A 57,671-nucleotide genomic window follows, 5' to 3' on the forward strand; every position below is an offset into this window, starting at 1 on the left:
TTGTCGTTGTTGTCCACGTCCCTCCCATTGATTTTAATCAAGCTACCATGCCACTACTGACCGAACTGACTATACAAAAAATCTTTGATGACAATCGGGATGCAATGCAGTTAGGCTGGTTTGCCGGATTCTCTGGCGGTGATAAACAAATTACGGGCGACGCCACCTCTTCTGCGGATCAGGTTGGTCATCTTAACTTTATCCATCCCGGCCGTATTCAGGTGCTAGGGCATCAAGAACTGGCCTACTTCCATCGATTACCATCGCATTCACGCGGTAATTTGATTAAAGAATTGATTGCCGGTGCGCCACCGGCACTGATCGTGGCACAAGGATTAGAAACGCCGCAAGCGATTCTGGCCACCTGCGACGACAATAATATTCCCCTGTTTTCTACCCCCTTACCTTCTGCACAGGTAATCGATTTTTTACGCGTTTATCTGTCCAAAAAGCTGGCACAACGCACGACTATGCATGGCGTGTTTATGGATGTGCTTGGAGTTGGCGTATTAATCACAGGCGAATCTGGCCTGGGTAAAAGCGAACTGGGGCTAGAGCTGATCTCCCGCAGTCATGGACTGGTGGCAGATGATGCGGTGGAATTTTCGCGTATCGCTCCCAATATGATAGAAGGTCGCTGTCCGGAATTATTACAAAATTTACTGGAAGTACGTGGCCTTGGTCTGCTCGATATCAAAGCAATTTTTGGTGAAACCGCCGTGCGTCGCAAGATGCGCCTCAAGCTGATTGTGCATCTGGTCAAACGCAGTACGCTGGAAGAAAATTACGAACGTCTGCCGATTGATTCTCCTAGCCAGGAAGTCTTAGGATTGCCCATACGCAAAGTCGTTATCCCAGTCGCCGCTGGACGAAACATTGCGGTACTGCTGGAAGCCGCGGTGCGTAACACTATCTTGCAATTACGCGGTATCAATACATTAGAAGATTTTATGGAGCGACAGCGTCGTGCCATGAATGAAGATTCGAATCATTCTTAACAAACCGCAATGTTCGACATCAGCTCGACATAAAGTTCAGTGCGAACACAGTACATCCCCGGGACAAGATGTAGTTAAATGTCAGATAACATTTGAAATCAGTGTCAAAATACAGACATTGATTCCCCACCAATCTGACCATCATGCACATCATACTTATCTCTGGTATTTCTGGCTCTGGCAAATCAGTTGCGCTCAATGTTGTAGAAGATGCGGGGTTTTATTGTGTCGATAATCTACCACCCAGCTTGTTACCAGAGTTAGTCAGCACCCTGATTAGCGAAGGCATACAATCAGCAGCGATGGCGATTGATTCGCGCAGTGCCCATCTGCTGACCAGTTTGCCGGATACGGTTCAAAAATTGCGTAGTGAAGGTCACATAGTCAAAATCTTGTTTTTAACTGCCAGCACCGAATCACTGGTAGCAAGATTTTCTGAAACTCGCCGCACCCATCCTCTTTCTCATCGTCTGCAAAAAAATCCTGCTTTAGGTGATCGCCTTAGTCTGATGGAATGTATTCAGGAAGAGCGCGAAATCCTGGCAACAGTTCAGTTTCTGTCGCATGTTATTGATACGTCCAATCTCAGCGCCAATAAGTTGCGCGAATGGGTTAAACATGTCGTCCAAATAGAACATGCACCCTTAGTGCTGATGTTTGAGTCGTTTGCATTCAAGGTCGGCGTCCCACTAGATGCTGATTTTGTGTTTGACGTACGGATGCTGCCTAACCCCTATTACGACTTGGATCTGCGTGCATTAACCGGCCGCGATCTTCCGGTCATCAACTATTTAAACGGCCAGGCAGTCGTGCATGATTTGTATGAGGACATACGACAGTTTGTAGAAAAATGGCTACCCTCGTTTAAACACGATAACCGCAGCTATCTGACGATAGCGATTGGTTGCACCGGGGGCCAGCATCGCTCGGTATTTATGGTGGAAAAATTAGCTGATTATTTTAAGAGCGCAGAGCAAGTTCTGGTAAGACATCGCCGGTTGGGTTAATCAAATCCAGCTTTTCTGCTAGTCCATGATCACTCCTAAAACGCAGATAACATAGTTGTGTTGAGGAATAATACCGTCGCAATGTAAGCGCAACGCGACAGCAGATTCTTTCTGCCAATAATAAATACTCCCCATATGTATTATTTATCGTCCATATAATCATTGGACAATAAGCCGTTTTATTGAAATTTATGGGGGAGTATATTGGATTAATCTAAACTACAGCCCTAAGCCATCACCACACGCCGCATTTTCTGCGCCACATACGACAAGCTGGCGATCGTCAAGGCAACACAAACTCCAAGTGCAATCATGGTTACGACCATGCTCAAGGCCTCACCTTTTAAGACTTTATTCATCATCTGGTTTTGTGCCAGTACCGGAACCCAGCGGAACCAGGTCGGTTCTGGTCCGGTTGAAAATAACATCATCATCGGTACCATGTTCACCACAAGAATAAACATTTGATTACGGACTTGGGCTTCTTTATAGCTTTTACAATCTAGCGCAATCGCTACCTGTACGGCTGCCAGACTAGCGGCTAAGGGCAACAAGACCAATAAGAATCCCAGTGCATCTTTGATCCCGAACTGGAATAAAGCCCGCAAGGTCTCATTACGTATCAGCCATTGCGACGGAAAAAAACTCAGTACCGTCAGCACCACAACTAACATACTGACCGTCGCCACCGCGCCCCATTTGCCAACCGCCAATTGCCAGCCAGAGACCGGGTTCATCATCAAGGGCTCCAGCGATCCACGCTCGCGCTCGCCAGCGGTGGCGTCAATCGCGGCGTACATGCCGCCCATCAAAATTGCCATTAACATCGCCATCGGCAACATGCTGGTAATGCTGTCTTTACGCTCTTCGGGGCGGCTTAAATAACGCTCTTTCACTTCAATCAATTGCAAGATTTCTGGCGATACACCCCGCATCATTAAGCTCATCACCGCACCTTCCTGGGTATAAGCATCTAAAATTCTTTTCAGCGGCCGCAAACCAAACTCAGCTTGCTTGTTAGACGTGTCGTAGGCGATTTCTAAAGTCACTTTTTGACCCGCTGCCAGCTTTTCATCGAAACCATCCGGGACCAATAACACCGGCTGATCCAATTCTTTACTACGGGATTTGGCGACATAATCTGCCGGCGCAGGCTTGACTTTATAACCTTGCCGCAAAATGAAATTTTCTAAGCTGGGCGCATTGTTGATACCAACTACCAGCACCGATCTTTTCTCTTCTTGAGACTCCACTTGTGACAAGACCTCGGACATAATGACCAGCAGCATTGGCACTAAAAATAGCGAGCTAAAAATGACGATGAGCAAGGCACGGCGGTCGCGCATAGCATCCATCATTTCTTTACGAAAAATAGCGAGCATGGCTTTCATCAGTATGTCCTCTCCGTCGCTATTGCTGAATTAATTTCTGAACTAATCGCTGGCTTAGTTGCTGAACTAATTGCTGAATTAGTCTCACGATTTAAAAAAGCTAGCTTGACAAACGCGTCTTCAAAATTCGGTTCCTCCGCTTGCTGTAACAATTCCGCCACCGTGCCTTTCGCCACATTGCGCCCTTGTGCAACGATTACCACCTGATCGCACAAACGTTCAACTTCTTGCATGATATGAGTAGAAAAAATGATGCACTTACCGCCACCTTCCGGCGATCTTAGCCAACGTAAAAAATCACGCAGTGCACGGGTGGCAACCACATCCAGACCATTGGTCGGTTCGTCCAGAATAATATTTTTAGGGTTGTGAATTAAAGCCCGCGCTAGAGCAGTTTTCATTCTCTCGCCCTGACTAAATCCATCGGTACGCCGGTCCAGTAATGCTGTCATCTCCAGCCAATGAGCAAGCTGATCAGTACGTTGCTCAATCAAACTACGCGACATGCCATGCAAGGTGCCGTAGTAATAAATATTTTCACGTGCGGTTAAACGTGGATACAGTCCACGCGCATCGGACAAAATACCCATATTGGATTGTGTGCCTTGCTGACCGGCTCTGACCTTAATACCGTCAACTGAAATCTCGCCACGATCAGATTCCAGCAGCGACGCTACCATACGCAGAGTTGTCGTTTTGCCGGCACCGTTAGCACCTAACAAGCCAGTAATCGCACCATCGCTTGCGGTAAAACTAACACCATCAACTGCCTTCACCATTTCTTGCTGACGCTTACCAAAATTGAGGTTGAAGGCAAATTTTGGCTTACCCTGACGTACAAAGGCTTTGTGTAAATCATGGACGATGATCATGGCTTGGCTCCTTGCGGCGCTACTGTTTCTGGCATCGGCGTGGTGGGCAAAGTAATAGCCGGAGCTTGCCACGCTAACGGTCGCGGGATCTGGTGTACACATTTCGCATCGACCTTAATCGCGTCCTGATCTTCTTTGGCATTGAAGTAGCGATACACCACATCACGCACACATCCTTGCGATAACAAACCATGGCCTGCATTGTCTATCGTGATGTGGCGAGCATTTGCACCAAGCGCTTTAGCGACGCTGTCGCCATGGCGGGTAGGGGTTACCGGATCGATGCCGCCACTGAGTAACAACACCGGTGCCGGACTGACTGGAATGGTGTAAAAAGCTGGCGGAATTACGGCATGCGGCCAGTTGGCGCAGACCGCCCCATACATGCCGTCCATGAGTTTTTCAAAATCATCGCTAGCGGGTTTCAGTATTGGATGAGCATACGCTTCACCACACCAGACTGAAAAATGCATACCATAAGCAATGCCCAAAGGAGAAGGCAAACCCAGTGCGCCGCTTAAGGTAATCAGAGGCGCATAATTAGTTTGCTCGGCCTGCGTCAACGCGTAGGGTAAAGCGGCTGCACTGGTAGGCGCATACAAAGTTTTATGCACCAAACTCAGCAAGGTATCGCGACTGATCGTGACCGGGATTTTATTGCCCAGACGTGGATGTATTACCGTGACGGATTGCGGCAGACTCGCTAATAATTTTTTCCAGCACGCGGCCAGATCAGGATAAGCCTTGTTGCAACGCGCATCTTTAGCACAATCTGCGAAGACGCCGTCTAGGGCCTTTTGCGCGTCTGCAGCAGGCAAGCGCATGTCGGGCGGCACGACGCCATCAATCACTAAACGCCGGACAGATTGTGGATATTGGCGCAAAAATTCTAAGCCGACTCGCGTCCCGTAGGATGCACCAACCAAATTGATTTTTCCGTAAGCCTGGCTAAGCCGCACTGCCTCCAAATCTTGTACTGCGATGCTGGTACTAAAAAACCGCAAGTCACCATAGGGCAAGGCCTGCAATTTCTTCATGCAAGCAAGTGCTAACTTTACGGTACCGTTGGTATCTGCCAGATCGCCACCGTTCTCTAGCTCTGGACATTGCAGCGGTGCGCTTTGCCCTGTCCCGCGCTGATCGACAAAGACCAAATCACGGCGACGATTTAAACGCCCTAATACTGTCTGCCCCCAAGCCGCAGCATTGATGGCACTTTGCCCTGGTCCGCCTGCGAGGACAAAGACCGCATCACTTAATTTGTTTTTATCTTGCGAGGGCACCACAACGAAATGCACAGTAATTTTTTTACCTGCGGGCTGAGCAGGGTCAAGCGGACGCTGAATCTGACCACATTGCACCTCTTGCGGATAATCAGCAATACGGCAAGAGCTGGTCTTGACTCTAGCGGTCATTTCAGCAAGAGTTTGCGCTGATACTTCAGCTGATACTTCAGCTGACACTTGCGCTGACAATTGAGCTGATGCAGCAACGGAATTCGCCAGCATGAAGGCAAGGCCAAAACCCACACGACAACTGATATTAGCGACGGAGTTAAGCAAGTTCATCTGTTTTAAATTTCTAAAAATAATACTGTAAATGTAGCGGCATTTGTAAAAAGCAAGGCTACAACATGAAGCGCTTCTATTCATGTCTTTATTTATACTTTTATCGAGGACTCTTGTAGTACAGACCTAAGTTTGCGCCGCTCTTATTCAATTCGGCAAGCTTGCGATGAAATCAATTTTAATGCGATGAAACATCATAAAACTCGGATCAAAATACCGGCATCAAAGTTCCATTAAATATTTTTTCACCGGCGCTGGTAAAGCGGCTTGTCCCACCTGCCTTAAATCCAGCCAGACATAACGCGATTCGGCGACTTGGGATGCGAGCTGCGCCAGATTAAATTGCAGCACTTGCGCATGTAATTTGAAGTGGGTAAACCCATGTAAAAATCCTGGCAATTGCCGGATATCTGTCACTTCCCCAAATTGATTTGCTACTTGTTTTGCCGCCAAACTTTGCTCTGGCAAAGTGCTGCTAAAGTCCAGCAAATCACCCATGGGACTGTCGGGATTTAATTCCTGCATGCCGTCCAGTTCGGGCAGCGACAACAAGCCGCCCCAGATGCCGCTGTCAGGCCGTTGCTCCAGCAAGACTCGTCCCTGATGCCGTAGCACCAGCATCAAAGTATGCTTTTCTTTTGGTTCTTTTTTCGGTTTGCGGGTTGGCAATTCAGCGGTGCGGCCTTGCGCATAAGCGACGCAAGTTGCTTGCAAAGGACAGCGAGGGCAATCAGGTCTGCTGCGGGTACACAGCGTCGCGCCTAAATCCATCAAACCTTGTGTGTAGGCCTGGATATCCGTTTCTGGCAACAAGGCTTGTGCACGCAACCACAAATCGTCTTCTATTGTCTTAATCTCCGGATAACCAGTAATCCCGAATACCCGGGCAAAAACCCGTTTGACATTGCCATCCATAATCGCCGCACGGGTGCCGTAAGAGAACGCCGCCACCGCTGCCGCAGTGGAGCGACCAATCCCGGGTAATTGCTGCAATAAAGCAGGGTCTGACGGAAACTGCCCGGCATAATTCGCCACCACATCCTTGGCACATTGGTGCAAATTGCGCGCCCGGGTGTAATAGCCCAAGCCACTCCAGTGCGCCATCACCTCTTCAGCAGGCGCAGCGGCTAAAGCAAACACCGTCGGAAAACTCTCTAAAAATCGCTGATAGTAAGGGATCACCGCCGCCACCTGGGTCTGCTGCAACATAATCTCAGACAACCAGACGCGATAAGCGTCCCGGCTTTGCTGCCACGGCAAATGATGCCTGCCATGCTGTTTTTGCCACGCAATCACGGCATGAGAAAAACTGGGGTCGTGGTACTTGGATGCCGCCTGATCTAGCATGGCCGGCGAAGTGGGCGGAATGGACTTAGCAGTGGTGCGAGGTTTCATTGAACTGGTTCTAAAAATAATCTGCGATGAGTATAAAAGCTTTTTTCGGAAACTTTCTGTCAAATGTAAAAACGATTTTCAACCGAGAATTTCTATTGGGGTTTGAGTTGATGGCGGATGCACTTTTGAGGGCAATTTACTTATCGCGGTTAAGCTACTTCCCCGGCGGCTTTTTAAACATAGCTCGTGCGGACATATTAAACATACTCCCTATATGTATTTATTAATCGTCCATATATTAATTGGACAATACGGTATTTATATTAATTTTTAAGGGGAGTATATTAAAACCCTCAACATAAAATGATTAAAAAAAACTAATCGTCAGCATAAGACTGGCCAGACAAGTTGGGCTAATCCAATCAGCAATTGGAAGACTCGAGCAACTACCCTCCCCGTATCAAACTGGTGTAGAAACAATATCAAGTTGAGGCAATGGTCGAGTCAATTTCAGCCGATTACTGCCTGCGATGGCAGATGCTGAAAATAAAGGCAAATTTAGTCGAAAAATCAGCATCTCTGCTTGCAAAGAAAGATGAAGCCGAGGATAATCCGCGCTTCGATTCTCCAAGTCCTCGGATGAATAAAAAAGCCCGCTTTCATCAGCGGGCTTTTTTCATCTTTAATATCGTGGACTTAGCAGATTAATAAGAATTTGTTGCTGTACTAGATTTTGCTCAATGAAAAATAATTCAACTGACTCCACTCGTATCACTCTTCAAAAAAGCGCATCCACTCTCACGCTAGGGATTAAAAGCCGTCCTGCCAAGGACGCGTCAGCCATGCAACATCCGGGTTCGGCGCAAGTGCAGACCAAGATGATTGCGGTACAAACTGCGGTACACGAACAAATTCTTAGCGATGCCACACCAACCATTATCACGGCACCGGTGACTGTGATTACCAAACGCCGCTCGAAATTAGCGCCGGCCTTGCCACAAGTATTACCGGAAGTAATTGCAGAATCAGAAGTGGCATTGGCAGAAGCAGAACGTAGTGCCGCGATTGAGAAAGCCGCTAATGCTGACGCCGATGCAAACATCATCATCGTTATCGAGCCAACGACTGCGGAAGATGCGCCGTTACCAGCCAACATGGAGATGTCAGCTCAACTCATCGTCCCTGCACCAGAAGTCATCGCCCAGATTAGCGATGCGCTTGCCATGTTTGAGCCTGCAGTAGCGAGCAGTTTGCCGCAGACCACGCCAGCCACGCCATTGCTGGCAGAACCAGCAGAAGCGATGGCTAAAGCAGTAACGGTCATTGACGAGCCGTTTGCAGATTACTACGCAGCCAGCACGACTTCAGACAACAAACCACCTGTCGTCGTGATCAAGAAATCGGCCTCACGTTTATTGAAAAAAACGCTGGATAAGACACTAGATACATCAGTAACGACTGGGCAAAATATAGAAAACCCTAGCGATCAAACCAGCGCTGAAATTAAGCCAGACGCTGCCAACTCCAATGCGATAGCAGGATCGACAACAAAACAGGGCGCGAGCAATGTCAGTATCAGTGAAAAACGTGCGCCGCGTGTGTGGACCCAAGCTAGCCCAGCAAAAGTAACAACGCCGCCAAAACCGGTATTGCAGTCGATGTCAGATGGAAGACCCGATGCGAAACGAGAAAAATTAGCCGTCGCACCAGTCACCATCATTTCGCCGACCTCGGCAATATCAGTAACACCGGTGGCATCTGTGTCGCCAACAGTATCAGCAGTATCGACAGTATCAGCAGCCTCAGCAACATCCAAACTGTCCGCGTTAGAGAGCATAGATACCTCAAGCTACACCTTTCCAAGCGTCAAAGAAGCCGCTAAACGTGGTCGAAAGCCTAGCGAATTTCAATTCGAGAATGAAGAAATCCGCGCCTTAAACGCGCTTGAGTCTGCTGAACTGAAATCCGTTGCCAGAGCCAAGGCCAGAAAAGCCGGCACCGGCAACTCTGGTAGCGCCAACGCGGCAAGATCAGCAGAACAGTTAGAGCATTATCGTAAAAAACTCACCAAGCTCATCAATATCGGCAAAGATCGCGGCTACCTCACGCATGCCGAAATCAATGACCATTTGCCAGAAGATGTGTCTGATCCAGAAATGGTTCAGAGCATCATCAGTACACTCAACGACATGGGTGTGGCAGTGTATGACCGCGCACCCGATGCGACCTTATTGCTGCTGACAGACAGCGTCAATAATGCCGTCAGCGATGATGAAGCAGAAGCCACCGCAGCCGCAGCCCTGTCCACCGTCGATGCCGATTTTGGTCGCACCACCGACCCTGTGCGTATGTACATGCGTGAAATGGGTGGCGTTGAATTGCTGACGCGCAGCGGCGAAATAGAAATCGCCAAGCGTATTGAAGATGGCTTGAAAGATATGCTGCAAGCCATTTCTGCCTGCCCAAGCACGATTGCAGAACTGCTAGCCATCGCAGAAAAAATCGCTAAGGATGAAACTAAGATCGACGACATCGTTGATGGCTTGATGGACCCCAACGCGAATGAAGATCTGATTCAGTCCGCCATTGTCAGCAACGTCAGCAGTGACGAGCAAGATGATCAGGATGAAGAAGACGAAGATGATGCCGTCAGCAATGACGCGGTGAGCGAAGAGCAATTACTGCAACTTAAAAATGCCGTCTTGTTAAAACTTGCCGTGATCGCCGCACAGTTTGAGAAAATGCGCAGCGCCAGGAATACCAATGACGCGGTCTATGTCAAAGCACAACAAAGCATCGCGCAAGAATTATTAGGTATCCGCTTTTCAGTCAAGACGATAGAAAAACTATGCGACACCTTACGCAAACAGATGTTGGAACTGCGTCAGATCGAGAAAAAAATTCAGGATTTATTAGTCAACAAATGTGGCATGCCGCGCCAGCACTTTATCACCAGTTTCCTCGGCAACGAGACCAATACCCAATGGTTAGAGGATGAAATGGATGCAGAGCAGCCATATAGCCTGCTAATCCGTCGTCATATCCATGCCGCCAATGAGCTGCAACAAAAACTCATCACGCTGGAAGAAAAAGTCGCATTGCCTCTAAGCGATCTGCGCAAAATTAATAAGCAAATGATCGCAGGTGAGAAGCGCGCAGCCGATGCCAAGCGTGCGATGACAGAGGCGAATTTGCGTCTAGTTATTTCTATCGCCAAGAAATATGTTAACCGTGGTTTGCAATTCCTTGATCTGATCCAGGAAGGCAATATCGGTTTGCTCAAAGCGGTCGATAAGTTTGAATATCGTCGCGGCTATAAGTTCTCTACCTATGCAACCTGGTGGATACGGCAAGCGATTTCCAGAGCGATTGCGGATCAGGCGCGCACTATCCGCGTACCGGTTCACATGATAGAAACCATCAATAAAATGAATCGCATCAAACGTCAATTGATGCAAGAAAATGGCCTGGAACCTGATCCGGCAATCATTGCCGAGAAGATGGAAATGTCCGAAAGCAAAGTACGCGAGATCATGAAGATCGCCAAAGAACCGGTATCCATGGATACACCGATCGGTGACGATGGCGACTCACAATTAGGCGACTTTATTCAGGATAACAATACGCTGTCACCCATGGCCGCCGCCATGCAAGCCTCGGTACAAGAAAAACTCAAAGAAGTCTTAGACTCACTCAGCCCGCGCGAAGCCAAGGTCTTGCGGATGCGCTTTGGTCTGGAGATGGCAACGGATTACACTTTGGAAGAGGTCGGCAAACAATTTGAAGTCACGCGTGAGCGCATCCGCCAGATCGAAGCCAAGGCGATGAAAAAATTACGCCACCCTTCCCGCTCGGATCAATTAAAGAGTTTGCTGGAGAATCATTGATCGGCTTGCGACTGATGTTGAAACAGAGCTTGAAATTGCGGTTGAGTTTTTCTTACACTTTAGGGTCTGCAATCCTGAGTTCCCGCAATCAAGATCACTAGGCTAACTCAAGGTCAAACAAGGACTTATTGAGCATACTCCCCCGCATTTTTCATAAATATGCCCTATCGTCCAGTTAAACCCTGGACGATTAAATATACTCACTAAGAGTATATTCAAAAACAGATCTATATCACGGGATTTGGCAGTTGATGATTGATTGCTGCTTATTTGCTACTTAATGCAAGCTTGATTCCAAAAGAAACAAACATCGCGCCGATCAGGCGATTGAGCCAGGCTGAGACCGTCTTATTCACGCGCACACGCTTGCTGGCTACTGCAGTCGAGACTGCTAAAAAGTGACACCACAGCATGCCGTTGAAATTAAAAATACAGCCCAGCACAATAAACGCCAGCGCTTTATTCGATGCAGATGCTGCGATAAATTGCGGTACAAAAGCCAAAAAAAATACCGCTACTTTTGGGTTCAGTACGTTGGTCAAAAAACCTTGCTGGAATATGGTCTTGTAACTCAGATCTGGCGACTTTGTTACGGGTGTGTCAAGCTCGCTGGCAGTTGCGCTTTTTGCCAGCAGAAGCCCGACTCCGACGTACAACAAATACGCTGCGCCGAATAACTTGACGATCGTAAAAGCCGCAGCAGAGCTTGCCAATACTGCCGACAAACCCATTGCTGCGGCAAAAATATGTACAAAAGTACCGGTGCCAATTCCTAAAGCCGCAGCAGAACCAGCACGCCAGCCCTGGCTGGCACTGCGCGTCATGATCAACAAAGAATCGGGGCCTGGGACAAGATTAAGCAACAGGCCAGAGACAATAAATAACGCGAGATCTTGAGTACCAAACATCATTAAAGCTCGTGTTAAGTTAGTAAGAAGGAAGGGGCTAAAACATATACTGCGCTTTAAAACGTTTTAAGATGTTTTAAAGCGCTTAACTTAAATCCCTCAGCGGCAATCAGCGATATTAAGTTAAGCAACCTTGAGTGCGCTCAATTCTGCTAAAAGCGCATTTTTCAAATTCAATTCTAAGGCGCTCAAGGCTTTCTTTTTAGCGTCCATCTCGGCTTGCATCGCTTCAAAAGAACTAATTTTTTCTTCCAGACTATCGGTCGCCACATGAATGCGCTGTATCGACTGCATACGATTTTTGAGCTGACCTTTGTGCTCGCGGATTTGCGCTTCTAGCGGTGCCATGACGACTTTTTGCCACGCCTCTACATCCCGGTTCGCCTGTAAAAAACTTTGCTTCACGCGCGCTGCAATAGAATCAAAAAATTTCTGCATCAGCGCAACCTGTGACGTCGTCAGCAAGGTCATAGTACTGAATTGCTTCTGGAATACGGCCTCGACTGAAGCGACTTCCTGGATGTATTTGTCTAAAGAGAATGACATCGGCGCGGACAAGGCAAGGCCATGCTCGGTCGAAAATTTTCTGTACATGATGGTCATCATTTCAGAAATCTCATCCGTCTTTTTATTCGATGCTTGCAGGTTAAATTTGATATTACTAAAGAACTGTCTGACTGCATCTTTCAGGCCAGTAGAAAATTTACTCTTCTGCATGGCTTCTCTGGATTTACGAATTTCTTCACGCAAAATATCCATACCCAAACTGGTGTATACCTCGGTCGATAAGCGGGTGAATACGGCACGTGTTCCTTGCATCTTGATCAGGCTGGCATCGAATTCTTTTTTCTCTGCATCGATCCGGCGCATCATGTGTTCAATCACGTTGATGTTCTTGCCGCGCAAACTTTTCAGCTCCATCATTTGCTCTACCACGCTGCGAGTACGGGCAGAAATAATCGCTTGCTGCGCACCGGTGATTTCATTGATGTCCGTCGTCATCTGGGCGCGGATGATGTCTTGCTTGGAGGGGATCAGTTCTTTAGAGAGTGCATATTCCAAGGTCGGCAGGCGACTCTTGGCTAATAATGGCGCATCTTTGTTGATTTTAGCGACCAGGCCTTTTTGCGCTGACACCGGGAAAATTTGTTTTTCGTCCAGCGATAAATTATGTGCAACAGTACTGATCTGATGTTTGATTTGGGCTTCTATCTCGTCTGCAGTGCGCAGCTCATCCCACATGCTATCAATCTTATTGAGCACGACCATACGGCCAGGACCGCCGCCAATATGATTGCGCCAGACGTCAATATCGCTTTTAGTAACGCCGGTATCGGCAGCCAGAATAAACAATACGGCATGCGCGTTGGGGATTAAATTCAGTGTCAGCTCAGGCTCGGTACCGATTGCGTTTAGGCCTGGAGTATCGACAATGATCAAACCTTCTTTGAGCAATGGATGCGGGAAATTCACAATCGCATGACGCCATTGAGAAATCTCGACCAGGCCATTTTCATCAATTTCTAAAGCAGCATCAGGATCGTCTTCATCAAACAAACCGTAGGATTTGGCTTCTTCTATCGATACCCGTTTGGTCAGGCTCACTTGTTTAAAAGCCTCTAGCATGCCATCCCCAGAGCTGATATTTAGCGGCAATACGGTCCAGACATGGTGCTGGCCTTTGTAGTCGCTAGTGGATTGTGCTTCTTTGCGGGTTTCTATCGGCAACAGGCGGATGCATGGTGGAATAGTCTCGTCATACAACAGCTCAGTCGGACACATCGTGGTACGACCGGCGGACGATGGCAAAATGCGCTGTCCGTAATCCGCGAAAAAAATCGCGTTAATTAATTCTGATTTGCCGCGTGAAAATTCTGCAACAAAAGCGATGGTTAGTTTGTCATCGACCAATCTTTCCAGCAAACGCGAGATGCGCTGATCACTGGCGGCATCGGCCATATCCGATCCATGTATCCATGCGCGATACTGCTCTAACGCACTCACGACACCTTTGCGCCAGTCACTGTATTCCTGGAATTTTTGAACCAGATTGCTCATGTTGCCCTCAAATAATTATTATGGTTGCCTAGAATCTAGCACTTTGACCTATTTTTGACAATTTGTGCAGTAAAAAGTACTGCGTTGACCTTGCTTAATCTGTCGTATTGGCGACTTACATACACGACAAGCGTCTTCAGCACGATCATATACGAAATATGTCTGCTGAAAATAGCCTGTTTGACCATCAACACCAATGAAATCCCGCAAACTACTGCCACCTTGCGCAATCGCAGCGGCCAAAGTGAGCCGAATTTCCTCAGCTAGTAACTGATATCGTTTAAGGCTAATGCGGTTGGCTGCCGTCTTAGGGTTAATTCTGGCGCGAAACAGGCTTTCAGATGCATAAATATTACCTACGCCGACCACAATATCGCCTGCCAGCAACACTTGTTTAATCGCCGCGGGGCGCTGGCGCGTCTGCCGGTAAAGCAATTCTGCGCTGAACTGCTCTTCCAGCGGCTCCACGCCCAAAGCCCGCAACAACAAATGCTGGTTAACATCGCCATCGGCTGCATCATGCCAAAGCACCGCTCCAAAACGTCGGGGATCCGTCATGCGCAAGGCTTGCGCACCAACCACAATATCGATGTGATCATGCTTTTGCGGTGGTGTTTGCGTGGGGATAACCCGTAAATGTCCTGACATTCCTAAGTGAATCAATAAAGTGCCGTGCTTAAAATGCAGCAGCAGATATTTACCCCGACGGCCAGCAGCCAGAATAGTTTGGCCTTGCAGCAGCGCTGGTAAATTTACCGGAAAAGGCCAGCGCAAACCCGCACGTCGCATTAGCACTTGCGTTACTTGCTTCCCTTCTAAATGGGGTGCGACACCGCGTCGGGTGACTTCTACTTCTGGGAGTTCTGGCATAGATAACTGTTTGCGTGTTTTGATGATTTAGGAGTGCACTTTACATTGCAATGCAGTGCGATGGTGCGCAATGGAATCGAGATGGTTAAGTAAGCAATCCTGCCCCCAAGAGTCCGCGCCATTACAATTTGACACGAGAAGCTTTACCACGCAATAACGGCTTGAGCGTAAAATCGAGCATCATCAGTCAATCTTGGATAATGCTTTGAAAACTATTTTTGCATCTGTGGCTGAATCTGACAACGTCAAATCTGCTGACTCACTTACCTCACTTACTGCTCCAGCGGTTTTTTCAACTGCGACGAATTTAACTGATTTGGCTAATTCAGCGAACTTAATTAAGTCTCGTATTGTAACGGCTCTGCGCATAGTTACTGCTGCCATTGTGACGGCGAGTTTGCTTTCTGCATGTTCTGGTTTTTCTCCCTTAAATAGTGCCACGGACGACGCACATCAGGCCGCTGGCGCAAGTGCTGCGGCGCAAGCCGCCTTGGCGGCAGAAAATACCGACGATGGCAATTCTATGCCTGCAATTCAGGAGAACTTGCCCACAGTCGCCTTAACCGATGAATTGCTGTACAAAATTTTGACCGCTGAAATCGCCTTCCAGCGGGGCAACTGGCAAGCTGCTTACGTCACCATACTCAGCGTCGCGCAGCAAACCCGCGATCCACGTCTGGCACGACGCGCAACTGAGATTGCGCTCACCGTAAAACAACCTGGCGAGTCATTGACCGCGATCCGGCTGTGGCGGGAATTATCACCGAACTCTAGCGAGGCAACTCAGTATTACCTCGGCTTTATGGTGATGAATAATAATCTGGCTGAAATCCAGAACGTTTTCACGGAAAAACTGCGCGCTGCCGATCCTAAACAATATGCCGTATTAATGCTGCAAGCACAGCGTTTGCTCCTGCGTGCAAGAGATAAAAATGCCGCTTTCGATACACTGGAAGAAATCCTCGCGCCTTACAAAGACCGACCAGAAGCCCATTTGGCGCTGGCGCAAGGTGCATATGCCCATGGCGACAACAAGCGTGCAGTGGCTGAGGCAGAGCTGGTTTTGCAGGCAAAGCCAGACTCACAACTCGCCATCCTGACCATCGCGCAAGCGTCTAAACAAACTGATGCAATTAAGGCGATGGCTGCCTTTCTAGAAAAAAATCCGCAAGCCAGAGATGTGCGTCTTGCGCATGCCAGCATCTTGATTGACCTACACCAGTTAGACAAAGCCACGTTGGAATTTGAGGAATTGCTGAGAGATAAACCGAATGATGTGACCGTGCTATACACCTTAGGCGTGCTCGCCATGGATAGCAAAAAACCCGGTCATAATCAAATGGCAGAACGTTATCTGACACGCTACCTCAACGAGCTGGAAGCCAACCCAAGCGAGGAACGGGACCCAACCCCCGCTTTAATCAATCTGGCACAAATCGCAATAGACCGTGAAGACTACGTAGCCGCAGAAACATGGCTAGCCAAAGTAGATTCTTACGACGGCAAAAACAGTGCCTATTTTGGCACCCAGATAAGACGCGCGCAATTGATGGCGAAGCAAGGCAAATTAAGCGAGGCACGCCAGTTTTTGCGCGATTACAAAGCTGGCAATGAGGTCGAGGAAGCACAATTGGCGCAAGTAGATGCGCAATTGTTGCGGGATGCCCGCATGCCAGCAGAGGCGACTACTGTGTTAGAGGACGCGCTAAAACGTTTTCCTGACAACACAGATTTATTATACGACTACGCCATGTTGGCTGAATCCCAGCAAAAAACGGAAGAAATGGAAGTCGCCCTTAAACGTGTGATGGTTTTGGCGCCGAACAACCAAAATGCCTACAACGCACTAGGTTATTCGTTGGCAGACCGCAATATTCGCCTGGATGAAGCCTTGACGCTCATCGAAAAAGCGGCACAGCTTGCGCCTGATGACGCCTTCATTCTGGATAGCCTGGGCTGGGTAAAATTCCGTCTGGCAAGATTAGATGAAGCAGAAGAAGCCTTACGTCGCGCCTACAAATTGCGCCCTGACGCTGAGATTGCCGTACATCTGGGCGAAGTGCTCTGGGCAAAAGGCTTAAAAGACGAAGCCCGCAAGTTCTGGCACGAAGCCAAAACAAAAGATGCCGATAACGAAGCTCTTAAATCAACATTGCAACGCCTGTCTGTGAAGCTCTGAAGTAAAGCTTTAAAGTAAAGCCTTACTTAAGCAGGCTTAAATGTATGAATGCGCGAACTTTAAATATAGTTCAGCTCACCGCATCAAACAATATACTCCCAGTGAGTACACTATAAATTACTTATATGCTCCAAATAAAGTCTGGACAATCAGCACTATCAATCAGATACTCCCATTTTTTATTGATCTTATTCAGCTTTTTTTTAAGCCTGACTTTATCCGGCTGCGCTAGCACACCACGTCAGACCAACGCGTCGCCAGACCGTCAATATCAAGAAAACCTGCAAATCACTGGCAGGATATCGGTGCAGTATCAGCAAAATGACAAGGAGCAAACCTTACCCGGCAGCTTTGAATGGCAACAGACTGCGACCAGTACCAACATTACTTTGCTGTCACCGCTAGGCCAGGTGATTGCAACGATTCAACAAACTCCAACGGGTGCAAGTATGCAACAAGCTGGCAAAGCAACTCGCTATGCCAGCGACCTGGATAGTTTGCTCAATGATAGTTTGGGTTGGGCGCTACCAGTCAGCGGCTTACGCGACTGGTTACAAGGTTTTAGTCTCGACACACAAGGCAAACGGATCGCACTAAAAACGGATGATAATACCGTGCTTGATGCCGATGGATGGCATCTGCGCTACGTCACATGGAATCTGGATAGCACGCCTCTCTACCCCAAGCGTATCAACTTACAACGTAACTCTGTGCAAGCCGGAGAAATTGCCATCCGCATCGCGATAGAACAATGGACCTTGCAATGAGCGCAGCGATGAATGTTAAAAAGGTAAAAACAGCAATAGAAACAAGCATAATGAAGCCCCGCCACCTCAGCAATTGCCCGGCACCGGCAAAACTTAATCTGTTCTTGCACGTCACTGGTCGCCGCGCAGATGGCTACCACCTACTACAAACTGCGTTCCAGTTGATTGACTACTGCGATATGCTGGACTTTGAAGTCCGCGATGACGGCCTTATTCATCGTACCAACGAGATTGTCGGGGTTCCTGCAGATACCGATTTAATGGTGCGCGCAGCTCGCTTGCTACAACATCATAGCGGCAGCACTTATGGCGCCAATCTAACACTGACGAAAAAACTTCCCATGGGTGGCGGACTTGGCGGCGGCTCATCCGATGCAGCAACCACGCTGATCGCACTAAATCATTTATGGGAATGCGGGCTAACGCGGCACGAACTAATGGCGCTGGGCTTGCAATTGGGTGCCGATGTTCCGTTTTTCCTGTTCGGCCAAAATGCCTTCGCAGAAGGCATAGGTGAGCGACTGCAAGCTATCCACACACCAGAGCAATGGTTTGTGGTGATAGAACCCGGCGTCCAAGTACCGACACCAGCAATTTTTTCTGCCAAAGAGTTGACAAGGGATACGAAACCAATCAAAATAGCGGACTTTTCCAGCCTATCAGAAATGATTTGGAAAAACGATCTGCAAACAGTTGCTTGTACGCTGTTCCCGCAAGTTGCAGCAGCCATTCAGTGGCTTAGCGCTTACGGCAACGCGAAGATGACCGGATCTGGTGCTTGTGTTTTTTGTGCATTTTCTGATGAGGCAAACGCCGATCAGGCGCTAAAACAAGTACCGCATCACTGGCAATCATGGAAAGCCAAAGCAATAAGTCAACACCCGATGGCTTATTTGCTGCAGACGTAAAAAAATTTGGTCTGGTGTTGAAATCCCGCTAAAATAGCGGCTCAGAATTTAACACCAGATAAACGGTTGTGTAGGGGATTCGCCAAGTTGGTTAAGGCACCGGATTTTGATTCCGGCATTCGGAGGTTCGAGTCCTCCATCCCCTGCCATTAAATATAAAGCCGCCGCATACAATGTGCGGCGGCTTTTTTCAATTGTATCAGCAGTGTTTTTGCTAAAAGTTTAAGTCTGAATTAGCAACTACGCTTGACCCTCAATCTAGCCGATAGGTCCCGCCATGGCAAACGCGCGCGCAAATGACAACATGATGGTTTTCACCGGAAATGCTAACCCTGCGTTGGCTGAAGGTGTTGTCAAACAATTGGGCATTCCTCTCGGTAAAGCAGACGTTTCTAAATTTTCCGACGGTGAAGTGATGGTCGAAATTAATGAAAACGTCCGAGGTAAAGATGTTTTCGTTTTGCAATCAACCTGCGCACCGACGAATGACAATCTGATGGAAATCATCTTGATGGTCGACGCTCTGAAGCGCGCATCTGCTGGTCGCATTACTGCGGCGATTCCTTACTTTGGTTATGCCCGCCAAGACCGCCGTCCGCGCTCTGCACGAGTAGCGATCTCAGCGAAGGTTGTTGCCAACATGCTGGAAAAAGCTGGCGTTGATCGCGTGCTGATTATGGATTTGCATGCAGACCAAATCCAAGGCTTCTTTGATATTCCGGTTGATAATATTTATGCATCACCGATTTTGCTGGGTGATCTGGTTGCCAAGAACTATGAAGACTTATTAGTCGTTTCACCCGACGTTGGTGGCGTCGTCCGCGCCCGCGCGCTGGCAAAACGTTTGGGTTGCGATTTAGCGATCATTGATAAACGTCGTCCAAAAGCCAACGTATCAGAAGTCATGAACATCATCGGTGAAGTCGAAGGACGTAACTGCGTGATTATGGATGACATGGTCGATACTGCCGGGACACTGACCAAAGCGGCAGAAGTTCTGAAAGAACGTGGCGCGAAAAAAGTATTGGCTTACTGTACACATCCAGTATTGTCGGGTCCGGCAATTGACCGTATCTCCAACTCACCGTTGGATGAGCTGGTTGTCACCGATACCATTCCTCTGTCAGATGCTGCAAGAGCATGTAGCAAAATCCGCCAATTGTCTTGCGACAGTTTGCTGGCTGAGACTTTCCGCCGTATTACTAAAGGCGAATCCGTTATTTCTCTGTTCACGGATTAAGCATAATTTTCTGCGAGCTTGTTTTAAAACAAGCTCGTTTTTTCTGTGTCCCTGGTCGCGGGGACGCAAAACCGCAAGTTCAATCTTGCATTTTTTGGAGTAGCACCATGAAAGTAATCGCATTTGCACGCAAAGAGCAGGGGACCGGAGCGAGCCGCCGCCTGCGTATTGCTGGCCAAACACCAGGTATCATCTACGGCGGTACAGAAGCGCCTGTCAGCGTCACTCTGGACCACAATGCTTTGTACCATGCATTGAAAAAAGAAGCCTTCCACTCATCCATTTTGGATCTGGAAGTTGATGGTAAAGCCGAAAAAGTATTGTTGCGCGACTTCCAAGTCCACGCATACAAACAATTAGTATTGCACGTTGACTTCCAACGCGTTGATGCAAACAAGAAAATCCACGTAAAAGTACCTCTGCATTTCATCAATGCTGACGTATCTCCAGCAGTTAAGTTGTCTGCTGCAGTCATCAGCCACGTTGCTGTTGAACTGGATATCTCTTGCTTGCCAGCAGACTTGCCAGAATTCGTTGAAGTTGATCTGTCCAAATTGGAAGCTGGTCAATCTATCCACGTTTCTAGCCTGGTATTGCCAAAAGGCGTTACAGCAATTGTTCACGGTGATGACGCGACTGTCGCTATCGCTGTGGTACCTGCTGGCGCTACTGCAGCAGAAGGCGAAGCAGCAGCGAAGTAATTCGTTTCTGCCTGAACCAAAAAAAGCCACCTTCAGGTGGCTTTTTTATTGAACGAAATAATATCTATCTAAACTAATTAGGACTTACGCAAGTCCTGTTAATAAGAGAAATCCAGTCTGACTGGATAAGACGATCAAGTTAAAATCAATTCTATTGAAACGTCCCAAGGATAATCCATGCGCGCTCCGCTGCTTTCCCCACTACCTTGCCTATTTCTGTCAAATTCAACAAGCTTGTTGCGCGTATCACGCTTAGGATTAATCGCACTGGCGCTGGCATCAAGCATTACTGCGACACAAGCGCAATTCGTAGCTAAAACTACCAGCATTAATCCCGTTGTTAAATACGATATTGGTTATGACATCGTCAGTCCAATCCATGCTAAGCATGGGATGGTGGCGAGCGAACAAGGCTTGGCAACGCAAGTTGGCCTGGATATGTTAAAGCGCGGCGGGAATGCGGTCGATGCTGCGGTGGCGGTTGGCTTTGCGCTGGCGGTGGTGTTGCCCAACGCAGGCAATATTGGTGGTGGAGGTTTTATGCTAATCCATGACGCCAAATCGGGTAAAGACATCGCACTGGATTTCCGCGAAATGGCCCCCATCAAAGCAAGCCGCGACATGTATCTGGATAAAGCAGGCAAAGTCATTCCTGGCAAATCACTCTACTCGCATTTGGCGATTGGCGTACCTGGAACTGTCGCCGGATTGACGCAGGCGCTAAGTAAATACGGCACCATGAAATTATCAGATGTCATTGCACCTGCGATACAACTGGCAGAACAAGGCTTTGAGGTAAGTCCACATCTAGCCAGCATCCTCGACGCAGAATACGACCATTTGGGCGCGTGGGAGTCGAGCAAAGCGATCTTTTTTAAAAATGGCAAACCTCTGGTCGCAGGTGAAAAATTAATCCAAAAAGATCTGGCTGCATCCCTCAAGTTGATTGCAAAAGAAGGCGCGAGTGCTTTTTATCAAGGCGCCATCGCAAAGAAAATTGTTGCAGAAATGGCGCAGCATGAAGGCATCATCAGCGCAGAAGATATGAAAAATTATAAGGTCGTCGAGCGCGAACCCGTCAAAGGTAGTTATCGCGGCTATGAAATCGTGGCCATGCCGCCACCCAGCTCAGGCGGCGTACACATCGTACAAATGTTGCATATTCTTGAACACTTTCCGATTAAAGAACAAGGCAGTAATAGCGCACAAAACTTACACCTGATGGCGGAGACCATGAAGCTCGCTTATGCCGATCGTTCTGAATATTTGGGCGATCCCGATTTTGTCAAAGTACCGATTAAAGCACTGACATCACGCGCCTATGCTGATGAGTTATCAAAGAAAATTAATCCAGAACATGCAACGCCGTCCGATCAAATCAAGCCCGGTAAACTAGCGCCTTACGAAAGTGATCAAACTACCCATTTTGCTACAGCAGATCAGTATGGTAACGTCGTCGCAACTACCTACACGCTGAATCTGAATTTTGGTAGCGGCATCGTTGCTAGCGGCACCGGCATTACCTTAAATAATGAAATGGATGATTTCTCCGTAAAAGCGGGTGCTCCCAACGCGTTTGGATTACTTGGTGGCGATGCCAATGCGATTGCGGCATACAAGCGCCCGCTCAGCTCAATGTCACCGACAATTATTTTAAAAGACGGACGACCATTTCTGACCACAGGCAGCCCGGGGGGTAGCCGGATTATCACCACCAGTTTGCAAATTATTATGAATGTGATTGACCATGATATGAATATTGCCGAAGCCAGCATTGCGCCTCGCATTCATCATCAATGGATGCCAGATCAATTGCGCGTAGAAAAAGGGATCACTATCGATACCTTAAACATACTGGAGCAAAAAGGTCAGCATCTGAGATTGTCACCGACTATGGGGCGCACACAAACGATACAAATGAGCAATCAGGGATTTGATGGTTATTCAGATCCGCGCAATCCCGACGGAAAAACTTTAGGGTATTGAGGTTAAATTTAAATGCGTACAAGCTAATCTGTGCGGCTTAAAGAAATGAATAGCTACGAGTGTCGCTTATTTCTCCAGTACCCAATATAAATACTCTCCCCAGGTATATTTTAGTTGTCCATGTAATTACTGGACAATAAGCCATATTTATAAAAATAATATGGGAGTATATTTATATCAGCGCATAATCTTCGCAAAAAAATCAAGTGTTACGTAAACAAAAAAAGGACGCCGGATTGCGTCCTTTTTTGCTATTTTCTAATCGAAAAAGCGACTAAGTCATCTGCTTACACTGGCGTCGGATCGGGTATGTGTTTGATCGCGTCATGTTGATGATTTTGGATTTTGTCTTTATGTTTAATGACTTGTCGGTCCAGTTTGTCGATGAGAGTGTCGATGGCGGCGTAGAGATCTTGTGCCAGGCTTTCAACATGAATATCTTTGCCACTGATGTGCAGATTAATGTCTGCTTTATGGCGTTTTTCCTTTTCTTTGAGCTTGTCCACGGTCAGGATGACGGCGATATCAATTACTTGATCGAAATGCCGCCTGATACGTTCAAGCTTATTTTGCACATGTTCACGAATTGCAGGAGTTACTTCGAGGTGATGTCCACTGATGGTGAGATTCATACTACGCTCCTTGGTAATCTTACTTGTTACAAACATTTTGTCTTAACTCAATTAATGTAAATTTAATCAGACGATGAATTGGCAGACTAATACTTAAATTATTTATTGAGCTAAATTATATATAGCAACACACGAGGATATTTCAAGAACAAGTTACAAAGATTTGCGCAGGCTTACTGGCGGGATTTTCAAGGCCTCGCGATATTTGGCGACTGTGCGTCGCGCAATTACCATGCCTTGTTCTCCCAGCATGTCTGCAATCTTGCTGTCAGAGAGTGGGATTTTCTGGTCTTCTGCTCCTATCAACTGCTTGATGAGTGCACGTATCGCGGTGGATGATGCTTCCCCCCCTGCTTCCGTCGCGACATGGCTACCGAAGAAATATTTCAACTCAAACATACCATGCGGGGTCAGCATGTATTTTTGCGTCGTTACACGAGAAATAGTGCTCTCGTGTAAACCCAGTGTATCAGCAATTTCGCGCAACACAAGTGGTCGCATTGCAACGGCACCGTGCGTGAAAAAATTACGTTGTCTTTCAACTATCGCTTGTGAAACCCGCAAAATCGTATCAAAGCGTTGCCGCATATTTTTGATTAGCCAGCGCGCCTCTTGCAATTGGGAACCTAGCGTACCGTCACCCCGATTTTGCTTCATGATGCTGGCGTACATACTATTAACACGTAGCTTTGGCATCACATCTTGATTGAGTAATACTTGCCAGCCGTTCACTGTCTTTCTGACTATCACATCCGGCACGACATAATCTGAAGCCGCCACGGCAAATTCAGCACCCGGTTTGGGGTTACATTGACGAATAACCACTTGCGCTTCGCGTAAATCCTCGTCATCACAATTAAGGATTTTCTTCAACTTATTAAAATCTCTTTGAGCGAATAAAGTGATGTGGCTCTCAACAATTTTTTGCGCCAGCCGACGCGTCACAAAAGGAATTTTAGGAAAACGTTTAATCTGCAAGGCCAGACATTCGGATACATTTCTGGCACCGACACCGCTAGGGTCAAAGTTCTGCAACATGTTCAGCGCAAAGGATAATTCTTCCGGCTCAACACATAATTCCAATGGCAAGCTGGCATGAATTTCTTCAAGCGTTTCCATCAAATAGCCATTGGTATCCAAGGCATCAATCATCAGCTCAATCAGAGCACGATCACGGGGCTCGCGAATGTTCAATCGCATCTGCTCCAACAAGTGATCTCTGAGGCTAGTTTGTGCTGCTTCTAACTGCGGACGTCCGTCATCTTCTTCTGACGATTTGCTGCCTTGAGGAACATCATCAAAGCTCCACTCTTCTTCATTCGCGCTGGTGCTATCGGCAGAGGCAGCGACTTCGCTAAGCTCGGCATTTTCAGTACTGGCACTTGCAGTAGCTGCATCGCCATTCATTTCTGGCGCGGCGAATTCAGTTTCAGAATTATTCGTAGTCGCACTGATGGCGCCGTCGGCCAGCAAGCGCACTGCATTATCCATAGGATCATCTACCCGCTCCAACATGGGATTGTCGGAAAGTAGATTTTCTAACTCTTGATGTAGCTCCAGCGTGGACAATTGCAGCAAACGTATCGATTGCTGCAATTGGGGCGTTAAGGCCAAATGCTGGGACGTGCGGAGTTGCAGGCTTTGCTTCATCATCGTATGGCTTCCCGCTACATGCGGAAATGCTCTCCCAGATAAACTCGGCGAACCGATTCGTCTTTAATGATATCGTCTGGCTTACCAGTCGCCAACACAGCGCCCTGATTAATGATGTAGGCATGGTCACAAATGCCAAGAGTTTCGCGTACATTGTGATCTGTGATCAGAACGCCGATACCCCGGTTTTTAAGGAAGCGCACAATCCGTTGGATCTCAATGACGGCAATCGGATCGACGCCTGCAAAAGGCTCATCCAACAACACGAAACGAGGATTGGTTGCCAATGCTCTGGCGATCTCTACCCTGCGACGTTCACCACCCGACAAGGATAAAGCCTGATTTTCACGAATGCCGTCAATCTGCAATTCGGCCAGCAAGGTGTCTAAACGTTTTTCAATTTTCTTTTTACTCAGAAATTGATCGTTTTCATCTTTTTGTAATTCAAGAACTGCACGGATATTGTCTTCTACAGACAGCTTACGAAATACCGAGGCCTCTTGCGGCAAATAAGATAAGCCCAAGGTTGCACGTTTGTGTATGGGTAAGCGCGAGATATCAACACCATCAATATTGATCTCACCGGCATCAGAGGGTACCAGTCCAACAATCATATAAAACGATGTAGTCTTGCCAGCGCCGTTCGGACCTAGCAAACCGACCACTTCACCGCTCTTTACTTCCAACGACACGTCACGGACGACTTGCCGCGCGCCATAGCGCTTTTGCAAACCCTTAACTAATAATGTACTCATCTTATTCTTTGACTTTTTTGTCGGATTTTGGAGCCAAAATTAACGTCACACGTCCGCCACCGTCAACAGATTTTCCAGACGTATTATTAGTCGCCACGAATACATCGCTAAGACTGTCGTAGGATAAAAAGTCGCCCTGCTGTTCCTGTGTGACGGTTTTACCTTCAAGATATTTCACGTCAGCCTTAGAAATAAATTTTACTAATTCTGTCCTGGTGTCATATTCGACCCGGTCTGCTACACCTTCTACCCATAAGTCTGGACCGCCGTCACGCTTTTGACGGAAAAATACTTTGCCGCCCGCAACAGCATAGAGAACAGCACTCTGCGTTCCATCTTGTGCGGTTGTCACGACAGCGCGCTCGGCTTTGACTAACAAGGTACCTCGGGTCAAAACGACATTCCCCGTGATGGTAGATACGTTTTTCTTCCCTTCGGAAATAGAATGATCTGCGGTAATTTCTGTCGGCTTATCGGCATCCGCTTTTTCAGCAAATGCCGCCGAATGTAAAACTACTGCACTGACAGCACATAAAAAGCCGCCGATCAGATGCTTGAATTGTTTATTGTGGAAGCTCATTACTTGCTCTCCATTTTGATTAATTAGATGTTTTTTGCTTCGTGCCTGACTTCGCACCTGGCTTAGTAAAATGCATGTGAACCTGACTTAGTAACTGAGTCTCTTGTGTCTCATTATTCGCCGTCATTCCAACTGCATGTGTTTCTGAATTTTGTGAATACAAGGTCACGGGATGATCTGTTTTCATCGTATTCAGATCGGGTAACAACAATAGATAATCGGTATTTAACTGCATGTATTTTGTAGTATCACTCTCAGGCCTTACTACCTGAACATTGTCATACAGATGAATCTCGTCACTTTGGGTATTAATCTCAACTTGTGCTTTAGCTTGCTCGCTAAGTTGTGCAGTTTTTTGCTCTACCAGTCCGCGATCAGCACGTACTGTTACAGGAGTTTTATCTTTATCAAAACTATTAATACGGGGTTGTGTAATTTCAAAATTATCATATTGCGGGTTATGAGTGAGCCGGCTACCGGTGACATGAAAATTCGCCTGTCCTTTGTTCGACAAACGGATGAAATTAAAATTTTCCACATAGTAATCAGGATCGGTACGAGCAGCACTGCGCATATTTCCTTCTTCATCACTTTTGCGTAAAACTTGCAGCACCCAAAAGCTACCCATCGCAATTACGCCGAGCATAATAATGCCTACCCAGACGCGGAAACGATCTGCAGAAAAAATATACTTCATAGTAGAAAAGGCGCTAAGGCCTGGTCGTATTTACCTTGCGCCCGCAAAATAAAATCACAAACTTCGCGTACCGCACCATTGCCACCACTCACCTGCGTGATGTAATCAACACGGCAACGTACCTCGGCATGTCCATTCGGTACGCTGGCGGCAAAACCAACCCGCGATAATACCGGCAAGTCAATTACATCATCACCGATAAAGCCGCAATGCTCTGCTTCGACCTTCAACTCAGCGCATAATTCTTGAAAAGCAGACCGTTTGTCATGAATACCCTGGCGCAAATGAACAATCCCCAAATCTGCTGCACGACGCGCCACAATAGGCGACTGACGCGCACTGATGATGGCAGTCTGAATACCGGCTTGTTGCAGCAAACGAATTCCCTGACCATCCAGCACATTAAAGCTTTTCATCATTTCGCCATCAGGGCCAAAATGCAGGCTACCACTGGTCAAAATACCGTCTACATCAAAAATCATTAATTGGACTTGAGCTGCCTTGGCAACTGCATTTGAATTCAACATTGTCGTTGCAGTCATCAAATCACCTTAGCGCGGGTCAGGTCATGAATATGCAGAGCGCCGACTAATTTGCCATGTTCATCCGCTACCAACAATTGATTAATTCTATGGGTTTCCATTACCTCAACCGCTTCAACTGCCAACTGCTCCGCACGAATGCTGCGTGGATTTTTATGCATCACATCCGCGATCACAATTTTAGTAAAGTCCTGAACACTTTCCATCAAACGACGTAAATCACCATCGGTAAATACGCCGATTACCCGCTGCTCATGATCGACTACGGCTGTCATCGCCATGCCTTTTTTGGTAATTTCCATCAGCGCAACGGTCAACTTAGTGTCAGGCGTCACTTGAGGAATATCGTCGCCGCTACGCATCACATCGCGGACATGTGTCAACAAACGGCGACCGAGCGCGCCACCGGGGTGGGAGCGGGCGAAATCTTCTTCACGGAAACCACGTGCATCCAAGACCGCAACAGCAAGTGCATCGCCCAGTGCCAGTGTGACTGTCGTACTGGCCGTTGGTGCGAGGTTAAGCGGACAAGCTTCTTTGTCGACATGCACATTTAAATGCACGTCGGCCAGTTTTGCCAAACCCGACACCGGATTGCCAGTCAAGGTAATCAGTTTGACACCTAGGCGTTTGATGATAGGGGCAATCGCGATCAATTCCGACGCTTCGCCTGAATAAGAGATACCAATAAATACATCTTGGGGCGTCACCATACCTAAGTCGCCGTGTGCAGCTTCGGCGGCATGTACAAACAAAGCAGGCGTTCCAGTCGATGCGAAAGTCGCAGCGATCTTACGGGCAATATGGCCCGATTTGCCAATACCAGAAACAACTACCCGCCCCTGGCAGTGCAGTAGCAGATCAGTAGCCAGGGCAAATGCCGCGTAATCGTCGGAAAGTCGGGATTGCAGAACCTTGATTGCGTCTGCTTCGATCTGCAAAGTCTCGCTTGCCAATAGCAAAGCACGACGGGCAAAGGTTTCGTCAGGCGCAAGGCTGGTCGAAAGTTTAGAAGAAAGCTTAGACGACACGTCCGCCGGAGTTTGGGTGGGGATAAAGTTAATAGAGCTCATCCCGAGAGTATAAACGAAATTGGCTAAGCAAAAACTCTGCCAGTTTGCATAAGCTTGCATATGTTGCTTGCCAGTGAATATTGTTCGTTTTTTTGATCATCTAAGCAATAATGCTTGCATGACCGCACTTGACACTACCCTCCTCTTACTCGCCGCCTCCGTTCTAGGTGTCGTCGCTTTCCGTATGCTGCAATTGCCTCCGATGCTGGGTTATCTGGTGGTCGGTATTTTGATCGGCCCGTTTGGTCTGGGGCTGGCAGAAGATAGTGCGGCCACGCATGAGCTGGCCGAATTTGGCGTCGTGTTTTTAATGTTTTCCATTGGGCTGGAGTTTTCGCGCTCAAAACTGATGTCGATGCGCAGAACTGTGTTCGGGCTGGGTCTGGCGCAAGTGCTGGTCACTATTGCCAGCAGCATGGGGATTGGATTAGCAGCATCTTACTGGCTGCCTCAACATTTTAATATCAGTTGGGAAGCCGCCTTCGCGCTAGGCGGTGCGCTGGCTATGTCGTCCACCGCCATCGTTTCTAAAATGCTGACCGAAAAACTGGAGCTGGAAAGCCCGCATGGCCGACAAATTATCAGCATTTTATTGTTTCAGGATCTGGCGTTTGTCCCTTTGCTGATCCTGGTACCGGCGCTGGCATCGCATTCCAGCAATTTGTTTGAAGCTCTCGCATGGGCCAGCGGGAAAGCCGCTCTGGTCTTGTTTCTGCTGTTATTTGTTGGACAAAAACTAGTACGCGGCTGGTTTAGCATCGTCGTCAAACGCCGCTCGCAAGAACTCTTCATGCTTAATCTGTTGTTGATCACGCTAGGTGCGGCATGGCTGACTGAGCACGCGGGTTTATCCATGGCGCTGGGTGCCTTTGTCGCTGGCATGCTCATCTCAGAGACTGAATACAAGCATCAGGTCGAAGAAGACATCAAATCCTTCCGCGATGTCTTGCTAGGTTTATTTTTTATCACCATCGGCATGCTGTTAAATTTACGCCTGGTGTTTGAGCATCCGCTACTCGTTTTGATCTTGCTGCTGGGACCGGTATTGCTCAAATTTTTACTGATTACCGGTCTTGCCAAACTATTTGGCAGCACAGGCAGCGTCGCCTTGCGTACTGGTTTGGGTTTGGCACAGGCGGGAGAATTTGGCTTTGTCTTATTAAATCAGGCTGGCGGTTTGCAACTGCTTGATCCGCTGTTATTGCAATTAATACTCGCGTCAATGGTGTTGTCGATGCTGGCATCGCCTTTTATTCTGGCCAAATCTGACGCCATCGTGATGAAGTTGTCCGCTAACGAATGGATGATGCAGTCGCTGGCACTGACCCAAATCGCTGCCCGCACCATGAGCACCAAGCGGCATGTCATCGTTGCTGGTTTTGGTCGTAGCGGGCAAAGTCTGGCACGCGTATTGACTGAAGAAAATATTGATTACTACGCACTCGATCTGGACCCGGATCGCATCCGCGAAGCCCAGACTGCCGGTGCCAATGTATCGTATGGTGATGCAGCACGGCGCGAAAGTCTGATCGCCGCCGGCATCAAACGCGCCGCCTCATTGGTGATTACTTACAAAGATACTCAATCCGCATTAAAAATCTTGCATCTGGTGCAAGAACTTAATCCCAGCCTGCCAGTGATTGTACGTAGCCATGACGATAGCGACATCAATAAATTACGCGAGGCCGGTGCAACCGAGGTCGTGCCAGAACTGATGGAAGGCAGCCTGATGCTCGCCTCGCATGCCCTGGTGCAGCTTGGTGTGCCGCTGCGTCGTGTAGTACATCGGGTGCAGGCTGCGCGTGAAGAACGTTATGAATCGTTGCGCGGTTATTTCCACGGTGCCAGTGATGCCGCGGACGGACCAGAAAACATGCAAATCCGTTTGCACACGATTGTTCTGGGTGAGCACGCCAATGCCGTCGGTAACACCTTAGATAAATTAGATCTGGAGAATCTGGATGTAGATGTCACAACGGTGCGCCGTGGCAAGACGCGACTAGAACAAGATCAAGGGAAAAGCAGGGACATTATTCTGCTTGCAGGCGATGTCATTGTCGTACGAGGTACGGCAGAAGCTGTCGCTAGAGCAGAGCAACGGCTGTTAAAATAGCGAGCATTTTTCTGTTTGCTCCATCAATTGCTACTTAGGCAATTTGCATCATTCAACCCATTTAAGAAGGCAAGCTGTGATGTTCAATCCATCCGACTATATTAAAGAACATATCCGCACTGTGGAAAACTGGCCACAGCAAGGCGTTATGTTTCGTGACATCACCCCATTGCTGCAGAATCCCAAAGTATTCCGGGTGCTGATCGACATGTTCGTACATCGCTATATGGATGAAAAACTCGATGTTGTCGCTGGTCTGGATGCCCGTGGTTTTATCATCGGATCGGTGCTGGCTTATGAACTCAATCTGGGTTTTGTGCCCATCCGCAAAAAAGGCAAACTGCCCTTCCACACGGTATCCGAGCAATATGAATTGGAATACGGCAGTGCCACGGTAGAACTGCATTCCGACGCCTGCAAACCCGGTGACCGCGTCGTGCTGATCGATGATCTGATCGCCACTGGCGGCACTATGATGGCGGGTAAAAAACTGTTAGAACGTCTGGGCGCAGAAGTCATCGAAGGTGCGGTGATTGTCGATTTGCCAGAACTGGGAGGATCAAAACTGATTCAGGCCAGCGGCATGCCTTTGTACACCGTTTGTAATTTTGATGGTCATTAAGCAAATCAGGAAAATACCGGGTTGCTATTGTTGCAATCAACAATGCTGAGCAAACCGTCAACACAAAAAAGAGCCAATTAATTTGGCTCTTTTTTTACATTTAACACAAATGACAAAACTAGATCAGCCAATATACTGCACTATGTATTTTTAAGTTGTCCAGAGGATTACTGGACAATAGGCTATATTTTAAAAAATTAATGGGGAGTATATGAATTTCTTCTGCATTACCTTCCTTGTCAGCTCGCCCAAAACAAGCCCGGCCAACGCCTGCTAAAACTCATCAGACATCGGCTTGCCGTACATGCGCGGGAATCCGCGGATGAATAATCCGGAACCATAAAGGCGGACAAAACGCCAGCACCACCATCGCCCCATAACCGCCCGGTAATTGCGGTGCCTCTTCAAAATGGCGCAACTCCTGGTAGCGTCGAGATGCGTAGGCATGATGATCGGAATGCCGCGCCAGATTCATCAAAAACCAGTTCATCAAACGATAGCTGGAATTCCATGAGTGCTCTGGACGAACACGCTCATAACCGTTATCAGTGCGTTGCCGGGTCAGGCCGTAATGCTCGACGTAATTGATCGCCTCCAGCTCACAAAACGCCACGACAGCCTGGCCGACAAAAAAACACACACCAGCCCAACCAAAGAGTAAAAACGCTGCCGCAGCAAACACAGTAGATACCGCAGACCAAAGCAATACCTCATTGCGCCAGGCTGACAGTCCACGTTTTTGAAGACGATTTTTTTCGAGTCGCCAGGCATTCAGAGTGTTGTGCCAGACCGCTTGTGGAATAAAGCCATACACCGTTTGCCATAACTTGGCAGACGACGCGTCCTTAGGGGTAGATACGTTCACATGATGTCCATATACGTGCTCAATTTTAAATCCGCCATAACAGACGGAAGACAACAAGATGCCACCAACCCACTGCTCTAAGCGCGTTGGTTTATGGACCAACTCATGCGCAACGGTGATCGCCAAAATCCCCGATACGGCACCGACTGAAAAGATCCAGCCTAGCTTGCCGATCCAATTAAAATCCGTCGTCGTGAACACATGCAAACCCCACCACAGCGACAACAATTGCACCGGCAATGCAGCCAGCGCAATCCACCGATACAGAGCTATATGGCGCACGTTCTCCTCAGGCTGTGAGGTATCTTGACCAACCACATAATCGATCAGACTCAAAACCCCATACATCACAAAAAAAGGCCAGAACGCAAATAGATTCGGCATCTCCAGAGCACGACCAAATCGCCAGGCATCAAACAAAGACATCGGCACCAACAGGATCAAAAAAAAGCGCAGCGGCCAGATCCAACGCGCAATGAGCGAGGGAGATTGAGCAGGTAAAGATGGCTGTTGGGTCGTCATAGCAAAATTTTCAGTCGTCGATCAATTAAAACAATATAGCAGGTCAATTAGATTTTTGATGTTGCGATGCATCACGCATGAATAGAATGAATCAGAGGCAAAAATCCAGTGTCTTTGGATTAATACCCATCGAAATATATTCCCTCAACGCCTCCTGCGCCAAAACACAATTCTGAATCGCCGCCGACCTAGACTATAAACTGATCACCAAGCTTATCGACAATTATTTTTCTTAAAATTGTGACATCAGCACCGTCAAACTGACCCGCAACTGGCAGCGCAAAGTACAGACGTGGCATTCCAAGTGCGCTATACTTCAGCCAATCCGAGGAGCGTTGCGACGAAATCTTGCTATTTCGCCAGGCTTGGATGATCAACACTGCAACTGCGCTCACGTTACTTTTTTCACTTAGAAAGGAGGGCGTGATGAACGCCACCACCATGACTACCGCAGCCGCCACACCTGTTTCAAACTCAGCAGCAAAATCCACTCAAGACTTTTTCGTCGCCGATATCAGCTTAGCTAGCTGGGGTCGCAAAGAAATCCAGATCGCAGAAACAGAAATGCCAGGCCTGATGGCAATTCGTGAAGAATTCGCTGCCAGCCAGCCATTAAAAGGTGCGCGCATTACTGGCTCCCTGCATATGACAATCCAGACTGCGGTACTGATCGAAACGCTAAATGCACTCGGCGCACAAGTACGCTGGGCTTCCTGCAATATTTACTCCACGCAAGATCACGCTGCTGCTGCAATCGCTGCGGGTGGCACGCCGGTATTCGCATTTAAAGGCGAAAATCTGGATGAATACTGGGATTTCACACACCGTATTTTTGACTGGACTGACGGTGGTTATTCCAACATGATTTTGGATGACGGCGGCGACGCAACATTGTTGCTGCACCTCGGTACACGTGCAGAGAAAGATATTTCTGTTCTGGCAAACCCGGGGTCAGAAGAAGAAATCTGCCTCTTCAATGCCATCAAATCCAAGCTTGCAACTGATGCTACCTGGTACTCCAAACGTCTGGCAGCAATCAAAGGCGTGACAGAAGAAACGACTACTGGTGTGCACCGTTTGTACCAGATGCACAAAGAAGGCAAACTCGCCTTCCCAGCGATCAACGTCAATGATTCCGTCACTAAATCCAAGTTCGACAATTTGTACGGTTGCCGTGAATCTTTAGTCGATGGCATCAAGCGCGCAACTGACGTCATGATCGCCGGTAAGGTAGCAGTGATCGCTGGCTATGGTGACGTGGGCAAAGGTTCAGCGCAAGCAATGCGTGCACTGTCTGCACAAGTCTGGGTCACAGAAATCGATCCTATCTGTGCATTGCAAGCAGCAATGGAAGGCTATCGTGTTGTGACGATGGAATATGCAGCGGAACACGGTGATATTTTCGTGACGACGACCGGTAATTACCACGTCATCAGCCATGCTCACATGCTGAAGATGAAAGATCAGGCAATTGTCTGCAACATCGGCCACTTCGACAATGAAATCGACGTCGCCGCACTCAAGCAATACACCTGGGAAAACATCAAGCCACAAGTCGATCACGTGATCTTCCCTAGCGGTCGTCGCATTATCTTGCTGGCCGAAGGTCGTCTGGTCAATCTGGGTTGCGGCACTGGTCATCCATCGTATGTGATGAGTTCTTCTTTTGCGAATCAAACCATCGCACAAATCGAACTGTTCTTAAACAATGACAAGTATCCGGTTGGCGTCTACACATTGCCAAAACATCTGGATGAAAAAGTCGCTCGCCTGCAATTGAAAAAACTTAATGCGCAGTTGAGTGAGCTGACAGATGAGCAAGCAGCATATATCGGCGTCAGCAAAAATGGCCCTTACAAGCCAGAGCAATATCGTTATTAATCAGCAGGCTTGGTAGAATGAAAGCCCATCTCCCGCTTTAGGGGGGAGGGGCATTTACCGCAGTATTTCCCTCTCAAACGCCATCACACTGGAGAACCCATGCGCCTGCTAGCCACCTGGATCATCAACGGCCTCGCCTTACTTGCCCTACCCTACCTTATGCACTCGGTGTCGATTGACAGCTTTGTTACCGCACTGATTGTTGCCTTGGTATTGGGTTTTGTGAATGCCATCATCCGCCCTATTCTGCTGATTTTGACACTGCCAGTCACTGTGCTGACGCTTGGCCTGTTCATCTTCATCATCAATGGTCTGATGTTCTGGGGTGTCGCCAATTTAGTTGATGGTTTCCATGTCGCTGGTTTCTGGTCAGCTGTGGGTGGCGCATTGTTATATAGCGTGATCTCTTGGACGCTCTCCACCTTACTGTTTAAAAAATAATGTCTGAGCACAATTTTAGTATCGAATTTTTCCCGCCCAAAACAGCGGAAGGCGCAGAAAAATTGCGTGTTACACGTGCCAAACTGGCAGAGTTGCAACCTAAATATTTCTCAGTCACCTTTGGCGCTGGCGGTACCACGCAACAAGGTACGCTGGATACAGTGATCGATATACGCAAAGAAGGTTATGCAGCAGCACCACATCTGTCTTGCGTCGGCGGCACCCGCGATTCTATCCGCGATATTCTCAAACAATATCAGGCCAATGACATCCATCGTCTGGTCGCCTTACGTGGCGATTTACCCAGCGGTTATGGTGCAGCAGGTGAGTTCCGTTATGCCAATGAGTTGGTGGAATTTATTCGTGCAGAAACCGGTGACTGGTTCCATATCGAAGTTGCCGCTTATCCAGAAATGCACCCTCAAGCACGCTCGCCACAAGATGATTTGCAAAGTTTTGTGCGCAAGATGAACGCTGGTGCAAATGCGGCGATCACCCAATATTTTTACAATCCTGATGCCTACTTTCAGTTTGTAGAACTGGCACAAAAAGCGGGTGTCACCGCACCGATCGTAGCTGGCATCATGCCAATTACGAACAGCAGCCAGCTGATGCGATTCTCAGAAATGTGCGGCGCAGAAATCCCACGTTGGGTACGCTTAAAACTAGCCAGCTTCGGCGATGACACGGCCTCGATTAAAGCCTTTGGCCTGGATGTGGTAACGAACTTGTGCGAACGCTTGCTGGCGGGCGGTGCACCTGGCTTGCATTTTTATTCGCTAAATCAAGCAGCGGCGACTACAGCGATTTGGCAGCGTTTAGTGTAGTCATTTCAACGCAGAAATGAGCTCACTAGCAGCTTGATAACAGTCGCTATTGACAGCTCTGGCGTGTGAGATCGCAGTCAAACATAAAAATCAAGCAGTAAACTCTTTAGAATTTTATGGGGCAAAGAAAATAAGTATTTAATGGGAGTATCCATAAAATAAAGGCAGATGTCCAATTAAGTTATGGACATCTGCCTTAGTAATTAAGGTACTACCACCTAGTATCTTATATCAAGCCTCAGAAATTAAGCCTTCACTACACGCTGATAGCTGGGTCGTTTTGTCTGCAATACAGCTTTGCTGTGCTCTTCCAAAGCCAGTGCTAAGGCTGGTACATCATCTGACTGCAACTTGGCCTGGACCAGCATTAGCTCGTCACGGCGGAACACATGCAATTGCACGGTGTCGCCGACGCTGTAGCGACTCAATGCATTCGTCAGACCATCTGCGGCATCGGCGGCGCTGACCCGCAAACCGTTGATGGCGATCAGCACATCTCCTGCGGACAATCCTGCACGGTGTGCAGCGCGACCTTCGTATACATTAACTAGTTTGCAGTCATTGCCGTCTTTGCCGGTACGTACACCCAGCACTGGTTTGACTATTTTTGCAGACTTGCTGCCATCGTTGAGGACGACCCCAAAATCTTCAAATAATTTAGATAGCGGCAAATCTTCCGTACCGCGCACGTAACGATCTAAGAAGCGCTTGGCATTGATGCCAGTTGCTTGTTGTATGATCGCCTCAATCTCGTTTTCGCCCAGACCTTGTTGCTGACCTAACGCTGTCTTTTGATAGAAATCACGTCCAAATTTTTGCCATAGTGCGCGCATCAAATCGTCCAGCGATTTTTTCCCCGCAGTCTCGATACGGATTGTCAGATCGAGTGCCAGTCCGACCAGTGAGCCTTTGGTGTAATAGCTGACAATCGCGTTGGGTGAATTCTCATCCTGGCGATAATATTTGGTCCAGGCATCAAAACTAGATTCGGCCACGCTTTGTTTTTTACGACCCGATCCTCGCATGACCATGTTGATGGTTTTAGAAACCAGCTTAAAGTAACTAGCCTCGCTGATTAAGCCAGAACGTACCAACATCAGATCATCGTAATAGCTGGTAAAACCCTCAAACAGCCATAGCAGGCTGGTGTAATTTTCTTGCCTTAAATCGTAGTGGGCAAATGCTGCGGGCTTAATACGTTTGACATTCCAAGTATGGAAATATTCATGACTGCACAGACCCAAAAAGTTCTGGTAGCCATCAGTTATTTCGGTCTGGTGCTTAGCTGGCAAATCGCTACGATTACAAATCAGCGCAGTCGATGCGCGATGCTCAAGACCGCCATAACCGTCACCCACAGCCATGGTCATAAACACATAGCGATCCATCGGTGCACGTTTGGTCTTGGGCTCAAAAAAAGCAATTTGAGTTTCGCAGATTTTTTTTACGTCTGCGGTGATGCGTTGCAAATCGATATTGGGTACGGTGCCTGTCACGACAAAATCATGCGGCACACCATGCGCCTCAAAACTCGCCAAAGCAAAATTGCCCATCTCTACCGGATGATCAATCAGCTCGTCATAGTTGGCGGCGATATAAGTGCCAAAGCCGTAGCGTTTTGCTTTTAATTCAGGCAGCGATGTGGCAACGCGCCAGGTCTTGCAAGCGGCATCATCAGCGCGCTGGATGTCCACAATATGCGGCGACATCTCTTGTCCCAGCACCTGCAAAAATACGCTAGTGCCGTTGTAAAAACCATGTTGCTGATCCAGATGCGCTGCACGGACCGACAAATCCCATGCATAGACCTCGTACTCCAAGGTCAAGACGCCATCACAGGCAGCGGCTTGCCATGTATGTTTGTCGAGTTTTTTGACGGCAATTTTTTTACCTGCGCTATGTGCTTGCAGTTGCACAATATTGCGCGAGAATTCACGCACCATATAGCTACCGGGTATCCAGGCGGGTAACATCACAATCTGCCCCGCAGGATCAGGCTGACTTATTTGTAGGCTGACTTGGTATAGATGACCAGCTAAATCTTTGGGGACAATGCTGTACTTGATTGCGCTTGCTGATGTGGACTCTTTATTCTTCACAACGATCCTATTTTTAATTATATTTCTCATACGCATTATTCCCCCTGACATCGCTACTGGTTTTGTCGCCACTTATTTTTTCAGCGTACATTTGCCGCAATAAAAGTAAAAGCGAGTGCGGCAACCACAACGCCCGTTAATTTTAAGCGTAATGCGATAAACCATATGGGTAGTTCATAACGAAGATAGAGCTGCTTGTCGAACTGATAGGCGACCACAAAACCAATAATTTGTACTAAAAAACCAACGCCAACGTTAACCATAGAACACCAGGCAATCATGGAAGGGATAACGCCCCACAACAAAGCTTTGCGGGTATCTGCAGGATTTAAATTTTTCGACATTAAAGCAATGCCCCAGTGTAAACCGCCCAAAAAAGACAAAATCGCAACGCCATAAGATAGCTGAGCTTTGATGAAATAACCCAACCAGTCAGGATGCACAATCCAGCATGCCAAGCTTAACAAACAAAAGGGAATGAGCCCGGCGAAACCCAGTTTGTTCACAAGCTGCTTGTTCGGAATATCCATTTTTTGCGTTCTTCTTTAGTTTTTTTGTCAGCATTTATCAATGCTGCTGTTACGGCAATACTCGGATTACCTATCAATTACCATTAGCCGATATTTTATGAGGAATCGCCGACATTAGATATATTTGGCCATAGGCATAAGAAAGAAATTAGTCAGCTTTTTTTAAAAACAACTAATTCAATCTTAAAAATACCGAATGTCGTCCTTTTTAGGTATATTGATGATTCGATCAGCGAGAAAAATATCCCATTAAATAATCTCTGCGGTCTTAGCTCAGACTGTCTAATTCTAGGCAAAAATGGCCCTACTCAACAATCCAGGCATGCTCCACACGCGCTGTAAAATTTTATGGCAAACGAGGCTCGTCACATCCTGGACGGCAAAACTTATACTGTGTTTTATTTTTTTTGCGTTGTACTCACATCACACTGAGGCAACTGAAGTCAACCCAAGCATTATGTTAACTTTAGGCAAATACGCCCATCTCAATGCCAAGATTGACAGCTTACCAAGTCTAAAAAATCTCGGGTCAACGCCACTATTCTCGACTCAAAATTCCGCTACTGGCGCGACCAAACCAAGCACTGACAGCGTGGATAGCGCCTTAACTAACAGCAATTCTAGCCCCCACAAAGTTCCATCAATTGCGGACTCGCCACCGCTTTTTTTCAGCATCACAGTGCCGTTAATGGTTGGCTTTTTAGTGATGCTTATTTTGCTTCTATTTGTGCTGCAAACTAAAAAACGCAGCCAACGAGAACTACAAAAAAGTGAGCGCAATTATCGTGAGCTATTCAACTTTAGTAGTGAGGCGATTGTTATCCGAGACATGGAAACCGGTAAGTTAATTGATGTCAACCACCGCTTTACTGAGCTATATGGATTTGCAGCAGAAGACGTAGCCGCGCTCAACATCAAAAATACCAGTTCTGATGTCGCACCATATACAGAAGCAGAAGCGGTCTACTGGTTAGCAAAAGCGATTAATGAAGGTCCGCAATTATTTGAATGGCACGCCAAACATGCCGATGGTCATCTGTTTTGGGTAGAGGTGTCATTACACATAGAAGAGCTGGAAGGAAAGCAGCGATCAGTGGCTTCCGCCAGAGATATTACCGAGCGCAAACTCGCTGTTGCCCGCGCTAACGCCATAGAGCAACAAATGCAGCGGACCTATAAAAATCTACCGATTGCCTTATTCACTATTGATAAGAACCATAAGGTGACGCAATGGAACACCTTGCTGGAGCAAATGACAAACACCAACGCGAACGAGATTGTCGGATCAGATCACACATGGCGAGGTTTTTATCTTGAGCCAAGGCCTTGCCTGGCTGACTTTGTGCTGAATAATGCGACGATGGATGAGATCCAAACACATTATAAGAACCCAGTTTTGCACAGCAAAGTCGTGATCGGTGGCATCGAAACGGAAGCTTTTTTAAAGCTGATTGACGTTGTTGGTGATACTGGAAAATGGCTACAGTTCACCGCGGTGCCTTTGTTGGATGAAGATGGTCAGATGATTGGCGCCTTAGAAACGCTAACCGATATGACCGAGCGCAAACTAGCTGAAATCGCCTTGCGTAATAGCGAGGCGACATACAGAACCCTGATAGATCACGCGCCGGAGGCGATGCTGGTTTTAGACGCTGACAAGAATCGCTTTATCGATGTCAATCGTAATGCCCTACAACTTTTTCGCTACCAGCACGCAGATTTGCTAAAGCTTAGCCCGATCAAACTCGTCTCGACTAAAGATAATGACGGAAAGGATCTGACGAGTACGATTGTCGGCTATTTTAATGAATCATTGATTGGGCCAGACCTTCGTTTTGAATTGAAGTGCGTGCGCTCTGATGGTACAAAATTCCCATGTGAGCTACATCTGGTGAGGCTGCCAAGTCCGCAAAATACACGACTCATCCGTTGCAATATCACTGATATCACAGAACGTAAAGCTGCCGAAGAAGCGATTTTAAAAGAGCGGAATTTTCTCGAAGCCTTATTAGACGCAATGCCAATCCCCATTTTCTATAAAAATAAAGATGGTATCTATCTGGGTTGTAATGACGCGTTCATCACGATGACGGGACTCACCCGTGAAAAAATTATTAATAAAAAAATGACTGACTGGCTAGAGCCGAACCGAGTCAAGCTGTATGAGGAGAAAGATCAAGAGCTATACCAGAAGTATGAAAAACAAGTTTTCCAATTACACCTTGACGACTATTTTAATGAAGTTAAACATGTGATCTTTCACCGTGCAGTGTATAAAAACCAATTCGGTATTGTTGATGGAATGATCGGTGCAATTTTAGATATTACTGAACTAGAAAAAACCAAAATCGCATTAGAACAATTAAACCTTGCGCTGGAGAGTCGTGTACTAGAACGCACCGAAGAATTACAGCAAGCGATGAAGCATTTAATCCAGTCTGAAAAGCTCGCGGCGCTGGGGAATCTGGTTGCAGGCATTGCTCATGAACTGAATACACCGATCGGCAATATCGTCACAATCGCATCCACCCTCAAAGACGAAACCAGTAGCTTTTTAGATAAACTCAATGGCGGTGGATTACGAAAAAGTGAGGCAATACAGTCTGCCACACTCATGCATGAAGCTGGCAAGATGATAGAACACAATGCAATTCGTAGCGCCAAGCTAATTTCTGATTTCAAGCAAGTCGCAGTGGATCAATCGAGTGCCCGGCGCCGTTCGTTTGATCTGGAATCAACAGTGCAAGAAGTGATGACAACACTGCTGCCAATGCTAAAGCGCACGAGTCATGTCGTCGAGATCGATATCCCGGAAAAAATTCAACTTGATAGTTACCCTGGCCCGATAGAACAGATCATTACTAATTTGACTTCCAACTCTTTACTGCATGGATTTGAGCATATAGAAAAAGGACATATTTCAATTAAAGCGCAATTGCTGAATGAAGAAATTATATTGGATTATCAAGATAACGGACATGGCATGACGGCAGAAACTCAGGTGCATTTGTTTGATCCATTTTTTACGACCAAGCTAGGACAAGGCGGCAGTGGACTAGGACTTTATATTGTCTACAACCTGGTAACGGGTGTGCTAGGTGGGCGCATCAGCATCCATAGCAGTCTGGACACGGGTGCGCACTTCACGCTGTGCTTGCCACAAAAGGCGCCATAAAATTCCCGGCGCCAACTCCAGGAATGCAATCGCTATCAGCAAAGCATCAATATTGAATTATTAATACTAGCACTGAGTATATTTTAATCGTCCAGAACAAACTTGGACAATAGCCCCCCTATTTATCAACATACTCCCAAATAAATATCATTTATTGAGATAAATAACAGGTGAACTAATGAGCGTACCCCACCTGTATTTTCTCCTTAAGACTGCCGCAACACCCGCATACAATCGGCATACCCACCCTGAATACGATCTTGCTCCACATGCCGTCGGTGCTGCACTACCGGGCGACCGCCAACACGCACATCACGCACCAGATTATCGTTGCCTGCAAAAATCCAGGTATTGAGTAAATCTGCCACTGGCAAGCCTTGCAGATTAGGATGCTGATCATCCAGCACTAACATATCAGCCCGTTTACCAATCGCGAGTTGGCCAACCTGGCGACCGGATGCCTGCGCTCCGCCTTGCAAACTGGCATGCCATAAAAAATCACCAACGCGGCGCTGCCCAGCTTGACTGGCGATATTGCGGCCTTGCAGCCGCAGCCGCTGACCGTATTCCAGCCAGCGCAATTCCTCGATGGGACTTTGCGAAGCGTGACTATCGCTGCCGATGCCAAAGCGACCTTGCGCAGCAATGTAATCCGGCAGATCAAAAAATCCGTCACCCAAATTACCCTCTGTCGTTGTGCAGATACCCGCGACGGCCTTGCTGGCTGCAACCGCTGCTAGCTCAGCTTTGTCCAGATGGGTGGCATGCACCAGACACCAGCGATGATCGACTTGCTGGGTGTCCAACAACAACTGCACTGGTCGTTTGCCGCTGTGCGCAATACAGGCATCGACTTCTCTCTGTTGTTCAGCTATGTGAATATGAATTGGCCTGTTCGCTGGCAAAGCAGCCACTAATTCCTTGATCTGTGCCACGTTAGCAGCGCGTAGCGAATGGGGTGCCACACCGACCTCAACCTGACCATTGCGCGCGGTTTCTAACTGACTGATCAGTTGCAAAATCTGCTCGGTATTGGTAGAGAAACAACGCTGATCATGCCGCAACGGGACGTCACCAAAATCGGCAAAGCTATATAGCACCGGCAACATACTGATTCCCATGCCGGTAGTATGTGCGGCAGCAATCACGCGTTGCGCGGTCTCTGCCATGTTGGCATAAAACCCGCCGTCAAGCGCGCGATGCAGATAGTGAAATTCGCACACGCTGGTATACCCATGGCGCAGGCATTCCATATACAGCTGGGCGGCAATCGCCTCCATCTGTTCAGGCGTGATTTGCAACGCCATGCGATACATCAGGTCACGCCAGGTCCAGAAACTATCAGGTCCCTCGCCTGCGATTTCGGTCATACCCGCCATTGCACGCTGGAAGGCATGAGAATGCAAATTGATCATACCAGGCAGGACAAATTCTTCCTGTACCTCGTGTGCGTCAGGCGTCGCATCACAAATGACTTCTGTAAGATCACCGTCTGCACCCCAACTCAATCTGACGTTCTTGGCCCAACCATCAGCAAGATAAGCATTGCGGGCAAATAAAGTAGCACTCAAGACTGCACCATGCTGGTTGAAGTAGTCGGATTCGCCTGAGGTTTTAATTGAAAGTGCGATTGCTGTTGTGCCCATTCCAGGCAGGTTGTGAGTAACTGGCGCAGTAATGGCTGCACTTGTGCCGCCAGATCGGGGCGATAGGCGTATGGCGCTGGCTCATCCATGTAGATGCACTGGCTCATCTCTAGCTGCACTGCATGGACACCATCATGCGGCTGACCATAATTACGGGTGATGTAACCGCCTTTAAAGCGACCATTAAATATATGACTATAAGTTTGCGCCTCTGCTGACGTTTGCAGGCAATGCATCAGCGCTTGCTGCAAACCGGGATCACAGGATCTTTGATCTGCGGTACCAAAATTCAGATCAGATAATTTGCCTTGAAAAAACCGCGGGACTTGCGACGCAATCGAATGAGCATCCCACAAAATCACTGTCCCAAACTGCGCACGCAAGCGGTCCAGCTCTTGCTGCAATTGATCGTGATACGGCTGCCAGTAAGTCGCAATGCGTCGTTGCACTTCTGCCGCATCGGGCGTTTTACCTGCGGGATATAAAGCTTGTTTGGTAAAGGTATCGACCGGGCACAAGCCCGTTGTATCCAGCCCCGGGTACAGATTACTGTCATCGCGGGAACGATTCAGATCAATCACGTAGCGCGAGTAATCGGCATGGATTACCGATGCGCCTAAGTCTTGTGCCATGTTGTAGAGCAAGGGCAAATGCCAGTCGGTATCGGCTTTATCAAAAGCCACAGACTCTAACTGGGCGCTGACTTCGGGCGGGATGTTGGTGCCGACATGCGGCATAGAAATCAATAAAGGCACACTGCCTTGCTGGAAATGGAATACGGGTTGCATGATGAACTTCTTTTGAAAAAAACTCTCAGGTGTATCGTAATTTTAGTGACTTATTGCTGCCGGGATTGTTGTAGCTACGTTTTTAGGTATTGAAGTCGTCTAAAAACTTTTTAATGAGATCTGATCATCAGTAGGGTGCGCCATGCGCACCGGCATACTGTTCGTTACGGTTTGCTACGGATTACCGCGGTACACATAGCGCATCCTGCTACAGCAAGTAGATTAAACGGTTTTTAGAAAGTCAAATGGATCGTCCAATCGTTCTGCGGCTTAGCAGAGGTTTTCCTTCTACAAGCCGCAGAAGTATTGGACTATCCTTTATAAATTCCACAGGCGAAATAAAGATCGTCGACTCGTTCTACGTAGGTGCTTTTTTGCTCTAAGACTTTGGTGATCGGGTTTGGCCACTTGTAGTCAACCCAGCCTTTACCTTCTTTGCTGGCGGCGACTTCCGTCATTTTACGGACGAAAAAAACGCCGTCCACATCTTTCAACTCACCTAAATTTTTACCGATCAATTTAGGGTTAGCGCCATGTGCCAGCGTCGGACCACCGCCTTTGACCGTGCCGGCAAAGATGTACAAATCTTTCACCAGAAATTGTCCTTTGGGATCATTGATCTCGGCAAATGTTTTCTCTTTACCATTAGCTTTGTAATAGGCGATTACCTTCTTCACCAGATCGGTTGCCTCTTGCGCGCTGCCGTGCTCGACAGCCAAGGCGGTACCGGTAAATGAGATGGCAAATAAACCGGCGAATACGGTCGCTACCAACATTTTGATGAATGCTTTCATATTGTCTCCTGTTATATTATTAGAGTTGCCACAGAATTATTGAAAAAAACTGTTGGCGGTTTTAGCATAATCCATCCTTAAGTCAGACACAAACTACTTATGCATGAATTAGAACAACACGACATGTTAGAGACGGCAGAAGTTGTACTGTCTGTTACAACCCAAATGTAACAATGGATGGTTAATGCGCTTATAATTTTTAGGTAACTTTCTAAGACGTATTTAGGTTTTAACCTCAAGTTTTAATATCGAGTTTTAATAGATCGCCCCTATGAAAAATCCAGATAGCGACCAACCTGCGCAAGACCAGTCAGACCTTGTCGAAGACGAACTGGACAACGTGGATGGCGAGCCTCTGCAAGAGGCTAAGAATGCGTTGTCGGATGCTTCAGCGGATACTTCATCAAGTGAGCCATCAAGTGGGCAGACAAGCGCGCCCTCCAACTTCGCTCCCATCTCTATTTCGACCAGGCTGCCCCGGGCCAACAATCGCATTTATAAACGTTATTTAGTTAAATGGCGCATGGCGATTGTGTATGAAGGTGGCATGGGCAAAAAGACTTTCCATGGACGCGTCAACGAGATATCGCTGGGAGGTTTGAGTATCCATTGCGATCACAATGTCTTTTATGAGGGTAAAGTGATTTTGCTATTGGCATTGCCGCCGCTGAATGCAGGCACTAAAGAGAAGATTCTGGAAATTAGTTGCCGCATGAATTACACCATCTTGTCGCAAAAATTATTTCGCATCGGTCTGGAGTTTGTGGATTTCCGGAGCGGCGATAAAAAATTGCTGGAAGAGAGGCTAGAGATTAGCAATGCGGGTGGAATTTCGTACTCAGAAATGTGAGTTTGAACCGAATCAAGCCTCACGTTTTTAGCGCCAGCTCCGTCACAAGTCCCACAACACTCTTACCGCCACTAATTAGCCGGTAAGAGCGTGCCTCATCAGCTTAGTTTCTGCTTGGTTTTTGCTTAATTTTTACTATATGCCGTGGATTGGCAGTTGCGTACATCTTGCTCTGAAAAGTCGAGTTTGATGATATCAAAACGGGCTTTTTCTTCTGCACTGAGCGCACGTAATTGGTAAGCAAATTTATTAGTAGTGAGGGTACGTGCGCCAATGCGGGCGCTGTGTACGCCTTTATTGCTGAGTTTATTCAAATGCGCTTTGGCTGCATCTTCGGTTTTAAATACGCCGAGTGAAATACCAAATCGCAGATTTGATTGATCCACCACAATGAAAAAATCGGTGATGCCAAGACGACGTAATTCACCGGCTTTTTTGTCGGCACCATCTTTGCTGCCTTGGGATGGAATAAATACCATATAGGTCACGGTATCTGCATCGACCACATTAATACGTGATTGACGATCACCGAGCGCCAAGGTTTTTAGTTTGTCTTCAATCTTGCTTGCATCTGCTTGTAAAAAATTACCGATTTGCAGACAAGCCTGCACATCATTTTTTCGCTCCTCGGGCACTTGCGCGGGTGCCAGCGCCAGGCTGGCAGAGATTACATGCAACTGATCGCTGTTCAGTTGCTTAACCATTCTTTGCGGCTCATGGGCATCCATGTCCCAGTTACCAAGATAGCCTAGATTGAAGGCGATTAAAAACGCATTCAGTATTAGCAAGCTCCAGAAAAAAAATCTCAGCATAATTTATTCATGATTAGAGGTGGATGCGGTATTTAGCTTGTTAACGGTTGACTACTCTTGCTAAAGCTGCGGTTGGCTGGAGTTGACAGTAGTGTGCATCGATGCAACTACGGCCAAACCCGTCAACACCAGATTATCCACATGCTGACAGGCAATGCCAAGATCCGGCGTCAAATGAGGAAGAAGATAAGTTGCAGCACCGCCTGAAATGAGACAAGTCACCGGCGTATTTTGTAAAGCCTGCCAGCGTGCAACGGCGCGTTCTAAAGCACCGACCTGGGCATTAATGCAGCCGCTGACTATCGCAGACTCAGTGTTATCGGCGAATAAATTTATCAGCGAAATACTCTCTGCAACTTGGGGCAATTGCGCGGTATTTTTTGCTAATGACTGCGCCATTAGTTTTAAACCGGGCAAAATCATCCCGCCGTGAAACACGCCATCGGCGCTCAGCGCATCTATGGTCGTCGCAGTGCCGCATGTGGCAACAATGAGCGATTGCTGCGGATACAAGGCATGCGCCGCAATGGCAGTGGTAAAACGATCGCAACCTAATTGTGCTGGATTGCGATAGCCGTTTTTAACCCCGGCAACTTGTGCTGCCGAAGCAAAAAATTCGGGCACGAGCTTGAAGCTTGCTAACGAAAACGCTTGCTCCAGATAATTGATTAAAGTCGCTTTGAAGTCACTACCAGCAACATTAGAAATCACAATACGATTGATCAATATGCCCTGCGCTGCAAGCACTTTCCAAGCAGTAGGTAATTGGTCTGACTCAGCGTGACTGACAGAATCAAACAGCAACCATACCGGTACCGCACGCAAGGGCAAGTCAGTCAAACCGGATTCGGCAAGCACTGCCCATTTGATGCGGGTATTTCCGGCGTCGATTAATAGCAACATGCAGGCGTTTTCCTCAATCTACTGTTTGTGGTGGCATTTTGTTTCAGACGCCTTGGTTCAGCTGCTTTGGTTTTTAGGACTAGCACTCTTTACGTTCTGTATTTTTTATGGAACCGGACGCAAGGATACATCACCTGCCACGACCGTCACCTGCCCTTGCTCGGTTTGTAATACTAGACAACCCGTTGCATCTACGCCCAATGCGATCCCCGCATGCCGTTGCTCACCGCCATCCAGTATCAACACATTTTGCTGCGCATAAGCATGCAGCGCATTCCAGCGTGCGGCAAAGGCTGAAAAACCGTGTTGCTGGAATTGTTCTAAGGCCTTTGCCAGCGCATTAAGCAGATGCGCCATCAGTAAGTTTCTGTCCATTTGTGCCAGCCATGGTGCATCGGCCACGGCTTGCCCAATCTCGGCTTCCAGCGCCTCGGGCACGCGCAAGTTAAGGCCTATGCCGATCACCGCCCACATCGCGTCGTCATTGGTGCTGGCGGTTTCTATCAATATGCCGGCCAGCTTTTTTTTGTCTTTGAGTATGTCATTTGGCCATTTCAACTGCACCGGCACACCCAGGCTCAACAAAACCTCTGCTACTGCGGTACCAACTGCTAACGGCAAGCCAGATAAACTTTGTGCACTGCCAGCTTGTACACCACGTTTAAAACGCCACGCCAAAGAGAATGTCAACACGCCGCCGGGTGCTGAATGCCAGACACGACCAGCACGTCCGCGACCTGCTGTCTGACGTTCTGCAATCCTAAGCAATGGCGCTTGCAAGTCGCCTAAGCGCGCCATCAAATCAGCATTGGTTGAGCCGGTTTCAGCTACGACCTCAACATCTACCTGCACGCCATACTGATCGCGCAGAGGCAAAATCTGGTTGGTACTTAATGGGCTGAATGTGCTGAGTGTGCCGGGTGTACCGGGTGTACTTGTGATTGTTGTTGTCATACGGATAGGACTGCGTGATTTAAAAAATGCTTTATTGGTCAATAAGAGCCAGAGCTTAAAAACCGATCAAAAAAATAGACGAATACAGCCAGAAAAGCGAAAGAGTTTTTCTGAATAAAACAATATACTCCCCCTCATTTTTCATAAAAATGACTGATTGTCCAAGATTTATAAGGACAACTTAAAATACTCATTACCAGTATATTAAATTTACGACTAACAGCTTAGATAGATTTTACAGATAATTAAGTATTCATATCAAACTTCGCCTGGCTTGCTCGTGGCGCATTTGCATGCAAATTTCTAAACAATTTACAAAATAAAAACGGCACCGGAGACTAGCTGCGGTGCCGTTTTTTGCAATTACATTGCCTTAGCTTGCCTGCAAATGATGCATGCCTAGCATTAGATTACGCTTCGCCGTCGGCTGCATCCGTTGTTGCCGTTTCTGGCATTGGCGCGAATGCTGCTTTTTCTGCTTGCAACAAGGCTGTGCGTTCATCGGCTTCCCAAGTTTCTTTCAACTTGCGAGCGCGGTGGAATGCCAAACCTGTACCGGCAGGAATCAAACGACCCACGATGACGTTTTCTTTCAGGCCGCGCAGGGTATCTTTCTTGCCCATAATCGCTGCTTCTGTCAGAACACGTGTAGTTTCCTGGAAGGACGCTGCCGAGATGAAAGAATCTGTCGACAAGGATGCTTTAGTGATACCGAGCAAGATATTTTCATATGTCGCAGGGATACCGCCAGCAGCAGCAACTCTATCGTTTTCACCTAACAAATCAGAACGCTCAACTTGCTCACCGATGATGTAGTTTGCATCGCCTGGGTTAACCACAACAACGCGACGCAACATCTGACGTACGATCACTTCAATGTGCTTGTCATTGATCTTAACGCCTTGCAAACGGTACACGTCCTGAACTTCATCAACGATGTAACGTGCCAGCGCTTCGATACCCAACAAACGCAGAATGTCTTGTGGATCGGCCGGGCCGTCAACAATCATCTCACCTTTGTTCACAACTTGACCGTCATGTACCAGGACTTGTTTGTCTTTGGTGATCAGGAACTCGTGTTTCTCGCCGTCCATGTCGGTGATTTCCAGACGTTGCTTACCTTTGGTTTCCTTACCAAAAGCAACTGTACCTGTGACTTCAGCCAACATACCTGCATCTTTTGGCGAACGTGCTTCAAACAACTCAGCAACGCGTGGCAGACCACCGGTAATATCACGAGTCTTTTGTGATTCAGTCGGGATACGTGCCAATACTTCACCAACGTGAACTTGCTGACCATCTTTGACCGTAATCAGAGCACCGACTTGGAAGCCGATCGTTACTGCGTGCTCGGTACCAGAGATCTTAACTTCTTCACCTTGTTCGTTCAACAGTTTGACCTGTGGACGAACAGCCTTGCCTGCAGTACCGCGACGTTTTGCATCGATTGCAACCAGTGTAGACAAACCAGTGACATCATCGACTTGTCTGGCAACGGTAACGCCTTCTTCGACGTTTTCAAACTTCACAGTACCGGTGTATTCAGTAATGATAGGACGTGTCAGTGGGTCCCAAGTCGCCAATGCTGTACCAGCTTTGATGACCATACCATCTTTAACGATCAATGTTGCACCGTAAGGTACTTTATGACGTTCGCGCTCGCGACCGTGGTCATCCGTGATCAAGACTTCGCCAGAACGGGAAATCACAATCTGGTCGCCCTTACCATTAGTCACATAACGCATGGTGACGGTGAAACGAATCGTACCGTTGGACTTAGCTTCAACAGAAGACGCAATCGCTGCACGAGATGCGGCACCACCGATGTGGAAGGTGCGCATTGTCAACTGAGTACCTGGCTCACCAATCGACTGAGCAGCGATAACACCAACTGCTTCTCCCGCATTGACCATAGAACCACGACCGAGGTCACGGCCGTAACACATTGCGCACAAACCGTAGCGTGTGTCGCATGTCAGTGGCGTACGTACCTTGACTTCGTCGATACCCAGACGTTCGATCTCTTCTACAGCGTTTTCATCCAACAAGGTACCTGCGTCGTACAAATTGGCTTGTGTTTCTGGATTGACGATATCATTAGCTGCAACACGACCCAAAATCAGGTCACGCAAAGGCACGTTGACTTCACCGCCTTCAACAATCGCTTTCATTGACGCACCGTTGGCTGTACCGCAATCATCTTCGATCACGACCAGATCTTGGGTAACGTCAACCAGACGACGTGTCAGGTAACCGGAGTTCGCTGTCTTCAAAGCGGTATCGGCCAGACCTTTACGTGCACCGTGAGTGGAAATAAAGTATTGCAACACGTTCAGACCTTCGCGGAAGTTCGCGGTGATCGGTGTTTCAATAATAGAACCATCCGGTTTCGCCATCAGTCCGCGCATACCTGCTAACTGACGAATCTGCGCAGCAGAACCACGCGCACCGGAGTCAGCCATCATATAAATGGCGTTGAAAGATTCCTGCGTACCTTTAGTACCATCGCGGCGAATAACGTCTTCTACCTTGAGTTGATCCATCATGGCTTTACCGACTTCATCACCGGTCTTGCCCCAGATATCGACAACCTTGTTATAACGCTCACCAGCAGTTACCAGACCAGACGCATATTGCTGCTCGATCTGTTTCACTTCATGCTCAGCCGCTGCAATCAATGTGACTTTTTGTGGCGGTACCAACATATCATCGATACAGATAGAAATACCAGCGCGTGTCGCGAGGCGGAAACCCATTTGCATCAATTGATCAGCAAATACGACCGTTGCGCGCAGACCGCACTTACGGAAAGACGTATCGATCAGTTTGGAGATTTCTTTTTTCTTTAACGCACGATTAAGTACGGTGAACGGCAAACCTTTTGGCAAAATTTCTGACAAAATTGCGCGACCAACCGTGGTTTCGTAACGTTTGATCGTTTTAACGAATTCACCCGTTTCCAGATCTTTTGGAAATTCTGTAATACGCACGGTGATACGTGTGCTAAGTTCGACTTCCTTGTTGTCCCAGGCGCGGATCGCTTCTGAAACATCAGGGAACATCATGCCCTCGCCCTTACCGTTAATTTTTTCACGGGAAGCGTAGTACAGGCCCAATACGATATCTTGCGAAGGTACGATAGACGGTTCGCCGTTAGACGGGAACAGAATATTGTTGGATGCCAGCATCAGTGTGCGGGCTTCCATTTGTGCTTCGATCGACAAAGGAACGTGAACCGCCATTTGATCGCCGTCAAAGTCGGCATTGAATGCGGCGCAGACCAGTGGATGCAACTGGATCGCTTTACCTTCAATCAACACTGGCTCAAACGCCTGAATACCCAAACGGTGCAATGTCGGCGCACGGTTCAACATGATCGGATGTTCACGGATGACTTCTTCCAAGATATCCCAAACAACAGGCTCTTGAATCTCCACTAATTTCTTTGCTGCTTTGATCGTTGTTGCCAGACCCATCAATTCCAATTTATTGAAAATGAAAGGTTTGAACAATTCCAACGCCATCAACTTAGGCAAACCGCACTGATGCAATTTCAGTTGTGGACCAACCACGATGACTGAACGGCCAGAATAATCGACGCGCTTACCCAACAAGTTTTGACGGAAACGGCCGCCCTTACCTTTGATCATTTCAGCCAATGATTTCAGCGGACGCTTATTCGCGCCTGTCATTGCTTTACCGCGACGACCATTGTCTAACAATGAGTCGACGGCTTCTTGCAACATACGCTTTTCATTGCGGGTAATGATTTCTGGTGCGCGCAATTCCATCAGGCGCTTCAGACGATTATTACGGTTAATGACGCGACGATATAAATCGTTCAGATCGGAAGTCGCAAAACGACCGCCATCCAACGGTACCAACGGACGCAATTCTGGCGGCAATACTGGCAGTACTTCCATGATCATCCAGTCTGGCTTGATACCAGAACGTTGGAATGCTTCGAGTACTTTCAGACGCTTGGCGTACTTCTTGATCTTGGCTTCAGATTTTGATTCTTTCAGTTCAACACGCAAAGTCTCTGCATCACGGTCGATGTCGATAGAACGCAGCAATTCACGGATACCTTCGGCACCCATGAACGCCGTGAACTCATCACCATGCTCTTCATACTTAGCAGCGTAATCATCTTCCGACATGATCTGGCATTTTTTCAGCGGAGTCATACCAGGGTCGGTCACAACATAAGCTTCAAAATACAAAACACGTTCGATATCCCGCAAAGTCATATCCAGTACCATACCCAAACGGGATGGCAGTGACTTCAGGAACCAGATGTGTGCAGTTGGAGAAGCCAACTCAATATGACCCATGCGCTCACGACGCACTTTAGCCAAAGTAACTTCTACACCGCATTTTTCGCAGATAACACCGCGATGCTTCAAACGCTTGTACTTACCGCACAGGCATTCGTAATCTTTGATAGGGCCAAAAATTTTGGCGCAAAACAAACCGTCGCGCTCTGGTTTAAAAGTACGATAGTTGATGGTTTCCGGCTTTTTTACTTCGCCGTAGGACCACGAACGGATTTTCTCGGGAGACGCGAGACCAATTTTGATCGCGTCGAATTGTTCGTTAGGCTGAACTTGCTTGAATAGATCGAGCAGTGCTTTCATGTGTGTCACTCCAGTGAGGTAAACGCTAGTGCTGGATGGTACAAGAGTTTTTTGCTTAAACCCTGTTCGCATCAACGGGAGAGCCTAGGTTTTAGTTAGGTTCCGCCAATACCGGGAACAAAAAATTCTAAACGGCTATAGATACTAATGCCGTCTCTAAGTTTTTGCTCAGAGACGGCTAATACTGCTAGTTGTCGCTTAATCCCGTGAGAGATCGATATCGATACCGAGGGAGCGAATTTCTTTGACCAACACGTTGAAGGATTCCGGCATACCGGCATCAATCACGTGATCGCCCTTGACGAGATTTTCGTACACTTTGGTACGGCCATTCACGTCATCCGACTTCACTGTCAACATCTCTTGCAAGACATACGATGCGCCGTACGCTTCCAAAGCCCAAACTTCCATCTCACCGAAACGCTGACCACCGAACTGCGCTTTACCGCCGAGTGGCTGCTGAGTAACCAGAGAGTAAGGGCCAGTAGAGCGGGCATGCATCTTGTCATCAACCAAATGGTGCAATTTAAGTACGTGCATATAACCAACTGTCACGCTACGTTCAAATGCTTCACCAGTGCGACCATCATACAAAGTCACTTGGTTCTTCGAAGGTGTCATACCGAGTTGCTTAGCGATATGGTCAGGATAAGCCAAATCAAGCATGCGACGAATTTCGCCTTCATGCGCACCATCGAACACCGGTGTTGCAAAAGGAACACCGTTTTTCAGGTTACTTGTCAATTCCAAAATATCGGAATCAGAAAAACCATCGATGTCTTCTTTTTTGCCAGATTCGTTATAAATCTGTTTCAAGAAGCCACGTAGCTCTTCGATCTTCACTTTGGCTTTTAACATTTCACCGATACGCAGACCCAAACCTTTAGCTGCCCAACCCAAATGCACTTCCAGAACCTGACCAACGTTCATCCGTGATGGAACACCCAACGGGTTCAACACGATGTCGGCTGGAGTACCGTCAGCCATGTATGGCATGTCTTCGATAGGAACGATACGAGATACCACACCTTTGTTACCGTGGCGACCCGCCATCTTGTCACCAGGTTGCAGGCGACGTTTAACAGCCAGGTAAACCTTGACCATTTTTTGTACGCCAGGTGGCAGTTCATCGCCCTGTGTCAGCTTGGTACGTTTTTCTTCGAAAGCCAGATCGAACTGATGGCGTTTTTCAGCGATGGAATCTTTAATCGCTTCCAAAGCTTTAGCCGCATCATCATCTGCCGGCCGAATATCAAACCAGTGATATTTATCCAGATCAGCTAAGTATTCCTTAGTAATCTTGCTGCCTTTTGCCAATTTAGCCGGGCCGCCATTAGCGACTTTACCAATCAACATACGTTCCAGACGTTCGAAAGCATCACCTTCTACAATACGTAACTGATCATTCAAATCAAGACGATAGCGTTTCAGCTCATCATCAATAATTTGTTGAGCACGTTTGTCGCGTTGGATACCTTCACGAGTGAACACTTGAACGTCAATAACAGTACCGACCATGCCAGACGGCACACGCAGGGAGGTGTCTTTAACATCTGATGCTTTTTCACCGAAAATCGCACGCAGCAGCTTCTCTTCAGGAGTCAGTTGTGTTTCACCTTTTGGTGTTACTTTACCAACTAAAGTATCGCCAGCTGTCACTTCAGCGCCGATATAAACAATACCCGCTTCATCAAGGCGTGCTAATTGATTCTCAGCAAGATTAGAGATATCACGAGTGATTTCCTCTGCACCTAACTTGGTATCACGAGCAACAACAGATAACTCTTCGATATGAATCGATGTGTAACGATCATCAGCTACTACTTTTTCAGAGATCAGAATCGAATCTTCAAAGTTATAACCATTCCATGGCATAAATGCAACCAGCATGTTTTGACCGAGAGCCAATTCACCCAGATCGGTGGAGGCACCGTCAGCCAAAACGTCACCCTTCGCAACCATATCGCCGACTTTAACGATAGGACGTTGGTTGATATTGGTATTTTGGTTAGAACGTGTGTACTTGATCAAGTTGTAGATGTCTACACCGACTTCACCAGCTTGTGCTTCAGCATCATTCACACGAATAACGATACGACCCGCATCGATGTAATCGACTTTACCGCCACGCAATGCTTGTACTGTTGTACCAGAATCGACTGCGACAGTACGTTCGATACCTGTACCAACAAATGCTTTTTCAGGGCGCAAACAAGGAACTGCTTGACGCTGCATGTTGGCACCCATCAAGGCGCGGTTTGCATCATCGTGTTCTAGGAAAGGAATCAAAGATGCTGCGACAGAAACTACCTGACCTGTTGCGACGTCCATGTACTGGATACGCTCTGGAGAAACTAGAATCGTTTCACCCGCTTCACGAGCAGACACCAATTCATCGACTAATGTGCCAGCACCGTCAATCGTCGCATTCGCCTGAGCAATAATGTAACGACCTTCTTCAATCGCGGACAAGTAGTCAATTTGTTGCGTGATTTTACTGTCAACCACTTTACGATATGGCGTCTCTAGGAAACCATATTCATTCAAACGAGCATACAAGGCCAGTGAGTTGATCAAACCAATGTTTGGTCCCTCTGGAGTCTCGATAGGGCAAACGCGGCCATAATGAGTTGGATGAACGTCACGCACTTCAAAACCTGCACGTTCACGTGTCAAACCACCAGGTCCAAGTGCAGAGATACGGCGCTTGTGCGTGATCTCAGACAATGGGTTGGTTTGATCCATAAACTGAGACAGTTGTGAAGAACCAAAAAACTCACGAATTGCAGCAGAGATAGGCTTGGAATTGATCAAGTCATGCGGCATCAGGTTGTCGGCTTCAGCCTGACCCAGACGCTCTTTGACCGCGCGCTCAACACGCACCAGACCAGCACGGAATTGGTTTTCAGCCAACTCGCCAACACAACGAACACGACGATTACCTAAGTGATCAATATCGTCGACTTCACCGCGACCATTGCGCAGTTCCACCAAAATCTTAATCACTGCCAATACGTCTTCGTTTGACAAAGTCATCGCGCCAGTCAGCTCATCACGACCGATACGGCGGTTGAACTTCATACGACCGACAGCGGATAAATCGTAACGATCTTCGCTGTAGAACAAGCCATTGAACAGGGCTTCGACTGAATCTTCTGTTGGCGGTTCGCCTGGGCGCATCATACGATAAATTGCGACGCGAGCAGCCATCTGATCCGCTGTATCGTCAGCACGCAAAGTCTGGGAAATATAAGAACCTTGATCCAAATCGTTGGTGTACAAAGTCTGGATAGTTCCAACCTTCGCGTCGCGCAAGCGACCCATCAATTCTTCTGTCAATTCATCATTTGCATTAGCAATCACCTCACCAGTATCGCCATCGACGATATTTTTAGCTAATACGCGACCCAACAGATAATCTTCTGGAACCGATATATGCTTAATGCCAGCAACATCGATCTCACGTACATGCTTAGCATTGATACGTTTATCTTTGGCGACAATGACTTTACCGGCTTTATCAGAGATATCGAAACGTGCAACCTCGCCACGCAAACGCTCAGAAACGAATTCCATTTCAGCGCCGTCATTATGCAAAGTGAAGTTATCAAATACGAAGAAGTTTGCCAGTATCTGCTCGTTGTTCATGCCAATAGCACGCAACAAGATGGTGACCGGCATCTTGCGACGACGATCGATGCGGAAGAACAAAATATCTTTAGGATCGAACTCAAAATCTAACCATGATCCACGGTAAGGAATAATCCTTGCCGAAAATAATAATTTACCTGATGAGTGAGTCTTACCTCTGTCATGCTCAAAGAACACGCCAGGGGAACGGTGCAACTGAGAAACGATAACCCGCTCAGTACCGTTGATGACGAAAGAGCCAGTAGTCGTCATGAGTGGCAATTCACCCATATAGACTTCTTGCTCTTTCATTTCTTTAACAACTGGTTTAGTTGGCGATTCTTTATCAAGAATTACCAAACGTACCTTGGCACGTAAAGGAGATGCAAAAGTAAGACCACGCTGTTGACATTCCTTGACGTCAAAAGCAGGATCACCTAAAACATAGGATAGAAATTCAAGACGTGCGAACCCGTTATGCGACACGATCGGAAATATTGAGGTGAAGGCTGACTGCAAGCCCTCATTTTTACGAGCAGACGCTGTTTTGTCTGCCTGTAAAAAACCTAAATATGACTCGAGCTGGGTCGCCAGCAGGAACGGAACGTTGTGAACGTTAGCGCGTTTCGCGAAAGACTTACGAATGCGCTTCTTCTCAGTAAATGAGTAGTGCATGGACACTCCGTTAGTGACAAGGAAGGATGGAGAATTCAGGATTCAAAACATAATTGGTGTAACAATTACAAAAAGAAACCTCAAGTCTCAGCCCTTAACCTTATGAATTTCCAGAACAAAAAAAATACAACTGAAACGACATTATCTAAACAACATCATTACAACGACAAAGAAGCCAAAGAGGAACCTTCTCTTTCGAGAAGATTCCTGTCTTTGACTTAGGCAAATCCCAAGATCTGCCTTATTATTACAAAATTACTTAATTTCTGCTTTCGCGCCAGCATCTTCCAATTTCTTCTT

44 protein-coding genes, 1 tRNA gene and 1 riboswitch (1 of these 46 only partly in view) are annotated in these 57,671 nt (G+C 47.5%); of the genes, 18 read left to right on the forward strand and 27 right to left on the reverse strand.

All coding sequences use genetic code 11. The annotated features are described in order from the left end of the window. The first annotated feature begins 47 nt into the window (after nucleotides 1-47). On the forward strand, nucleotides 48-998 hold the full coding sequence (gene hprK / locus AAKU64_RS04300) for an HPr(Ser) kinase/phosphatase (RefSeq protein WP_354329636.1): 951 nt from the start codon (nucleotides 48-50) through the stop codon (nucleotides 996-998). A gap of 143 nt (nucleotides 999-1,141) precedes the next feature. Further along, complete coding sequence (rapZ, locus tag AAKU64_RS04305; RefSeq protein ID WP_354329637.1) at nucleotides 1,142-2,005, forward strand: RNase adapter RapZ; 864 nt, start codon at nucleotides 1,142-1,144, stop codon at nucleotides 2,003-2,005. Nucleotides 2,006-2,232: 227 nt separating this feature from the next. Here the strand turns inward: rapZ and AAKU64_RS04310 are convergent, their stop codons facing one another. From AAKU64_RS04310 to mutY, 4 genes are all read right to left on the reverse strand, one after another. Continuing rightward, entirely contained in the window at nucleotides 2,233-3,396 is a 1,164-nt protein-coding gene (locus AAKU64_RS04310; RefSeq protein ID WP_354329638.1) for an ABC transporter permease, read from the reverse strand. Then, entirely contained in the window at nucleotides 3,396-4,268 is an 873-nt protein-coding gene (locus tag AAKU64_RS04315) for an ABC transporter ATP-binding protein (protein WP_354329640.1), read from the reverse strand. The genes AAKU64_RS04310 and AAKU64_RS04315 overlap by 1 nt, the downstream gene beginning before the upstream one ends. Next, nucleotides 4,265-5,836: an alpha/beta hydrolase gene (locus AAKU64_RS04320; RefSeq protein WP_354329642.1), complete on the reverse strand. Its 1,572-nt coding sequence runs from the start codon at nucleotides 5,834-5,836 to the stop codon at nucleotides 4,265-4,267. The genes AAKU64_RS04315 and AAKU64_RS04320 overlap by 4 nt, the downstream gene beginning before the upstream one ends. 222 nt (nucleotides 5,837-6,058) lie before the next feature. Further along, nucleotides 6,059-7,183, reverse strand: coding sequence for an A/G-specific adenine glycosylase (gene mutY / locus AAKU64_RS04325; protein WP_354361543.1), 1,125 nt, complete (start codon nucleotides 7,181-7,183; stop codon nucleotides 6,059-6,061). 483 nt (nucleotides 7,184-7,666) lie between these two features. On the opposite strand from mutY, the gene AAKU64_RS04330 reads away from it, so the two are divergent. Continuing rightward, on the forward strand, nucleotides 7,667-7,879 hold the full coding sequence (locus tag AAKU64_RS04330; RefSeq protein WP_354329644.1) for a 2-amino-4-hydroxy-6-hydroxymethyldihydropteridine diphosphokinase: 213 nt from the start codon (nucleotides 7,667-7,669) through the stop codon (nucleotides 7,877-7,879). 950 nt (nucleotides 7,880-8,829) lie between these two features. Next, nucleotides 8,830-11,058 carry an RNA polymerase sigma factor RpoD gene (gene rpoD / locus AAKU64_RS04335; RefSeq protein ID WP_354361545.1) on the forward strand — a complete coding sequence of 743 codons (2,229 nt, stop codon included), beginning with the start codon at nucleotides 8,830-8,832 and terminating at the stop codon, nucleotides 11,056-11,058. A gap of 266 nt (nucleotides 11,059-11,324) precedes the next feature. Here the strand turns inward: rpoD and AAKU64_RS04340 are convergent, their stop codons facing one another. The 3 genes from AAKU64_RS04340 to mutM all read right to left on the reverse strand — a co-directional run bounded on the left by AAKU64_RS04340 (nucleotide 11,325) and on the right by mutM (nucleotide 14,894). Further along, the gene (locus tag AAKU64_RS04340; protein ID WP_354329646.1) at nucleotides 11,325-11,966 is read right to left on the reverse strand and encodes a LysE family translocator; all 642 of its coding nucleotides are present in this window, start codon (nucleotides 11,964-11,966) and stop codon (nucleotides 11,325-11,327) included. 123 nt (nucleotides 11,967-12,089) lie between these two features. Then, a complete protein-coding gene (locus tag AAKU64_RS04345) occupies nucleotides 12,090-14,024 on the reverse strand; it encodes a dynamin family protein (protein ID WP_354329648.1) in 1,935 nt (644 codons plus the stop codon). Nucleotides 14,025-14,072: 48 nt separating this feature from the next. Then, on the reverse strand, nucleotides 14,073-14,894 hold the full coding sequence (mutM, locus tag AAKU64_RS04350; protein ID WP_354329650.1) for a bifunctional DNA-formamidopyrimidine glycosylase/DNA-(apurinic or apyrimidinic site) lyase: 822 nt from the start codon (nucleotides 14,892-14,894) through the stop codon (nucleotides 14,073-14,075). A 205-nt stretch (nucleotides 14,895-15,099) separates the two neighbouring features. Here mutM and AAKU64_RS04355 point away from each other — a divergent pair, with 205 nt between their 5' ends. The 7 genes from AAKU64_RS04355 to ggt all read left to right on the forward strand — a co-directional run bounded on the left by AAKU64_RS04355 (nucleotide 15,100) and on the right by ggt (nucleotide 22,675). Beyond that, nucleotides 15,100-17,073, forward strand: coding sequence for a tetratricopeptide repeat protein (locus tag AAKU64_RS04355; protein WP_354329652.1), 1,974 nt, complete (start codon nucleotides 15,100-15,102; stop codon nucleotides 17,071-17,073). A gap of 182 nt (nucleotides 17,074-17,255) precedes the next feature. Then, nucleotides 17,256-17,840 carry a lipoprotein insertase outer membrane protein LolB gene (lolB, locus tag AAKU64_RS04360; RefSeq protein ID WP_354329654.1) on the forward strand — a complete coding sequence of 195 codons (585 nt, stop codon included), beginning with the start codon at nucleotides 17,256-17,258 and terminating at the stop codon, nucleotides 17,838-17,840. A gap of 50 nt (nucleotides 17,841-17,890) precedes the next feature. Then, nucleotides 17,891-18,748, forward strand: a complete 858-nt coding sequence (gene ispE / locus AAKU64_RS04365; RefSeq protein ID WP_354329656.1) for a 4-(cytidine 5'-diphospho)-2-C-methyl-D-erythritol kinase — start codon at nucleotides 17,891-17,893, stop codon at nucleotides 18,746-18,748. A gap of 72 nt (nucleotides 18,749-18,820) precedes the next feature. Beyond that, nucleotides 18,821-18,897, forward strand: a tRNA-Gln gene (locus tag AAKU64_RS04370). 128 nt (nucleotides 18,898-19,025) lie between these two features. After that, nucleotides 19,026-19,988 (forward strand): ribose-phosphate pyrophosphokinase, encoded by a 963-nt coding sequence (locus AAKU64_RS04375; RefSeq protein ID WP_322121178.1) that lies wholly within the window; start codon nucleotides 19,026-19,028, stop codon nucleotides 19,986-19,988. A 107-nt stretch (nucleotides 19,989-20,095) separates the two neighbouring features. Continuing rightward, nucleotides 20,096-20,689, forward strand: coding sequence for a 50S ribosomal protein L25/general stress protein Ctc (locus tag AAKU64_RS04380; RefSeq protein ID WP_354329658.1), 594 nt, complete (start codon nucleotides 20,096-20,098; stop codon nucleotides 20,687-20,689). Between the two features lie 177 nt (nucleotides 20,690-20,866). Continuing rightward, nucleotides 20,867-22,675 carry a gamma-glutamyltransferase gene (gene ggt, locus AAKU64_RS04385; protein ID WP_354329660.1) on the forward strand — a complete coding sequence of 603 codons (1,809 nt, stop codon included), beginning with the start codon at nucleotides 20,867-20,869 and terminating at the stop codon, nucleotides 22,673-22,675. Between the two features lie 287 nt (nucleotides 22,676-22,962). On the opposite strand, the gene hpf is transcribed toward ggt, so the two are convergent. From hpf to AAKU64_RS04420, 7 genes are all read right to left on the reverse strand, one after another. Beyond that, nucleotides 22,963-23,307, reverse strand: coding sequence for a ribosome hibernation-promoting factor, HPF/YfiA family (hpf, locus tag AAKU64_RS04390; RefSeq protein WP_322121175.1), 345 nt, complete (start codon nucleotides 23,305-23,307; stop codon nucleotides 22,963-22,965). Nucleotides 23,308-23,460: 153 nt separating this feature from the next. After that, entirely contained in the window at nucleotides 23,461-24,957 is a 1,497-nt protein-coding gene (locus AAKU64_RS04395; protein WP_354329752.1) for an RNA polymerase factor sigma-54, read from the reverse strand. Nucleotides 24,958-24,974: 17 nt separating this feature from the next. Then, nucleotides 24,975-25,715 (reverse strand): LPS export ABC transporter ATP-binding protein, encoded by a 741-nt coding sequence (gene lptB, locus AAKU64_RS04400; protein WP_354329662.1) that lies wholly within the window; start codon nucleotides 25,713-25,715, stop codon nucleotides 24,975-24,977. 1 nt (nucleotide 25,716) lies between these two features. Beyond that, complete coding sequence (gene lptA, locus AAKU64_RS04405) at nucleotides 25,717-26,295, reverse strand: lipopolysaccharide transport periplasmic protein LptA (RefSeq protein WP_354361527.1); 579 nt, start codon at nucleotides 26,293-26,295, stop codon at nucleotides 25,717-25,719. Nucleotides 26,296-26,314: 19 nt separating this feature from the next. Next, entirely contained in the window at nucleotides 26,315-26,992 is a 678-nt protein-coding gene (gene lptC / locus AAKU64_RS04410; protein ID WP_354329666.1) for an LPS export ABC transporter periplasmic protein LptC, read from the reverse strand. Continuing rightward, on the reverse strand, nucleotides 26,989-27,534 hold the full coding sequence (locus AAKU64_RS04415; protein WP_354329668.1) for a KdsC family phosphatase: 546 nt from the start codon (nucleotides 27,532-27,534) through the stop codon (nucleotides 26,989-26,991). Before AAKU64_RS04415 ends, lptC begins: the two co-directional genes overlap by 4 nt. Then, entirely contained in the window at nucleotides 27,534-28,607 is a 1,074-nt protein-coding gene (locus AAKU64_RS04420; protein ID WP_354329670.1) for a KpsF/GutQ family sugar-phosphate isomerase, read from the reverse strand. Before AAKU64_RS04420 ends, AAKU64_RS04415 begins: the two co-directional genes overlap by 1 nt. A gap of 118 nt (nucleotides 28,608-28,725) precedes the next feature. On the opposite strand from AAKU64_RS04420, the gene AAKU64_RS04425 reads away from it, so the two are divergent. Together AAKU64_RS04425 and AAKU64_RS04430 are read left to right on the forward strand one after the other, a co-directional pair. Then, nucleotides 28,726-30,720, forward strand: a complete 1,995-nt coding sequence (locus tag AAKU64_RS04425) for a cation:proton antiporter domain-containing protein (RefSeq protein ID WP_354329672.1) — start codon at nucleotides 28,726-28,728, stop codon at nucleotides 30,718-30,720. A gap of 79 nt (nucleotides 30,721-30,799) precedes the next feature. Next, nucleotides 30,800-31,342, forward strand: a complete 543-nt coding sequence (locus AAKU64_RS04430) for an adenine phosphoribosyltransferase (RefSeq protein ID WP_354329674.1) — start codon at nucleotides 30,800-30,802, stop codon at nucleotides 31,340-31,342. 283 nt (nucleotides 31,343-31,625) lie between these two features. Here the strand turns inward: AAKU64_RS04430 and AAKU64_RS04435 are convergent, their stop codons facing one another. Next, nucleotides 31,626-32,729, reverse strand: coding sequence for an alkane 1-monooxygenase (locus AAKU64_RS04435; protein WP_354361529.1), 1,104 nt, complete (start codon nucleotides 32,727-32,729; stop codon nucleotides 31,626-31,628). Between the two features lie 321 nt (nucleotides 32,730-33,050). Further along, a riboswitch (S-adenosyl-L-homocysteine riboswitch) is annotated at nucleotides 33,051-33,129 on the forward strand. A gap of 26 nt (nucleotides 33,130-33,155) precedes the next feature. Between AAKU64_RS04435 and ahcY the strand changes: the two genes are divergently transcribed. The 3 genes from ahcY to metF all read left to right on the forward strand — a co-directional run bounded on the left by ahcY (nucleotide 33,156) and on the right by metF (nucleotide 35,878). Further along, nucleotides 33,156-34,610, forward strand: a complete 1,455-nt coding sequence (gene ahcY, locus AAKU64_RS04440) for an adenosylhomocysteinase (protein ID WP_503012573.1) — start codon at nucleotides 33,156-33,158, stop codon at nucleotides 34,608-34,610. A 99-nt stretch (nucleotides 34,611-34,709) separates the two neighbouring features. Then, a complete protein-coding gene (locus AAKU64_RS04445) occupies nucleotides 34,710-35,051 on the forward strand; it encodes a phage holin family protein (protein WP_322121166.1) in 342 nt (113 codons plus the stop codon). Beyond that, complete coding sequence (metF, locus tag AAKU64_RS04450; protein WP_354329677.1) at nucleotides 35,051-35,878, forward strand: methylenetetrahydrofolate reductase [NAD(P)H]; 828 nt, start codon at nucleotides 35,051-35,053, stop codon at nucleotides 35,876-35,878. Before AAKU64_RS04445 ends, metF begins: the two co-directional genes overlap by 1 nt. Before the next feature lie 245 nt (nucleotides 35,879-36,123). Here metF and AAKU64_RS04455 read toward each other — a convergent pair whose 3' ends face one another. The 3 genes from AAKU64_RS04455 to AAKU64_RS04465 all read right to left on the reverse strand — a co-directional run bounded on the left by AAKU64_RS04455 (nucleotide 36,124) and on the right by AAKU64_RS04465 (nucleotide 39,182). After that, nucleotides 36,124-38,007, reverse strand: a complete 1,884-nt coding sequence (locus AAKU64_RS04455) for a M61 family metallopeptidase (RefSeq protein ID WP_354361531.1) — start codon at nucleotides 38,005-38,007, stop codon at nucleotides 36,124-36,126. A 50-nt stretch (nucleotides 38,008-38,057) separates the two neighbouring features. Next, complete coding sequence (locus AAKU64_RS04460) at nucleotides 38,058-38,507, reverse strand: DUF3429 domain-containing protein (protein ID WP_354329681.1); 450 nt, start codon at nucleotides 38,505-38,507, stop codon at nucleotides 38,058-38,060. Nucleotides 38,508-39,056: 549 nt separating this feature from the next. Next, nucleotides 39,057-39,182: a hypothetical protein gene (locus AAKU64_RS04465; protein WP_354329683.1), complete on the reverse strand. Its 126-nt coding sequence runs from the start codon at nucleotides 39,180-39,182 to the stop codon at nucleotides 39,057-39,059. A gap of 31 nt (nucleotides 39,183-39,213) precedes the next feature. Here AAKU64_RS04465 and AAKU64_RS04470 point away from each other — a divergent pair, with 31 nt between their 5' ends. Next, nucleotides 39,214-41,682 carry a PAS domain-containing sensor histidine kinase gene (locus AAKU64_RS04470; protein WP_354329685.1) on the forward strand — a complete coding sequence of 823 codons (2,469 nt, stop codon included), beginning with the start codon at nucleotides 39,214-39,216 and terminating at the stop codon, nucleotides 41,680-41,682. 206 nt (nucleotides 41,683-41,888) lie between these two features. Here AAKU64_RS04470 and AAKU64_RS04475 read toward each other — a convergent pair whose 3' ends face one another. The 3 genes from AAKU64_RS04475 to AAKU64_RS04485 all read right to left on the reverse strand — a co-directional run bounded on the left by AAKU64_RS04475 (nucleotide 41,889) and on the right by AAKU64_RS04485 (nucleotide 44,910). Beyond that, nucleotides 41,889-43,328, reverse strand: coding sequence for a formimidoylglutamate deiminase (locus AAKU64_RS04475; protein WP_354329687.1), 1,440 nt, complete (start codon nucleotides 43,326-43,328; stop codon nucleotides 41,889-41,891). Continuing rightward, complete coding sequence (gene hutG, locus AAKU64_RS04480; protein WP_354329688.1) at nucleotides 43,250-44,116, reverse strand: N-formylglutamate deformylase; 867 nt, start codon at nucleotides 44,114-44,116, stop codon at nucleotides 43,250-43,252. Before hutG ends, AAKU64_RS04475 begins: the two co-directional genes overlap by 79 nt. A 311-nt stretch (nucleotides 44,117-44,427) precedes the next feature. Further along, nucleotides 44,428-44,910 (reverse strand): cache domain-containing protein, encoded by a 483-nt coding sequence (locus tag AAKU64_RS04485; protein ID WP_354329690.1) that lies wholly within the window; start codon nucleotides 44,908-44,910, stop codon nucleotides 44,428-44,430. A gap of 271 nt (nucleotides 44,911-45,181) precedes the next feature. Between AAKU64_RS04485 and AAKU64_RS04490 the strand changes: the two genes are divergently transcribed. Continuing rightward, on the forward strand, nucleotides 45,182-45,760 hold the full coding sequence (locus tag AAKU64_RS04490) for a PilZ domain-containing protein (protein WP_354329692.1): 579 nt from the start codon (nucleotides 45,182-45,184) through the stop codon (nucleotides 45,758-45,760). Nucleotides 45,761-45,885: 125 nt separating this feature from the next. Here the strand turns inward: AAKU64_RS04490 and AAKU64_RS04495 are convergent, their stop codons facing one another. The 6 genes from AAKU64_RS04495 to rplL all read right to left on the reverse strand — a co-directional run. Beyond that, nucleotides 45,886-46,572 (reverse strand): SPOR domain-containing protein, encoded by a 687-nt coding sequence (locus tag AAKU64_RS04495; RefSeq protein ID WP_322120311.1) that lies wholly within the window; start codon nucleotides 46,570-46,572, stop codon nucleotides 45,886-45,888. A gap of 60 nt (nucleotides 46,573-46,632) precedes the next feature. Next, the gene (locus AAKU64_RS04500) at nucleotides 46,633-47,475 is read right to left on the reverse strand and encodes a type III pantothenate kinase (protein ID WP_354329694.1); all 843 of its coding nucleotides are present in this window, start codon (nucleotides 47,473-47,475) and stop codon (nucleotides 46,633-46,635) included. A 105-nt stretch (nucleotides 47,476-47,580) separates the two neighbouring features. Further along, the gene (locus tag AAKU64_RS04505; RefSeq protein ID WP_354329696.1) at nucleotides 47,581-48,429 is read right to left on the reverse strand and encodes a biotin--[acetyl-CoA-carboxylase] ligase; all 849 of its coding nucleotides are present in this window, start codon (nucleotides 48,427-48,429) and stop codon (nucleotides 47,581-47,583) included. Nucleotides 48,430-48,839: 410 nt separating this feature from the next. Then, a complete protein-coding gene (rpoC, locus tag AAKU64_RS04510; protein ID WP_354329698.1) occupies nucleotides 48,840-53,066 on the reverse strand; it encodes a DNA-directed RNA polymerase subunit beta' in 4,227 nt (1,408 codons plus the stop codon). A 198-nt stretch (nucleotides 53,067-53,264) separates the two neighbouring features. Beyond that, a complete protein-coding gene (rpoB, locus tag AAKU64_RS04515) occupies nucleotides 53,265-57,371 on the reverse strand; it encodes a DNA-directed RNA polymerase subunit beta (RefSeq protein WP_322120315.1) in 4,107 nt (1,368 codons plus the stop codon). 255 nt (nucleotides 57,372-57,626) lie between these two features. Next, nucleotides 57,627-57,671: the end of a 50S ribosomal protein L7/L12 gene (gene rplL / locus AAKU64_RS04520; RefSeq protein ID WP_322120316.1), read on the reverse strand. Its footprint extends 324 nt past the window's final position; the window shows 45 of its 369 coding nt (coding positions 325-369); its start codon lies off the right edge, out of view; it ends in the stop codon at nucleotides 57,627-57,629.

Origin of the sequence: Undibacterium sp. GrIS 1.8, from assembly GCF_040544445.1 — a bacterium.
GTDB lineage: Bacteria > Pseudomonadota > Gammaproteobacteria > Burkholderiales > Burkholderiaceae_D > Undibacterium.

Coding starts and splice junctions, on each gene's coding strand:
- hprK (WP_354329636.1), top strand. CDS start 48: ATGCCACTACTGACCGAACTGACTATACAAAAAATCTTTGATGACAAT.
- rapZ (WP_354329637.1), top strand. CDS start 1,142: ATGCACATCATACTTATCTCTGGTATTTCTGGCTCTGGCAAATCAGTT.
- AAKU64_RS04310 (WP_354329638.1), bottom strand. CDS start 3,396: ATGAAAGCCATGCTCGCTATTTTTCGTAAAGAAATGATGGATGCTATG.
- AAKU64_RS04315 (WP_354329640.1), bottom strand. CDS start 4,268: ATGATCATCGTCCATGATTTACACAAAGCCTTTGTACGTCAGGGTAAG.
- AAKU64_RS04320 (WP_354329642.1), bottom strand. CDS start 5,836: ATGAACTTGCTTAACTCCGTCGCTAATATCAGTTGTCGTGTGGGTTTT.
- mutY (WP_354361543.1), bottom strand. CDS start 7,183: ATGCTAGATCAGGCGGCATCCAAGTACCACGACCCCAGTTTTTCTCAT.
- AAKU64_RS04330 (WP_354329644.1), top strand. CDS start 7,667: ATGGTCGAGTCAATTTCAGCCGATTACTGCCTGCGATGGCAGATGCTG.
- rpoD (WP_354361545.1), top strand. CDS start 8,830: ATGTCAGATGGAAGACCCGATGCGAAACGAGAAAAATTAGCCGTCGCA.
- AAKU64_RS04340 (WP_354329646.1), bottom strand. CDS start 11,966: ATGTTTGGTACTCAAGATCTCGCGTTATTTATTGTCTCTGGCCTGTTG.
- AAKU64_RS04345 (WP_354329648.1), bottom strand. CDS start 14,024: ATGAGCAATCTGGTTCAAAAATTCCAGGAATACAGTGACTGGCGCAAA.
- mutM (WP_354329650.1), bottom strand. CDS start 14,894: ATGCCAGAACTCCCAGAAGTAGAAGTCACCCGACGCGGTGTCGCACCC.
- ispE (WP_354329656.1), top strand. CDS start 17,891: ATGAAGCCCCGCCACCTCAGCAATTGCCCGGCACCGGCAAAACTTAAT.
- AAKU64_RS04375 (WP_322121178.1), top strand. CDS start 19,026: ATGGCAAACGCGCGCGCAAATGACAACATGATGGTTTTCACCGGAAAT.
- AAKU64_RS04380 (WP_354329658.1), top strand. CDS start 20,096: ATGAAAGTAATCGCATTTGCACGCAAAGAGCAGGGGACCGGAGCGAGC.
- ggt (WP_354329660.1), top strand. CDS start 20,867: ATGCGCGCTCCGCTGCTTTCCCCACTACCTTGCCTATTTCTGTCAAAT.
- hpf (WP_322121175.1), bottom strand. CDS start 23,307: ATGAATCTCACCATCAGTGGACATCACCTCGAAGTAACTCCTGCAATT.
- AAKU64_RS04395 (WP_354329752.1), bottom strand. CDS start 24,957: ATGAAGCAAAGCCTGCAACTCCGCACGTCCCAGCATTTGGCCTTAACG.
- lptB (WP_354329662.1), bottom strand. CDS start 25,715: ATGAGTACATTATTAGTTAAGGGTTTGCAAAAGCGCTATGGCGCGCGG.
- lptA (WP_354361527.1), bottom strand. CDS start 26,295: ATGAGCTTCCACAATAAACAATTCAAGCATCTGATCGGCGGCTTTTTA.
- lptC (WP_354329666.1), bottom strand. CDS start 26,992: ATGAAGTATATTTTTTCTGCAGATCGTTTCCGCGTCTGGGTAGGCATT.
- AAKU64_RS04415 (WP_354329668.1), bottom strand. CDS start 27,534: ATGACTGCAACGACAATGTTGAATTCAAATGCAGTTGCCAAGGCAGCT.
- AAKU64_RS04420 (WP_354329670.1), bottom strand. CDS start 28,607: ATGAGCTCTATTAACTTTATCCCCACCCAAACTCCGGCGGACGTGTCG.
- AAKU64_RS04425 (WP_354329672.1), top strand. CDS start 28,726: ATGACCGCACTTGACACTACCCTCCTCTTACTCGCCGCCTCCGTTCTA.
- AAKU64_RS04430 (WP_354329674.1), top strand. CDS start 30,800: ATGTTCAATCCATCCGACTATATTAAAGAACATATCCGCACTGTGGAA.
- AAKU64_RS04435 (WP_354361529.1), bottom strand. CDS start 32,729: ATGACGACCCAACAGCCATCTTTACCTGCTCAATCTCCCTCGCTCATT.
- ahcY (WP_503012573.1), top strand. CDS start 33,156: ATGAACGCCACCACCATGACTACCGCAGCCGCCACACCTGTTTCAAAC.
- AAKU64_RS04445 (WP_322121166.1), top strand. CDS start 34,710: ATGCGCCTGCTAGCCACCTGGATCATCAACGGCCTCGCCTTACTTGCC.
- metF (WP_354329677.1), top strand. CDS start 35,051: ATGTCTGAGCACAATTTTAGTATCGAATTTTTCCCGCCCAAAACAGCG.
- AAKU64_RS04455 (WP_354361531.1), bottom strand. CDS start 38,007: ATGAGAAATATAATTAAAAATAGGATCGTTGTGAAGAATAAAGAGTCC.
- AAKU64_RS04460 (WP_354329681.1), bottom strand. CDS start 38,507: ATGGATATTCCGAACAAGCAGCTTGTGAACAAACTGGGTTTCGCCGGG.
- AAKU64_RS04465 (WP_354329683.1), bottom strand. CDS start 39,182: ATGCTGAAAAAAAGCGGTGGCGAGTCCGCAATTGATGGAACTTTGTGG.
- AAKU64_RS04470 (WP_354329685.1), top strand. CDS start 39,214: ATGCTTATTTTGCTTCTATTTGTGCTGCAAACTAAAAAACGCAGCCAA.
- AAKU64_RS04475 (WP_354329687.1), bottom strand. CDS start 43,328: ATGGGCACAACAGCAATCGCACTTTCAATTAAAACCTCAGGCGAATCC.
- hutG (WP_354329688.1), bottom strand. CDS start 44,116: ATGCAACCCGTATTCCATTTCCAGCAAGGCAGTGTGCCTTTATTGATT.
- AAKU64_RS04485 (WP_354329690.1), bottom strand. CDS start 44,910: ATGAAAGCATTCATCAAAATGTTGGTAGCGACCGTATTCGCCGGTTTA.
- AAKU64_RS04490 (WP_354329692.1), top strand. CDS start 45,182: ATGAAAAATCCAGATAGCGACCAACCTGCGCAAGACCAGTCAGACCTT.
- AAKU64_RS04495 (WP_322120311.1), bottom strand. CDS start 46,572: ATGCTGAGATTTTTTTTCTGGAGCTTGCTAATACTGAATGCGTTTTTA.
- AAKU64_RS04500 (WP_354329694.1), bottom strand. CDS start 47,475: ATGTTGCTATTAATCGACGCCGGAAATACCCGCATCAAATGGGCAGTG.
- AAKU64_RS04505 (WP_354329696.1), bottom strand. CDS start 48,429: ATGACAACAACAATCACAAGTACACCCGGTACACCCGGCACACTCAGC.
- rpoC (WP_354329698.1), bottom strand. CDS start 53,066: ATGAAAGCACTGCTCGATCTATTCAAGCAAGTTCAGCCTAACGAACAA.
- rpoB (WP_322120315.1), bottom strand. CDS start 57,371: ATGCACTACTCATTTACTGAGAAGAAGCGCATTCGTAAGTCTTTCGCG.